This is a genomic window from Lysinibacillus sp. Y5S-8 (assembly GCF_036894365.1).
In the GTDB taxonomy this organism is placed as follows: domain Bacteria; phylum Bacillota; class Bacilli; order Bacillales_A; family Planococcaceae; genus Lysinibacillus; species Lysinibacillus fusiformis_D.
In genome coordinates this window covers 408,357-466,027 of the sequence record NZ_CP145889.1, presented here as the reverse complement: position 1 = coordinate 466,027, position 57,671 = coordinate 408,357, and the positions used below count along the sequence as shown (strand labels likewise).

Here is a 57,671-nt window from a genome sequence, read left to right as displayed (position 1 = left end):
ATCTCGATACGGTAATGGGAGCTTGGCATTACCGTGAACATCCGTTATGTTGTTTTTAGACAAGCTTAACACCCACTTCCCTTTATTCCTTCCCATATTTTAATATGCTGCTCTATGGCATGCAAGTAGCTGAAAAAATTAATCATTCAAAAAAAGCTGCCTCTTAACAGCAGAGACAGCCTTTCAATAAGTATGTTTATACTGGGTTTACCCCATGCTTACGTTGTGAGAATAATAAGTATTTGGACATATAAAGCTCTAAGCGATTTTCTAACACCTTGCGTAACTCATTCGGCTCAATGACATCATCGATGATTAGCTCTGATGCTAATCGATACACGTCAATTTCCTCTTGGTATTCTTTACGTTTCTCAGCAATGAAGCTTGCTTGCTCTTCTTTTGGAAGCTCTGCAATTTTATTGGCATAAACAGCATTCACAGCAGCCTCTGGTCCCATTACGGCAATTTGTGCATTTGACAAAGCAATACAGCAATCTGGTTCAAAGGCAGGTCCTGCCATGGCATATAGACCTGCACCATACGCTTTACGCACAATGACCGTTAGCTTAGGAACAGTCGCCTCACTCATGGCAAATATCATTTTCGCACCATGACGGATGATTCCTGCTTTTTCTACCTGAGTACCAATCATAAAACCAGGAACGTCAGCTAGGAATAACAGCGGAATATTGAATGCATCACAAAGTGAAATGAACTTCGCTGCTTTATCAGCCGAATCGTGGAATAGCACGCCTCCCTTGACACGAGGTTGGTTAGCGATGATCCCAACGGATTGCCCATTAATACGTGCAAGACCTGTAATTAATTCTGGTGCAAATAATTTTTTGATTTCACAAAATGAATCTTCATCGATAATACGTTCAATTAATTTGTACATATCAAAAGGAACATTTTGGTTTTGTGGAATTAACTCTTCAATAGATTTATCAAATGAAGCAGGTGGTTTAGGTGCCTCTATCTTACTGCGCTCAGCATAGTTATTCGGGAAGTAACCTAAATATTTACGAGCATACGTAATAGCCTCCTGTTCTGTTTTGACAAGCACATCTCCACAGCCTGATACAGAACAGTGCATTTTTGCGCCACCCATTGTCTCTAAATCTACTTTCTCCCCAATAACCATTTCCGCCATTCGAGGTGATCCTAAATACATAGAAGCATTTCCTTCTACCATGACAACGATATCGCAAAATGCAGGTATATAAGCACCGCCTGCTGCGGAAGGACCAAATAATAAGCAAATTTGTGGAACTTTCCCTGACAGCTTGACTTGGTTGTAGAAAATGCGTCCTGCTCCTCTGCGTCCTGGGAACATTTCTAACTGATCTGTAATACGCGCACCTGCTGAATCGACTAAATATAGTAATGGGCAATTCAGCTTTTCAGCTGTTTCCTGAATACGAATCATTTTTTCAACTGTGCGTTTTCCCCAAGAGCCCGCTTTAATAGTAGAATCATTAGCTAGCACACATACCGTGCGACCATGAATTTTACCTATACCTGTGACAACACCATCAGCTGGTAAATCCCCTGCTAAACAGTTTGCATAGAGGCCATCCTCTGATTGAAGACCATCATCTAGTAATAGTTCAAGACGTTCACGTACAAATAGCTTGCCTTGTTGTGCATTTTTATCATGATATTTTGGTAAACCACCTGTTAAAATTTTGTCCTTCATTGTAGGTGGCGTATTTTCTGTCGAGATATTGCTCATGTTTATTTCCTCCCTTTGCCCAATCAATTACACCAAAATCATTTTTAGCGCTTTATTTCCCTGAATATTGTGGCGCTCGCTTCTCTTGGAAGGCTAACAAGCCCTCTAATCGGTCTTCTGTTGGGATCAGTGCACTATATGCTAGTGATTCAATTTTTAACCCGGTAGCTAAATCTACCTCAACACCCTGATTGATTGCGACTTTAGCTTGCACTAGAGAGAGTGGTGCATTTTTTGCCATTTCCAGCGCAAGTTGTTGTGCCTTTTCCATTACCTCATGTTCCTCATAAACATACTCAACAATGCCATAATCTTTGGCTTCCGCCGCACTCAACCTACGTGCTGTATAAATTAATTCCTTTGCTTTGCCAAGGCCAATTAGTCGTGGAAGTCGTTGTGTTCCTCCAGCACCTGGGATAATACCGAGTGATGTTTCTGTTAAACCAAGCTTTGCATGTGTAGCGGCAATACGTAGATCACAAGCTAATGCCAGCTCCAATCCACCGCCAAATGCCACCCCATTTAGTACAGCAATGACAGGCTGAGCAAGTGTCTCAACTTTTGCCACAGTCGCACCAATCAACTGTACGATTTGCTTCACTTGTCGATCAGCCATTCCTTTACGTTCTTTTAAATCTGCTCCTGCACAAAATGCCTTTTCCCCTGCACCTGTCAGTAGGACAACACGCACTGCTGGATCTCCATTGATTTGATCGAGCATGTCGGACAGCTCACGAAGTAACTGAACAGACATAGCATTTGCAGCTTCTGGTCTTGTTAAGGTAATCAGTCCAATGCTGCCCTCTAGTAATTCAAAATGAACAAGTTGTGTCATAGTTGGTTTGCACTCCTTTCATTACGGACAATAGCCATTTGCTTCGATGCAACCGCTTTGCCCAATTTCTCTTCAATAAAGAGTGCTGCCTCTAGCACTTTCTGTCGATTTATTCCTGTTTCAATGCCCATCTCATCGAATAAATATAATAGATCCTCTGTGGCTACATTCCCTGAAGCGCCCTTAGCATATGGACAGCCCCCTAATCCGCCAAGCGCACTATCAAACTTGATAATACCCATCTCTAAGGATTTCATAATATTAGCTAGCGCTGTTCCACGTGTGTCATGAAAATGCATGGCAAAATTTTCAGCATCGTACCTTTTTAATAATGCCTCTAAAAGATACTCAACCTGTGTTGGCACGCCAACACCAATTGTGTCACCAAGCGATATTTCAGCCACACCCATTTCCAACAATTTATCTGTTACACGTAGTACTTTGTCAGGATGTATATACCCCTCATATGGACAGCCAATAACCGTTGAGATATAACCTCGAACTTTTTTCTTTGCAGCCTTAGCCCCCATTACTACTTCCTCTAATATAGGAAATGTATCGTCAATGGTTTTATTAATATTGCTTTGATTATGACTTTCACTAGCAGACATAAAAATACTTACTTCGTCTACTTCAGCCTGTAATGCACGTTCTAAGCCACGCATATTAGGTACAAGCGCTGCATAGGTAATATCCTTCTGCCGTTTAATAGCTTGAAGAACCTCAACAGCATCGGCCAATTGAGGTATCCATTTCGGATGAACAAATGAAGTTACTTCAATGTAAGTTAGTCCTGTTTGGCTCAATAAATTCACTAATTGTACTTTATCAACTGTTGTAATATGCGTTTTTTCGTTTTGTAAACCATCACGGGGACCAACTTCTTTGATCATGACATGCTTAGGTAGCTGCATTAAAGAAGCCTCCTCTTATTCAATTTCTAAAATATCATCGTCAACGTTAATGAAGTCTCCCTCATTGGCAATGATCTTCGTTACCACGCCATCCTCTTCTGCTGCAATTGGAATTTCCATTTTCATCGACTCTAAAATAGCTACATCTTGGCCTGCCGTCACTTTCTCTCCTTCTGTTACGACGATTTTCCACACTGTACCTGCCATACTTGCTTTTACTGTTGCCATTATCCTTCACTCCTAATTTTAGTCATACATTCGCCCTTCCAAGAAGCACGAATGTATGAAAGTTGTTATTTCGTTTCTGCTAATTGCGGTAAATAATATTGCTCTACAAATTTAGTCGTTGTATTCCCTTTTAAAAATTGTTCATGTGTAACGGTTTTTAACAGCATCGGAATATTCGTTTGAATACCCTCCACTTTATACGCTTTCAGTGCTTGGATTAATCTCTCACAGGCAATCTCCCTTGTTTCTCCCCACACCACCAATTTACTAATCATTGGATCATAGAATGGTGTGACTGCTGAACCAGTCTCTACACCACATTCATGTCGAACCCCTTCGCCTGTTGGTAATTCAAGAACCGTAATGGTACCTGGAGAAGGGAAAAATGTGGAGGGATTCTCTGCGTATATACGCACTTCAATCGCATGCCCATCTTTAGTAATACTTTCCCTAGTAAATGTAAGAGGTAGTTTTGCCGCAATTTTTAATTGCTCTTCTACTAAATCAAGCTTTGTAATTTCCTCTGTGACTGGATGCTCTACCTGTAATCTTGTATTCATTTCTAAGAAATAAAAGTTTTGATCTTTATCCACCAAATACTCGATCGTTCCAGCATTGACGTATCCAATGTGTCTCACAGCCTTCACTGAAGCCTCTAGCATCTTATCTCTTGTCTCTTGTGAAATGAACGGTGATGGGGCTTCTTCCACCACTTTTTGATTTCTTCGTTGAATAGAGCATTCCCGTTCAAATAACGGAACTATATTGCCTTGGTGATCGGCAATTATTTGCACTTCTACATGGTGAGGATTAGCGATAAAACGCTCCATATACATCGTGCCATCACCGAAAAATGATTGCGCACGCTTTTGATTTCCCTCGAATGCTTTAGCCAGCTCCTCGGCATTGTCAACTAGCTGCATCCCAATACCACCACCGCCAGCAGATGCTTTTAACATAATTGGATAACCTAAACGTTCAGCGATTTCAGTAGCTTCTGCAACATCCTTTACAGGAGCCTCTACTCCTTCTACAATAGGCACGCCAGCAGCTTGCATTGTTTTACGTGCCTCTAATTTACTGCCCATTGACGCAATGACTTCCGCACTTGGTCCGATAAACACTAAACCTGCCTCTGTACAACGTCTCGCAAAATTCACATTCTCCGATAGTAAACCATAGCCTGGATGAACAGCCTCTGCGCCACTCTCTTTTGCAATTTCAAGAATGCGGTCAATGTTTAAATAGCTTTGTGCAACGGGTGGCTTCCCTACACAATAAGCTTCATCCGCATCTTTTACATGTAAGCTATCAGCATCTGCCTCTGAGTAAATAGCAATCGTATGAATATTTAGACGCTTGCATGTTCTGATTACCCGTCTAGCAATCTCCCCACGATTTGCAATTAATACCTTGTTGAACATAGTCACTGCCCCTCCTTACTTTACGGTCATAACAAAATCTTCTCGTAATTTATATTTTTGAACTTTTCCAGATGCAGTCATAGGATAGTTATCGATAAAGAAAATATGTCGCGGAATTTTATGTCTAGAAATTTTGTCCCTACAATAATCTCGAATTTCTTCCTCTGTTGCCTGTTCGCCATCTTTTAAAATGATCCAAGCTGCCGCCTCTTCTCCATATACAGGGTCAGGGACACCAGCAACCTGTACGTCTGAAATTTTGGGATGCGTGTAAAGAAACTCCTCAATCTCCCTCGGATATAAATTTTCGCCTCCACGAATAACCATATCTTTCAACCGTCCAGTTACACGGATATAGCCCGCTTCATCCATCGTTGCTAAATCTCCAGTATGCAGCCAGCCAGCCTCATCAATAGCAAGCTCTGTTTCCTCTTGGTTTTTATAGTAGCCCTTCATGACATGGTAGCCTCTTGTACATAGCTCTCCTTGTTCATTTGTTGGGGCCTCCTCAGTCGTACCAGGAACAACAATTTTCACTTCTAAATTTGGTAACGCACGACCAACCGTTTCCACTTTTAATGTTAACGGGTCATCCGTTCTAGTTTGTGTAATAACTGGTGATGATTCCGTTTGGCCATAGCAGATTGTAATATCTTTCATGCCCATTTTCTCTATGACTGCTTTCATGACCTCAATCGGGCAGTTTGAACCCGCCATTACTCCTGTCCGTAAAGTTGACAGATCGAAAGACGCAAAATTCGGTAAATTAAGTTCGCTAATGAACATCGTTGGCACGCCATGTAATGCTGTACATCGTTCTTGCTGAACGGTCCTTAGTACTTCTTCAGGTGAAAATTCTTGTACTGGTACCATCGTGCCGCCACTCGTTGTAATGGCTAATGTCCCTATGACACAACCAAAGCAGTGGAAAAATGGCACTGGAATACATAAACGATCTTCTGCGGTTAACTGCATACATTCTGCAATGTTGACTGCATTATTGACTAAATTCAAATGCGTTAACATCACACCTTTAGGAAAGCCTGTTGTACCAGATGTATATTGAATATTAATGACATCATCATAATGAAGAGATTGCTCTCTTTGATCTAGCTGTTCCTCGGTTACTTGCTCAGCAGCAGTCAAAACATCTGACCAATTGAGTACACCTGGATATTTGGTTTCGCCGATTAAAATAACATTTTTTAATAAAGGTAGTCGCTTTGATTGCAAATTACCTGGTTCACAATGTTCAAGCTCTGGACATAACTCTTGCAGTGTATGAATAAAAGAATGGTCTCGATAATTTTCAACTAAAAAAATCGTTTTGGCATCAGATTGTTTTAATAGATACTCCAACTCGCTTGCACGATAATTGGTATTTACCGTAACGATAGGAGCACCCATCTTCCCCGTACCAAATTGAAGCTGCACCCACTCAGGTACATTTGTTGTCCATACTGCGATATGGTCACCTTTTTCAATTCCTAAAGCCATTAAACCCCTCGCCACGAGTCGTGCTTGACGATTTAGCTGCTCATAAGTCATGCGTAAACCCCTATCAGCATAGACCAACGCTTCGTTTTGCGGATACTTTTTAGATTGTTCATCTAGCAACTGACCAATGGTTTGATACACAAGCTCTGCCATGAAGATCCCCCTTATTCATGCTATTTAACTTCTTTCAGCAGAAGTCTCCCAACTTTATAGATGGTGAGATGAGTGCTGATTTAAGCTACTGTTCAGCGGGTGTCACGGAATCGGAAAGGACTGCTTTGTGCAAGCACAAAGCCAATTCCGGACACAATTATGCTAAGGCATAATTGATTTTGATTAACAGCCAATTAGACGAGAAATGACGAGACGTTGAATTTCAGATGTTCCTTCACCGATTTCCATTAACTTAATGTCACGTAAATGGCGTTCTACATCATATTCCTTCATATACCCAGAGCCACCATGAATTTGGATAGCTTGATTACATGTACGGAAGCCCATTTCAGAAGCAAATAGTTTAGCCATCGCCGCTTCTTTGCCAAATGGTTTCTTGTGATCTTTTAGCCATGCCGCTTTATGTACTAATGTACGAGCAAGCTCTATTTCCATCGCCATATCGGCTAATTTAAATTGGATCGCCTGTAGCTTCGAAATAGGTGCACCAAATTGTTCACGCTCCTGTGCAAACTTCAATGCTTTTTCATAGGCAGCCTGTGCAATCCCCACAGATAGTGCGGCAATAGAAATACGCCCACCATCTAGTGTGTTTAAAAACTGGCTAAAGCCTCGTTTTTCATCCCCTAATAGATTTGCTCTAGGGACACGAACATTTTGCAACACAATTTCACATGTATTGGAGCCACGTACACCCATTTTGTCATAATTACAGTTAATCGTTACACCTGGTGTGTTTGTTGGCACAATAATAGAGGAAATAATTTTTTTACCATCTTCACGTTTACCCGTTACTGCAGTTACAATAATTTGTCGAGCGTACCCTGCATTGGTAATCCAGCATTTTTCTCCGTTAATAACATAGTCATCGCCATCAATAACGGCTGTAGTACGTGTGCCACCAGCATCTGAACCTGCATTAGGCTCTGTTAAACCGAATGATCCTAATGTCTCACCTTTTGCTAATGGAACTAGCCATTCCTGCTTTTGTTCCTCCGTGCCGAAATTGTAAATTGGTGAAGCTCCTAAGCTAACAGCAGCTGCATAGCTTAGTCCTGTACCCCCACATGCTCGACCAATTTCCTCAACAGCTAAAGCATAGGACACCGTATCTCCACCTGAGCCGCCATATTCTTCAGGAAATGGGATACCCAATAAGCCTAGTTCTGCCATCTTCTTAAAGCTCTCTATTCTCATTGTTGATGTCTCATCAACCTCACGAGCATACGGTTTAATCTCTTTTTCAGCAAAATCACGCACCATGTCTCGAATCATCTCTTGCTCTTTTGTTAATTCAAAATTCATCCCTAATCCCCCTAATGTCAAATTTGCCATAAATAGATGGAATTCAATGATCATCACTTACAGATAAATACCGACTAGTCGGTTTGTAAAAACAAATAATAAAACCAGTGTTTCCTACTGGCTACCCCTTTATCATAAATTGTTTAGCTTCATCCATTGCTTGTTCCGTCACAATAGCACGCAATACCATATCAGTAAAAACATCTGTGATTTGCTCCATTGTTAATGGCCCCGATTGCTTAAACCATTTGTATGTCCAGTTAATCATCCCGACAATTGCCATCGTGACAATCGTACAAGGTAATTCTGTACGAAAAACCTTTGCTTCCTGGCCCTCTGCTATTACTTTTTGCAAGATGTCTCGATAGTGATCTCGTTTTTTATGAATAATATCACTATATTCATCTGAGAGTGAACGACTCTCTTCATAAAAAATCGTAATATGTGCTTGATACATATCGAACACTTGTGTCAGCGTTTGCAGCATGGCACATAGACGTTTAATAGGTGTATCGTATTGGTCATATGCATCCTGTGATTGTTGAATAACATATGAAATAAAGACATCATGAATTTCATATAACAGTTCATCTTTTGATTTAAAATTATGATAAAATCCACCCTTTGATGCCCCAATATAATCCACAATGCGATCCACCGTTACATTGTGATAACCATCTTGCTGAAACAATTCAACTGAAGCTTCTACAATTCTTTGTTTTAACGTTTTCTTTACCATAAGCACCTATCATCCTTCATCTAGCTCTATACTCCATCACTCCTTATAATCAGGAAAAACTACTCAAATCCATAGATTATTCTATTTTTTCCTAATTATAAAAATACTATGACAACATAAATATAGCATTCTCAAAATTTGGTGTCTAGCAACAAATAGCTTTTTTCTATAATTTCGAGCATAACGTTTACTTAAAACAGCATTCAACGATTTCACGAACACAAATTAACTGTATGATGTACATTTTGTTTTCATTACAAAATACAAAAAATTTCCCTCGTTTTAACACAAGGGAAAAATTCCTCTTTATAAAACTTTCGGTAGTTTACGTAGCCATGAAATGATAACAGCAATAATTAAGGCAAAACCTAAGTAGCCCATTGTTGAATAGACTTTACCAACCAATGTAGTAAATCCTACTAAACTTGCAGCAAAACCTATTAATCCAATAACTACAATACCCACTTTAAAATATTTATGGTCTGGTGCAATAAAACGAACTGTAAATGAATAGAACATTCCCACCGCAGTATTGTACATCATGCCTAATAAAGCGATGGACATTAAGACTCCTACTACAGGGTGAATTTGTTTTGCTAATTCTAATGTTGGCATTGCTACTCCATCGACAACATTTATTTTAGAAAACATTGCTATATTGATGAGTACGATTAAAATACCTAGCATTATACCGCCAAGTAGTCCACCTCTACCAGCAACTTTGCGATCTGTTACTGTTCCACCCATCACAATTAACATTGCTGCACCCGCAGCGATATTATAGGAGACATAAAGTAGTGCTCCCATTAGCCAATTGGACGCTGCAGATGGTTGTGCTTTTGCTAAAGCATTTTGCTCTGCAATGGATAAGTCCATTGTAAAAATAGAATAAATCAAAATAATAAAAATTATACCCATTAAATAAGGGGTCACCAATGCTATCAAATTAATAATATTATTAACATTTAATAGTAATGTTAGTATTGTTATAACGACCATAAAAATACTGCCGACCATTGGATTGATGCCAAACATTTGATGAAATGTCGAGCCTGATCCAGCAAACATGACAACAGCGACACCAAATAAGAAAAACGTGATGATGATATCTAAAATAATACCAACATATCGTCCTCCAATACGATAGATAACCTCTTTATGTGATGTTGTTTGTAGATCTGTCCCTAATTGCGCTAAACTCATCCCTAAAAATGCAAAAGCAATTGTGGCGACAATGGCACCTATAATACTGTACAAACCAAAGCTTGTAAAATACTGCATAATTTCCTGACCCGATGCAAACCCTGCTCCAACAATTAAGCCTACAAATGCTCCACCTATCTGCCAACTTTTTTTCATAGAACACCTACTATTCTAATATTTGAAACTGAAGTCTATTTATTGATATGTTTTCTGCGCGACTGTTAAGGAATTAACCGTTTCCCTATTTATTTCATAACCTATCCCTACTTGCTGTGGTACTTCAATATAACCACCTTTTACAACTATTTCTGGTTCAATAATATCCTTTTCCCAATAACGATTTGATCCAGCAGTATCTCCCGGCAATATAAAATTCGACAACGTTGTTAAGGCCACATTGTGCGCACGACCAATACCAGATTCCAACATGCCCCCGCACCATACAGGAATGTTATGGGCCTCACAATAATCATGTATTTTTTTTGCTTCTGTTAAGCCACCTACACGACCAATTTTTATATTAATAATTTTTGTGCTCCCTAACTCGACAGCCTTTCGTGCATCTTCTAACGAATGGATACTTTCGTCCAAACAAATTGGCGTTTCAATTAATTTTTGCAATGAAGCATGATCGATAATGTCATCTGAAGCAAGTGGTTGCTCAATCATTGTTAACTGAAATGCATCAAGTTGTTTCAATGTTTCTGCATCTTCTAGTCGGTAGGCTGAATTTGCATCAGCCATAAAGGCTACATCAGGAAATATTTCCCTTAATGTACGCATAACCTCTACATCCCAGCCTGGTTTTATTTTGATTTTCATGCGTTTATAGCCTTCCTTTACATAGCCGTCAACTAACGCAACTAACTCCTCGATTGAATTTTGTATTCCAATACTAATACCTACTTCAATTTCATCCTTTTTACCACCAAGTGCTGCTGCTAGGGATTGGCCAGTTTGCTGCGCATATATATCCCAAATAGCTCCTTCAATCGTTGATTTTGCCATATTGTTTTTGCGAATTGGCTCAAATAATTGGCTCACTTCATCTGGGTGATGAATCTCTTTATTTAAAATAAGAGGAATTAGGAAATCTTCGAGCATATGCCAGTTTGTTTGAAGTGTTTCTTCATTGTACCAAGGTGAATGAAAAGCAACCGATTCTCCCCAACCAATCAACCCGGATTCATCTTTAGCCTCAAGGACTAAAAAGTCTCTCTCTTCAAACGTGCCAAAGCTTGTTGTAAACGGTGCTTTTAACTTCATCTTCAATTGTCGTATTGTGATTTCTGACATTTTCATATTAATTTACCCCTTCCAAATTTAAAGCTGCTTTTTTCACTAAAACATATTCGTTAAAGTATTCTTGTTGTTGCAATAGAATAGCGGTATAGCCTGCTGAAAATAGCTGCTTTAGTATATTTCTTGTTTTGAAACGCCAATCCAATGCTAAGCTAGGATTTTGTACTTTTAAAGCTTGAAAGTCCTTAGGTACAGGTAGCGTATAAAAATCTTCAGTAAATTTTAAATTTTCAGTTATTTTTAAGCATAATAAACCTTGCTTTGTAAGTTCACAGCTTGCCACAGGCATTGCATTTGCTACTTCTATTACAGTATCGTTCACCACATAATCTGAAGTTAAATGCCAGCTTACCTCAAATCGATCAGAAGGAAGCCCTTTATTTAAGCCATCCTGCATTTCACCGTAGCAATTTTCAATATAGGTATAACAAATACCTTTTAATTTAGATAGATTAAGATAAGCATTCCGGGTTTCAAGGGGGTCAAATGTCCATACCATTAAATCATAGCCTCGATCAATAGCAATTGCTCGCTGTTTGTACTTTAACTTTTCACCTATGCCAAGGGATCGATATTTTTCATCAATCCCTAACATATGAGAGCATAGATAGCTTTTGCCTTGTCGAAAACCCGAAAAACCATAACTAAAACCAACTAATTTATCTTCTTGATAGGCTCCTACAACGATGCCCCCATTTTTCACTGCTGTAAGCGTTTGGTGGAGAGGAATAGCAGGCATTCCCCACACATCAAACTCTAATTGCTGAACTTGCTCAAGTTGTTCTATTGTTTTGATTTCCCTAATATCTATCATACCTATCTCTTCTTTCTATTCTTTATAATGCTCTCAAAATAGCTTTTGTCATAATATTTACACCTATTAAAAGCCGATCTTGATTAAAGGTCATTTGAGGATGATGTAAGCCTGGAGTAACCCCGCAACCTAATCCAAGCATTGTTGCTTTAAGCTTTGGACGTTCATAGGCATAAAAATGAAAATCCTCCCCTCCTGGTGTCACAATTGGTGAAGCACAAGCCTTTTCTCCAACTACATCAATAATAGCTGCCTTCATATGCTGTAAGGCTTCATCATTCACTACCGCTGCTACTATATGGGCATCTACCTGTAAAAATATCTTGGCTCCATACATCGCTTCAACAGATGCTTTTACACGCTCCACACCCTCTGTGATTACTTGCATCACTTCATTTGTTTGAGCTCGTGCATCAATACTAAAAGTTGCTTTACCAGGAATGATATTTGTAGAGGTGCCTCCTGCATTAAATTGTGTCATTTTGACAGAGGCAGAGATATTTGGATCCGTCCAAATTTTTTGAAGACCTTCGACAATAGCTGCTCCGACTTCAATTGCATTAATGGCAAGTTCTGGTCGTGCGCCATGTGCCTCCTCCCCAATAATGGTCCCTGTAAAAAGCTTTGCTGCTCCATGATACAATGCAGGCGCATACGTCCCATCCTGTAATTCCTTTAATGGTCGAACATGAACACCGAATAAATATTCTAAATCATCCATAATACCTTTTTCGACAAATGCCCGCGCTCCTTGGGCCTTTTCCTCAGCAGGTTGAAATAGAATGCGCACAGCACCTGAAAGTAGATGCTCCATATTCTTTAACAGCAATGCAGTCCCAATAGCTATCGTCATATGACCATCATGTCCACAAGAATGGTTAGCTTGAAAGACACCATTAACCTCCTGCCAAAGCGCATCTATATCCGTGCGAAGCCCTACTTTAGGTATTCCATTACCAATATCAACATAAAGCCCTGTCATATCTTCAAAAAGATGCGGCTCCATTTGGGCTTCTCTCAATAAATTTGCTATATATTGTGTTGTATTATGTTCTTGCCAGCTAACTTCTGGATGTTCATGTAAATGTTTAAAAATATCTGCCAGACGTGGCTGTAACTCTTGTAAAACTTGGTTCATAGTAGTCAACTCCATCGGTTTGCTAAAAAGCTATTTTCGAAATCATCATATTTTACGCGCTGATTTTCATAGTAGTCATGATTTTGTGCAGTCATTCCTGCTATTAGAGTATTTAAAAATGCTATAAGTGCTGGCATAGCATCTATTGTGGACACTTCTTGTTGTTGTTCGTTCACAAAGGTAATGGTTGCATATTGGGTAATAGGTGCAATTTGTGAATCCGTAATGCCAATAATTTCGCATTTTTTTTCTTGTATTTCAGCTGCAAATTGGATCGGTTCTTTAAAGTAACGGTGGAACGATAAAATAATAACTACGCTATCCTCATCAATCTCTTGGATTGCACGTATGACCTCACTTGTCTCAAAATTTAACAGTACAACATTTGGTCGCAAAAGATTTAGTGTAAAGTGGAACCATTGTGCAGCTAAATGAGAGGAGCCAATCCCTACAATATATATTTTTTTCTTCTCATGGAGCAATACTGAAGCTCGATTAAAATCTTCCTCATCAATGTTTTTAGCCATATATAAAATGCGAGATGCATCCTTTTCCATAGTCTTTACATAAAAACGTGGATTTTCAAAAAAAGCCTGCTTAGATTGCAAATAATTTTGTAAACTACTTTCATTTCCTTCATTAAATAAATGCATTGTCACCTGACGTTGCAATTGTGCATAACCAGATAAGCCTAATGCGTAACAAAAGCGAATAACTGTCGTTTCACTTACGCCAGCCTTTTCCCCTACATATGAAGCGGAGTGAACTCCTACTATCTGTAAATTTTTTAATATGAATGTAGCTACCTTTTGCTGACTTTTGGACAACTCTTGATATTTCTCCTGAATCATTTGCTGAATTGTTTGATTCCCCATAAAAGAAGTGCATCCTTTTTTTATTAATATTTGAAGTCTTCGCTTCATTTTATGTACACTAGCCTAGCACATTTATTTTCTGAATTCAATGTTTTTTCTGAAATTTCTATTTTCAGTACTGTAACAACTCCAAGTCTGACATGTTTACTCTTTTCATCGATATTTAGCAAATTTCGCTACAGTTCAACTGCCAACCCACTCAACCTATGCTATATTTAAAACCATGGAACTATGAAAGGGTGTTAACAATGGCAAAGAGCGTAGTAATCGCTGAAAAACCTTCTGTAGCACGTGACATTGCACGTGTACTGAAGTGTAATAAAAAGGGAAATGGTTTCCTTGAAGGAGATAAGTATATCGTTACTTGGGCGCTTGGACATCTTGTCACACTAGCTGACCCTGAAAGTTATGATGTGAAATATAAAACGTGGAATCTTGAAGATTTACCAATGCTACCTGAACGCTTAAAATTAACAGTTATCAAACAAACTGGGAAACAATTTAATGCGGTCAAAAGTCAGCTTACACGGAATGATGTAAACGAAATTATCATTGCAACAGATGCTGGACGTGAGGGTGAATTAGTAGCTCGCTGGATACTCGATAAGGTGAAGATCAAAAAGCCACTAAAACGCTTATGGATTTCCTCTGTAACAGATAAGGCAATAAAAGATGGCTTTGCTAATCTAAAGCCAGGCAAAGCCTATGATAATCTTTATGCCTCTGCTGTAGCTCGTTCTGAGGCAGATTGGTATATCGGGCTCAATGCTACTCGCGCTTTAACTACCCGCTTTAACGCACAGCTGAACTGTGGACGTGTACAAACACCAACTGTAGCAATAATTGCGACGCGCGAAGATGAAATTAAAAACTTTAAAGCACAAACTTATTATGGGATTGAAGCACAAACAACGGACAACTTGAAGCTCACTTGGCAAGACCAAAATGGTAATAGTCGTAGCTTTGATAAAGAAAAAATAGATACATTGGTAAGAAAACTAGGAAATAGCCATGCCATCGTCGCTGACATTGAAAAAAAACCTAAAAAAACATTTGCCCCAGGTCTCTATGATTTAACTGAATTACAGCGTGATGCCAATAAAATCTTTGGCTACTCAGCGAAAGAAACATTGAATATTATGCAAAAGCTATATGAGCAACATAAAGTGTTAACTTATCCACGTACGGATTCTCGCTTTATTTCTCAAGACATTGTAGCCACAATACCTGAACGCTTAAAGGCTTGTGGTATAGGTGAATATCGCTCCATCGCCAACAAACTGCTTACTAAACCAATCAAGCCAACAAAAGCCTTTGTCGATGATAGCAAGGTATCTGATCACCACGCGATTATTCCAACAGAGGGCTATGTGAATTATTCTGCTTTCTCGGATAAAGAACGTAAAATTTATGATCTAGTTGTAAAGCGTTTCCTAGCTGTGCTGCTGCCAGCTTTTGAATATGAACAGCTAACACTTCGTGCAAAAATTGGCGAAGAAAGTTTTATTGCTCGTGGAAAAACGATTTTATTAGCTGGCTGGAAGGAAGTGTATGAACATCGTTTCGAGGATGAGGACACAGCAGATGATGTAAAGGAACAAATACTTCCCCGTATTGATAAAGGAGATATTTTAAAAATAAAACTTCTTGCTCAAACATCTGGTCAAACAAAGCCACCTGCTCATTTTAATGAAGCCACTTTGTTATCAGCCATGGAAAACCCAGCAAAATATATGGCAACAAGTGATAAAAAATTAGCCGACACATTAAAATCTACGGGTGGTCTTGGTACAGTGGCAACACGTGCTGACATTATTGATAAGCTTTTTAATTCTTTCTTAATTGAAAAGCGTGGTGGCAAGGATATTTATATTACCTCTAAAGGTCGTCAACTACTCGACTTAGTGCCAGAGGAATTAAAATCACCTGCGCTCACAGCGGATTGGGAGCAAAAACTTGAGCTTATTGCAAAGGGCAAGCTAAAAAAGGATGTATTTATTAGCGAGATGAAAAATTATACGAAGGAAATTGTTACGGACATTAAAGGTAGTGACAAAAAGTATAAGCATGATAATATCTCTACTAAATCCTGCCCAGATTGTGGTAAACCGATGCTAGAGGTAAACGGCAAAAAAGGAAAAATGCTTGTTTGCCAAGATCGTGAGTGTGGTCATCGTAAAAATGTCTCACGTACTACAAATGCACGCTGTCCTCAATGCCATAAAAAATTAGAGCTTCGTGGAGAAGGCGATGGTCAAATTTTTGTGTGTAAATGTGGTTATCGTGAAAAATTATCAGCCTTTGAGGCAAGACGAAAAAAAGAAGGCGGAGGTAAGGTTGATAAACGCTCCGTACAAAAGTATTTAAAACAACAAAAAGATGAAGAGCCTGTAAACAACGCCCTTGCTGAAGCATTGAAAGGGTTAAAGCTTGATTAATGAACAAGAGCAAATTCACACTAAGTGTGAATTTGCTCTTTTCTTATGCATACTCATTCCATCTAAACATATCTTTAATTGACTGAATATTCTATCTTAAAGGAGGTTTTTAATGGAGGCAAAAAATTTTAGACCACGTAATGTGATTTTTATGACGATTGTTGTTGGTGTATCTGTATTAATTGGCCAAGCTATTTATGTCCTGTTTATTGATGTACCTTTCCAATAAAAGGATTTATATCCCTAATTGATTGCGTAAGTATTTTTCGTTATCCTTTATTTCGGGATGGTTTGGTTTCCATTTTTGTGCCTCTAGATTATGCTGATAGGCATTTTCAAATAACCGTAGCTCCCTATATAACAGACTTAATTGTAAATGAGGAAGCCATGTGGAGTAACAACGTTTTTGGATCGTCATTGAATAGACAGGAGCTTGTTGCAAGGCTTGAGAATACCAGTAAATAGCCTCTTTATGTTTTGATTGCTCCATAAAAAATTGGCCCATACGGCAACATGCTTCTGGCTTTGGTCGATCATATAAGAAGGATTGCAAAATAGCTTGCTGTGCTTGTTGATCATCGTGTAGTCGTCGATAGCACTCCCCTACATGTAAACAAGCCTCAATACGATCATCTGTAGTACCTATATCGCTATCCAAAAATAGATGATATTGATTAATCGCCTCCACATAACGTTGATGCTGTTTCAATTCATTCGCGTAATAAAATATGTCTCTTGCTGAAAGCGAATGCCCCTCCCTTATTAACCCCTCATAAATACGAATAGGACGATGAATATCTTTTTTTACTGGTAAGTGCGTGACAGCGATATCACTATGATAGAGCTGACCAGATACCTTTAAATTTTCATGGACAGCTCCCTCCCATTGAAAATGATTAGCTCTTTTTACAAGACGATACTTTCGTTCACTACACTCCACTACGCCATCTTGATCAAGAGTTAGGTAATAATCCATCGTTACAGCATCAACAGATGGATATAAAGAGTGCTTTAGTTGACTCAACTTGTGCTGGTCTTCCTGTGTCATGACGTCATCTGCATCAAGCCATAAAATATAATCCTTTGTTGCCTGTTGAAAGGAGAAATTTCGTGCCTTGGCAAAATGATCACACCAGGGAAAATCGTAAATTCGAGAGGTATAACTTTGGACAATATCCTTCGTACGATCAGTCGATCCTGTATCAATGATATTAATCTCATCCACTATATGCTGAACCGAATCTAAGCATCTTTCAATCGTACATTGTGCGTTTCTAACAATCATACATAAGCTAATCGTTAACATCTGTCCCCTCCTTTTCATAAAGTAATATATGCTAGTGCCACATTTTATCGAAATGATTTTATAAATTTCTTACCCATCTTTATGATTTATCATATAAAAACAAAAACGAACGTGACACACGTTCGTTTTTGTTCTGGCTTTTGAACACCAGTTGAATTAAGTTAAATATTGCTCACGCCATGTTAACTGTTCTTTGTTTGTAAGCTGTTGCTCTAAATGATGATCCCATTGATTAAGTAATGTATTCCACACTCGTACAAAGAGTAGATCCTGCTCCCTATCATAAAGAACAAACTCTAAACATGGACTATCATTAATTTGTTGGGCTTCTGTTTGAACAATTTTTGAGATGATTTTTTGGGAGTTCTCTTCCTCCTCTGCGTTCACTTCTTGTAATGCAGCTATCACTAGCGACTCCTCAAACTGCTCCTGTTGTTCAGCCTCTTTATCGATATAACGATATAGCTCTGGTAACTCATCATATTCATCATGATTTATATCAATTGTGAGAAATGATTGATGGCAGGGGCTAAAGTAAAGTGTAGATGTTTCTACTTCTAACTCCTCTTCAAAAATCCCCCGTTCTAGCTGCTGTTGCCCTTTTTCAGTTAGCCTATAAAACTGTTCCTCGCTCTTTACAAGATTTACGCGAATCATTAAAGAAACTAAGTCATCAATAAATAACGGGTCGACCAGTAATAGCTCACTCAATTCCTGGGCACTTCCAAAATCAGCCTCCTGAATACTTAACAGTAACATAGTCATTAAAACATCCATTGTTGAACGCCGAACTGGCTCATAGGTCACACTGACAGTTCGAATAGGAATACACCATTCAGCGGTTTTGACAATCTTTATATTGCGATTTTCTTGAAGTTCACGCATTAGTCGTTGTTGTAATTTTGACACTCTACATCACCAATCCTTCATGATTACGCAAGCCATCGTAGGATTTTACTGTGTTTAATAAATTGGTATACATTTCTCTTGTCTCTTGATGCTTTGCACGCTTCGCAAACATTTCGGCACTTCCTACAAGGAGAAGTAACTCTCGGGCACGAGATAGCGCAACATTTAAACGACGATAATCTCTGGCAAAACCAATATCCCCGCCTTTAGGTGTATTACGAACCATACTCACTAAAATGACATCCATTTCCATCCCCTGAAACTTATCGACAGTACCTGTTCTAAACTGCAAGTGTGGTAGCTGTAATTCCTGTTGCAGCAGACGATTGATTTTCTTTACCTGCTCACCGTAGAAACTAATGACACCTACGCTTTTCAGAGCATCGTGCGGCATACGCCCTGCTTCTTTTGCCGCCTTCACTGCCTCATTGAGATCTACTAAGATACGGCGAATCGTTTGTAATTCCCCTTCGTTATAACGACTTGTCCCACCTTTTACCTGCTCCTCTAAATAAGGCTTCTCCGTTGGCATATCAATCCATAGTAAATGATCATCACGTTTTACAAATTGACCCTCTAAGCCATGATCTCTTGCAGCATCTGAATCTGGCAACCCACATTGTAATCCATTTTCTTCTTTCGCATAAAATGGTGCGATACTTTGCATGATTTTCTCATGCATACGGTATTGTAATGCTAGCATTTGTTTATGTGTTGGAGGCAAATTATTAAATAAACGTTCAAATAATGATTCACGCAATAGATTTTTTAATTCCTGTGCACCTTCAAAGTTTGGATTTTCTTCTAGCATTGCCTTCAATGTTTCCTCCAGCGTATCATCCCCAAGTAATGGTGGAAGCTGATGATGGTCACCTACTAAAATAACTTTTTTCCCCTTAAGCATTGGTAACAGTAATTCTGGTGGCGTTGCCTTTGAAACTTCATCAATAATGACCACATCAAAAGTTGGGTAATTCTCCATAAACTCTTTACTAGCGGAAGCTACACATGTTGTTCCGATAACGTTCGCATGACGTACATATAATTTTCGAATTTCATCTAAATCATACTCTGTTGCGTTTTGTAGTTTTTCACGCCATTGTTCTTGTAGTTTTTGGCGAAGAGGTAGCTGCTTTTCCTGCCGCTGTAATGCTGCAATGGCCTGTTTAGAAGTTTGAATAGCTTCCAGCACCTCTTCTGCAGTACGTTCTGGCATAGATTGTAAAAGCTGTGTATAAATTGCTAGTTGCTTTTCTTTCTTTAATCCAGCAATATTAATGTCCTTTATACGCTCTTCCATTTGTGTTAGCTGCTGCTCCACTTCCTGTAAGCTTGTTGTGACAGTCTGTAGAGAGGCTTGCTTCGGAACTAGTTGTACTTTCGCCTGTTCCACTGCCTCAAGCTGTTGCTTTGCTTGTTGAAGAGACTCCCTAGCTTGTGAGGTAAGAATCTTTAAATATTCTACAGATTCTTCTGGCTCCTCAGTAATCTGGAAGGCGTTTGCCAATTGTTGTAAACGCTCTGTATGCTGTAAAAATGGTTGGAGTTGACGCTGGTAACTTTGCACATCAAAGCTAGTGATTGCACATTCCTGATGAATCAAAGTCACTAGATTTTTACGGAAAGATTCAAATTCCTGATCTTTATGCTCTTGTTGTTGCTTTAGTGCTACTCCCTTTTGCCAAACGAAATCACGACGCATATATAGCCCAAGCAGATAACTCTCTAGAACATCAGTTGCTGGTAATTGACCATCCCGAAAAGCCGTGTTCAGCTCTGCAAATACTCCTGTGAGGTTTTGCAGAGAAAATGATTGTACGGGTTGTAATCTACTTTTAGCAAGGGCTCGTTCCTTCACTTCATGAATAACTAAAGCCTCTAGCTTGGCAATCGCCTTTTGGAGGCGAGCATTGATCGTTGACCATGCCTCTAAATCTTTCGCATCTTCCAAATGCTGCAAGCGACTCATTTGCTGAGAAAGTACATGGGAAGGGCGAATTTGATAGTGCTGTAAAAATCGCTCGATAAGCTCAAACGAAGTTAAGGTGTAGATATACTTTTGAGCTTCCTTCATAATGACTAGATGCTTACTTTCGATTTCATATTTCTGTTGTATTTCTTGAAATTGCTGAGTTAACTGCTGCTTTTGTTCTTGTAGTTCTTTATACTGAGCAGCCGCTTCTAATTGTTCCACTTTTTCTGTAGTTTCCTGAATCGTACACTGTAGTTGCTCGACCGAGGGATAATCAGCAAGTGTCTGTTCAAGTTGCTGTACAATTGGCTCGATTTGTGCGAGCTGTTTCTCATAATGCTCTTTTTGTGCTTCACATGTTTGTTGCTCTGTTTTAGCAGCCTTCAATTCTTTTTTTAATGCTTGAATCTCCTGCTGTAGAATGGGTTCTTCAATTGCTGCTTGCTCTTTTGCGGCAATTTCCTGAGTTAATTGTTCTAGCCATTGCTCCAATTTTTCTAGTTCATCTTCTGCTTTTGCAAGATTGGCTTTTAGCTCTAGCTCGCGTTCTGGAAATATTGCTATTGTCTCTTCGATTGCAGCCAGTGTTTGTTCACGCCATTGGAGAGCGACATTTTCCTCTATGAATTTTTTGCCTTCTTCCTCAATACTTTCTGTTCTTCCATAGCGTAAAATTCGAATTTCTTGATTGGCTAGCAAACGTCCTAATGCATTATCGACGGCTAAATTTGATTGTGATGCTACAAGTGTTTTTAAGCCCGCCTTGACATTTTGCTGACAAATCTCTGAGATGACAGTCGTTTTTCCTGTTCCTGGAGGACCTTGTATGACATACAAATCCTCAACAGATAATGCACCTAATACTGCTCGTCTTTGATATTCATTTAAATTATTTTGAAACGTAATATCTTCTCGTAGCTTGGACGCTCGGACTGTTGGGCGCCGTTCAAACAGGATAGTTTCTAAATTAGGGTTAACTGCCTCACCCTTCTCTAGCTTTGTGAAGCCATTTCGTAATCGTCGAATTTGACTTAAGGTCGCAAAATTACTAAAGCTTGCTTGCTTCGAACGAAGATTCAGCTGATCCTTACGAGCCATTTCCTGTATAAAAGGCTTTAAATCAATTTCAATCGTTTGTTTTCCTGCATTCGCCTTTAAAACTTGCCCAATTTCACCACGAACCCCTTGAATATTTACACTTAAACCCTCTAACTTTTTCCACTCTTTACTCTTTATGTAGGGACAAACAATCGTTAAGCGTGTAAAGTCTTCGTTGAAGTAGCTTTGCTTAAATTCTGTATGAATATCGTCAATCGTTGCATCACGTTCTTGAATTTTTAAATAGCCTTCCCAGCTAGCTATACGTTTTTTTACATATTCTGTGCGTTCTTCCGCTATCGGTAACTGCCTTATTTTTGTATGAAGCTCTAGTGGAATGCCTGCTCCATTGTTAGGCTTTGTGACAAATTGTAATGCGGCTGCTAGGCGACGATTTGTATTGATAGGACCACGCATATGCACAAAACGAATATTAGTCGCCAACAAACCTTCTAGCTTCAGCACACAATCCATAATGACTGTTTTTTCCGCAAGTAAATCGCTTAATTTTTCATTGTCCTCCGCATTAAAATAGATGGATAAAAAGGTTTCACCAACTTTTTTTGCTTTGCGTTTTTCAATGTAAACAGTAAAAGATCTTTGTAACGTAAAAAAGGCATGCTCGTTTGCTGAGCATTCCTCTACCGCTTCCTTCGCCTTATTGGTCAAAATAAGACTACAGCGTTGTTTTTCTAGTAAAGCTATGTCCTGCATGAGCAGCCCTCCCTCCCGAGTCACTAAAGTTTTATTTTAGCACATCCTAAAAGAATACTTACAAAGAAAAATCCCCTGCACAGTGATTTCTTACCACCGTACAAGGGTTATCTTAATGTTGATCAATTGTTTCCTTCGGCAAGTTCTTGCTCATTTCGCAATATTGAACAAATACACGTGCTAATTCACGTAAACGACTATGAACATCTTCATCAACAATGTTATTATCTGCATCAAAATGTGATGTATGTGTGTATACATAGTTAGGCGTAACAAGGGCACGGAAGTAATCTAAAATAGGTTTTAATTGATTTTCCACTACAAGGTGATGTTGGTATGTGCCACCGTTTGCGACGATAGATACGGGCTTATAGCGCATCGTTTTAGGATGTAAGTAGTCAAAAGCATTTTTCAAAACACCTGGGATGGACGCTTGAAAAATAGGCGTTGCAATGATGTAAGCGTCTGCCTCTTCAAATTGTTGAATCATTTTCTTCATATCATCATTTAATGGTGAACCATCCACAATTTGATGCTTATATTGATTAAAATGCATCATTTCTAATTCGAAACTAGCATCTAATTCTTTAATATATTGTTCCACTTGTTCTAAAATAGCACCTGTTTTACGACCAAACATTGTGCCATCAACGAGTAAAATTTTCATCTTTATTTTGCCTCCACATTCATCTTCTACAATAATATTGTAACAAATGAAAAGTAGCTCGCAAAGGTTTGTCGTAGCGATAGGGATAAATTCAGTCTTTAGACGGAACATTTACAAATCAAACCCACATTATTTTTTGTCCTGATCACGATGTTGGAAATGTACCTCCTTATCAATAACCGTTTCCTCCATCTTAAATTTATCTCGATTAATGATAACATCACGATTTACTTTCTCACCTTCTTCAAGCTTATCCCAATGAAATAGCGTCTCTCTTGAAGCATCCTCTTCTGGTATTTCAGGGTATTGCAATGTTGCTAGTTCATTGGATGGATAAATAGTAACAGGCTGTTTTTTACCGTATAGAGCAATGATAATCATCGCTTTGGCCACTTGTGAGGCTTCAATTGCTCTAGCACGTTTGAAGGGTCCAATTAATAAAGGTTGTGCAAATTTTAATAGCTTTTCTCCTGCCTTCTCCCCCAGACGGAATTCATCTCGATCTCCAACTAAGAGTGAAGGTCGAATAATAGAGAGCCGTTGTAACCCCAACTCTACTAAATCATGCTCGAGTTTTCCCTTCACTCGATTATAGTAAAACGGAGAATTTTCATTAGCACCCATTGCACTGATGACGAGAAAATGAGGGATCCCACGCTTTTTGGCTAAAGAAGCAATCGCTAATGGATATTCAAAATCAACTTTTTCAAACACCTCACGAGAGCCTGCTTTTTTTATGGTTGTACCTAAGCAACAATACAATTCATGGGCAAATTCAATATCTTTTTCCTCTATTCTATCAAAATCGCGAATCTTCACTTCTAACTTTGGATGCGTAAAGATTGGTTTTCTCCGTGCAATTATGGTTATTGAAACATATTCATCATTTTCACATAGTTGCTCGACCAGAGAGGAGCCCGTTAAACCTGTCGCCCCTATAACAATCGCTGCACGCATGCTCATCCTTCTTCCCCCCCCTTCTACATAATTTCATATTGTATGTATCTTTTCTATTCTTGATTTCACTATATATATCGACCATTTTTTTGATCATTAAAAAGTTATTTATAATCCCCCTCAAGATAGCTAATTGCAAGATTCCCTCAAAGTCATCGATTATCAAATCCTAAATTTTACACATACTTGCTCTTTCTTCGCCATAATTTAAAGAGACAGAGGAAAGGGTGGGATACATTTGCAAAAAGAAACACAAGCAATTGAACCAAAAAAAACGATTGTTTTCATTATTGAAAGCTGTATTGATAAAGGGCTGTATCCTTTTGAACGGGTTTCAACATTGGCTAAGTTACTTACGAATGAGAAAGTTTTTATATTTGTCAAGACTCCTTCAAATGATGGCATCCAAATTTTAATGAATGAAGGTCTTTCTCCAATTTTATTTGACCACTTTAACGAATTACCTAAGCAAATCAAAGGACTTCAACCTGATTTAATCGTTAGAGATGGCCGTAATTCTGAAGGCTGGCAAGTACAGGATTTACGACCTTTCTGCAAAACAATGATTCATTTTGATGATTTTGGTGAAGGTGGTCAAGCCTGTGACTGTGTATTACTAGCACTCTATCAAGAAGTGAAAGATTATTTACCATCGCATTATATTGGTGGAAGCTTTGTTTTTGCACTACCAGAGGCCTACCAACAATTTGATGATATTCCTGATAGTAAAACACCTGAAAATCCTCCTCATATCGTCGTTGCTTTTGAGGATGGGGACGAGCATAACTTAACCTACCGAACACTTCGACACTTAACACAGCTACAAATCCCACTACAAATTACAGTAATGATTGATGATAGCTATCGCCATGCAACGGATGATTTGCAAATGATGGTACTTAGTCGTCGCAATACGGCCATTCTTCGTGATAAAAACGCACTTCTCAAACTATTACCAAAAGCTGATGTCATTATTTGTAATGCTAATTATACGCCTTATAAAATTGCCTCTTATGGTGTGCCATGCATTACACTTGCACAAACTGAAGCTGAGCTTCTTCATGCTTTTCCTCGAGAGCATAATGGTTTTATTCATCTTGGACTTGGTCGTAAAATGAAGCAGTCTCAAATCCAAAATGCTGTCATGGAATTTCTATTACACGAGGCTCGCAGTGAACGAGCTGTAAGAAAACAACGACAACTCAATCTTGCTAGTAACAATGAAACACTCCAAGCATTACTCTTAGATTTTGCTTATGATCGACACAATATCGCTTCTACTTAGTGCTACTTCGAAGATGATTATGATACAATATATAAGAATTTTTCACTTCAACTCCTCTTATGGACGTTGGAATATAAGTAAATTCAACCAGTACCCGATTGATTTTAATGACTAAGCGGTGGGGGATTAGAAAAACCTCCATCGCTTTTACACGCATTCACGATAAAATATTCTCAAAAAGGAGTAATCATCATGCCAACAAAAAGCGATATTGAATACCAAATTAAAGAGTTAAAAATGGACTATATGAATTTACAAGGTGATATAGAAAAATTGGAGTCTACTGGGCACAACGATCAGGTAACAAAAGCAGAGGAACGCCTTGCGAATATGGAAGCTAAGTTAGCAGAACTAAACAAGCAGCTCGCAGCACTTTAAAATGTAAACAAGATGGACAGTTGGAGGAACATATATGGCAATATTAACAGTTGAAAATTTAGGTCATTCTTTCGGTGATCGTACACTCTTTAAAGATGTATCATTTCGATTAGTAGAAGGTGACCACATTGGTCTTGTAGGAGCTAATGGTGTAGGTAAATCGACATTAATGGGCATTATTACAGGACAAACGATTCACGATACAGGAAAAGTTGAGTGGCTTCCTGGTACACACTATGGTTATCTCGACCAACATACAGTACTGACTGCTGGTAGAACAATGCGTGATGTTTTGCGTGATGCCTTTTTACCATTATATAAAAAAGAAGAAGAACTTAATGAAATTACAGGTAAGATGGCAGAAGCTACACCTGAGGAATTAGAAGTACTGTTAGAACAAATGGCAGAGGTTCAAGACGCACTTGATGCAGGAGATTTCTATTCATTAGATATGAAAATTGAAGAGGTTGCACGTGGACTAGGCCTTGATGCTATTGGCTTAGAACGTGATGTGGCTGCACTTTCTGGTGGACAACGCACAAAGGTCCTACTAGCTAAGCTGTTACTAGAAAAACCAAAAGTACTTTTACTTGATGAGCCGACGAACTATCTCGATGAGGAACATATTACTTGGCTGAAAAGCTATTTAAAGAACTATCCATACGCCTTCCTCTTAATTTCACATGATACAGAATTTATGAATGAAACGGTGGATGTCATCTTCCAACTTGAGTTTTCAAAATTAACTCGTTATACAGCAACATACGAAAAATTCCTAGAGCTTGCTGAAATCAATAAACGTCAACATATTGATGCTTATGAGAAGCAACAGGAATTCATTAAGAAACAAGAGGACTTTATCGCTAAAAATAAAGCACGTTACTCTACTACTGGTCGTGCAAAATCTCGCGCCAAGCAGCTTGATCGTTTAGAGCGAATTGACCGCCCAGAAACAGCCGTAAAACCTGAATTCGGATTTAAAGAAGCACGTTCTTCCAGCCGCTATGTAGTTGAGGCAGAGAACTTGGTCATTGGGTACGATAAAGACAAGCCATTACTACCTCCACTATCTTTTGCTATTGAACGAGGAGAAAAGATAGCTCTAGTTGGCATGAATGGTGTGGGTAAGTCCACATTATTAAAAACAATGCTAGGTAAAATTAACCCTCTTGATGGGAAAGTCATTCGAGGTGATTACCTGTATCCGTCTTACTTTGAACAAGAAGTAAAAGCAGAAAAAATAACACCAATTGATGATGTTTGGAATGCCTTCCCTTCGATGGAGCAGGCTCAAGTACGTGCAGCATTAGCAAGAGCGGGCCTAAAAACGGACCATATTACACGTCCATTGAATTCTTTATCTGGTGGAGAGCAAGCAAAAGTTCGTTTATGTAAATTAATGATGGAAGAAGCGAACTGGCTTCTTTTTGACGAACCGACAAACCACCTAGATGTCGATGCGAAAAATGAATTAAAACGTGCCATGAAAGAATTTAAAGGCACTATTGTACTGGTAAGCCACGAACCAGATTTCTATGATGGCCTAGCAACAAAAGTCTGGAACGTTCAAGATTGGTTCACTTCTGGACAACAAAGCTAAGACCAGCTCATTTTAAGAGCAGTTCCCACATGTTATGGGACTGCTTTTTTTATTTTTTTCAAACTTCTATGTATAATTGACCACATTTAAACATACTATAATCAGTGGACTAACTATTTTACTCCTACTTCCAACTAATGCTCTCCTACGAGATCAGCATATTCATCTAGTAGTTCCTATTAATTCGTCATCAATTACCTACAGATTTTTTAGAAGTTACATAATAGTCACTTCCTGTAATAACGGTTCACTGAGTTGCCATGCTGGCCTCTCTTCAAAATCTGTGATATCAGCTGAAACTTACATCATTGTAAGCAGAAAGAACGAAACTTTTTACTCTTCTCTTCGTATAATTAAATAGAACTGAAAAAATATTAATTTGATTGAGAAATTCTTTCAATTAACTATTGATTTATATATAGCTTACTAGTAAGATATATATATAAACTATATAACTTACTGATAAGCTATTTATAAAATATAATCTAACATAGAAAGCGAGGAATGAAGAATGACAGTTACAATTTACTCACAAGCGAGCTGTTCTTCATCCAGAAAAGCACTTAAATGGTTAAAAGATCACAATATTGAATATAAAGAAAAACGTATCACATCTCACCCTCTTACACTTGCAGAATTCAAAGAAATTCTAAGCATGACTGAAGATGGTACAGATGAAATCATTGCAACAAATTCAAATGACTTTAAAAACTTAAATATCGACATCGACCAACTTTCTATTCAAGAGCTATACGCTATTATTCAAGCACACCCAAGAATGTTGCGTAGCCCTATTTTAATAGATGAAAAACGTATTCAAGTTGGTTACAATGAGATGGACATCCGTCGTTTTATTCCACGTAAAGTACGTGCTTACGAATTAAATGCGATGACAAGATTGGCACAAGAAAGTTAAAACAGTTTTGGAGATGACCTCTATGGATCAAGAAAAACAAAAAGCCATTACCTCGTTGTTTGAAGTCGTTTCATCTATTGAGCGTAAGTGGGCAAACGAGTGGAATAATCATAATGTGCTCGGCTTTTCAAAATCCCATATTTTAATTTTAGACTACTTATCGCAGGAGGGCCCAAAACGCCCTTCTGCTATTGCTGAGCGGTTGAAAGTAACAACTGGTGGTGTTACCGTTTTAACAACAAAGCTGATTAATGCTGGCTTTATTGAAAAAACACAGCATGCCACAGATCGACGAGCCTCACAACTAGTTATTACTACAGAGGGTGAGAACATCTTAAAAGAATCGCGTCAACAAGTAAGTGAAATTATTAACAATATGTTTGGTATGCTCACAGCTGAAGAACTGCAAACATTACGAACGATTTTTTCAAAATGTCTATTGGATGTTGAATCTAATCGGTCAGAATAAAGAGCACAAACTAAAAAGATGCATCGCAACTATTTGCGATTGCATCTTTTTTTAGATTAATCGACCGAATACTTCCGCCTAAGTACTTGTGGTGTGCGACCAATCTGTTTTTATTATGCTGGTAGCACAGATTCCACAATTGCTGTATCAGACATGAGCATTTCTTTTAATCGAGCCTTTGCACGGAATAAACGAGATTTCACAGTACCAATAGAAACCTTCATAATTGTAGAGATTTCTGCAAGTGAATATTGGTCTATGTAGAAATACCATAAAGTCTTTCTATAAATAGCATCTAATTGCTCCATTTTATCCTGTACTAGTTTTGTTACAATATCCTTTTCAATTTTTTCTTCCGTCGAAATTTCATTATTGGGAACCAAATCTAAAATCGGTACGTCTAATGTTTCAGGTTGGTTCATCATATATTTGCTTCGACGTACTTTTTTACGATAGCGATCTCTAAATGTATTCATTGTAATAGTTGTCAGCCAAGCTTTAATATGCTCTACCTCGGCAACGCTGTCTTCATAGCGTACAACCTTTACCCATACTTCTTGCATTAAATCTTCAGCCTCTACATTATTGCGAGTTAGTTTCAAACATAAGTGATATATATAACGATTGTATTCCTCGTATACGCCTTCTAATTTTTCATTCATTGTGTATGCCTCCGCTTCTTGTTCTTGCTTCTATACACATTCTCGCAAAATAATGTATTACACTCTATCGCATTGGCTTTCAATTTCATTACAATCGTGTAAGCTTAATCGCTTTTGCTTGTAATATTCGTAAAAATTGTTTTACTACTATATTACTTCTCCTACTAAAAATCACTTTATAACAATACTTCCCTATTTTTAACGTTATATATTAAATAGTGTTTATTATCAGAAAATTCAAGGTGCATTTATCGGTTTATAAAGACACAAAAATGCACTCCCAGCAGAAGTGCATTTATGCTAGCTTAACAGCCCTAGACGAAAGGCGGAGGCAACAACCTGTGTACGGTTCTTTGCTTTAAGCTTTGTCATGAGACTGCTAACATAATCCCTGACCGTATGCTCACTTAAAAATAATAAACCACCAATTTTTTTATTATCATATCCTTCAGCAAGCAAGCCAAGAATCATCGACTCCCTTTCTGTTAAATGAAGCTCTGTGTTTTTTTCTACCTTCTCGCCCTTACGTGATAAAAATAAACCTAGACGCTTCCCTACTTCTTCAAGAAGTAATAATTCTTCCTTTGTACAATCAAATTCCTCGCCTAGCTGATCAAATGTTAGCCATCCAAATAATTGGTCTCGCCTCATAATAGGAATAAAGATGATGGAGGATAAATTAAATAATTGAATATGCTCCTCTTTTACGTAATTTTTAGGATTTTTCAAATAAATAGGTTTTCTTGAACTAAGTATAGCGTTTTCCCCATTCAACTGCCCTTTCATACTTTGCACTTTAGGAAGTTCCGCCCCAATAACCCCATAAAATTGGTTGGACCATGGAACATATGCATAAAAAACGCATCTTTTATAACTAAAATACTCTTCACATTTTTTTAAAATATAGGCTAAATCCTGATAGCCTGAGGAACTGATCAGCAATTTATCTAGCTTATCTAATAACTGTAAATGCCGCAACTCTTGATTTTCAGTAGATCCGTTACTCCTTTTGTCATCTCCCTCACAGTCATCGTAAAGCTGTACGAGAAACGTAAATAACGATAATACATACATTAAGATGGCATTCGTTCGGCTACTCTTTTGTTGAATCATAAAGGTAATCAATGATTTCTCAAAAATTAATTGGAATAAATTAAAGCTCTTCCGATCGATTATAGATAACTGTGCCTGAAGCCACGTATTAAAAAAGGACTTATCATCATCATTTAGTTCATCAATGTTCGTATATGTCATCAAACGCAAAAATGAATCCAGTAGCATCGCTGCCCTTTTTCGATCTTCTTCGGCTATAGAAGGTTCTAAACCGAGGTAAATATTGGTATTTTCTTTAATTTGTTTATGATGAATTTTAATAAATAACACAAACTCTTGTAATGTAACTTCTTCAATTGACTGAAATGGATGCGTCATAGGAAATTCTTCTCCTTCACACTAACAATACCCTATAAATGGAGGATATTCACTCACTATATTATACAGCATCTTATAGGATAGTATTTCAAATTGAAAAGAGTAAGATGAAAGTATCGCTAAACAATGCGAATACTTTTGAATCCCAAGGTAACCATATAACCAGAAATAATGAAAGGTGCGTGCTTGAAATGAGACTGGAAAATAAAGTAGCCATTATTACAGGTGGAGGTACAGGAATCGGGAAAGAAACGGCACTATTATTTGCTAAAGAAGGAGCAAAAGTAGTTATTACTGATATAAATGAACAATCTGGTAACGACACTATCCGCGATATCCAAGCAATTGGCGGTGAAGCATTATTTGTACATCATGATGTTAGCAATGAGGAAGACTGGAAAAAGGTCGCAGATGAAACAATCAAAACATTTAACAAAGTAGATATTCTTTTCAATAATGCAGGTATCTATATCATTAAACCACTTGCAGAAATCGAGCTTTCTGATTGGAATCGCTTAATGTCCATCAATGTGACTGGTGTCTTCCTAGGTATGAAATATATTATGCCACTTATGGCTAAACATAATAAGGGCTCAGTTATTAATGCCTCTTCCATCGCTGGCTTAACAGGCGCTGCTGGACACGTATTATACGGAGCAAGTAAAGGTGCCGTTCGCATTATGACAAAAGATGCTGCAATGGAATATGCTCCATATGGCGTACGCGTCAATTCGATCCATCCAGGCTATATTGATACAGGTATGGCAGACTATGCATCAGCAACAACTGGAAGCACTAAAGATGAATTAGGAAAAAATTTATTCCCATTAGGACGTTTAGGCTCTGTTAAAGAAGTAGCACAAACCGTATTATTTTTAGCTTCTGATGAATCTTCGTTCTCAACAGGTGCAGAATTCGTCATTGATGGCGGAGCAACAGCAAAATAACAATAAAGGTGGTCATTGAAATGAAACTAAAAGATAAAGTAGCAATCGTTACAGGTGGGGCTAGTGGTATCGGTGAAGCTACAGTTCGTCTCTTTGTACAAGAAGGCGCTAAAGTAGTTATCGCCGATTTTTCAGATCGTGGACAAATTGTTTCTGACGAATTAAATAACAATGGTTTTGATACACTCTTCGTAAAAACAGATGTAACTAGCGAAGAAGATATTAAAAACATGATTAAGGAAACCGTTACTAGCTACGGTAAACTTGATATTATGTATGCCAATGCAGGCGTAGCTGACGATGCACCAGCACATGAGCTTTCTTTCGAAAAATGGAAAAGAACGATTGATATTAATTTATCAGGTGTATTTCTTTCTGATAAATATGCCATTGAACAGTTTCTTGCACAGAGAACAGGTGGTGTTATTGTCAACGCTGGCTCTATTCATAGCTTTGTTGCCTTGCCAAACCCTACAGCCTACTCCTCTGCAAAGGGTGGCGTAAAATTATTAACGCAAAATCTATGTACAGCTTACGCTAAACAAGGCATTCGCGTAAATGCAGTATGTCCTGGCTATATCGACACACCTCTACTAGCTGAAGTCGATGCGCAAAAGAAAGAATATTTAGCGTCCCTTCATCCACAAGGTCGCCTTGGTAAACCAGAAGAAATCGCAAAAGCTGTTCTCTTCTTAGCAAGTGACGACGCAAGCTTTGTCAATGGGACAACGCTTCTTGTTGATGGCGGTTATACTGCTCATTAATTTTAGTAAGATCTGATTTCAATGTTTTCTAGAAATCAGATTTTTTTATTTACTATAAGATATCGCACTCTTATATTCCTACCCGCACAATATTTGTTATTCTAATACATACCTATACTTTACATTGAAGAGGTGTTCCTATGTATCAATCACATCAATCTTGGTTTGCGCAATGGCAAGCTACACACCGTATTACGAATGGATGGATAAAAGGTGGGACTGTCCATGTTATGACAAATAATGCACTCATTTTAATTACAGATGGGCAAGCTTCATGGAGTATAGATGGTCGGGTACAACATGTACACCTAGGCAATTTATTAGCCGTTGAGAAAAATTCTGTTGTCGAGATACTGGACAATAGCAATTATGCATTAGCCGGATGGATCATTTATTTTGACATATATGACCTCACTACTCATACCCTTAGTGAACGGCAACCTATTCTTGAAAATGAATCCCAAATGACCAAAATTCCTGAGGTAGTATTGGCTACGATTAGCCGTGATTTAATGGAGCCTATAGATCATACTTCAAACACTTCCATCATTATGAATCAATATATTTTATACACCTTACTAAAACATGTATATCAGCCGCAAAATAACGAAAAACTCACGGTCGAAAATAAATTACAACTATCAATTGAACATATACATAACCATTACAATGAATTGATTACGAGAGAACAATTAGCTAATAGTATCGGTATTAGTCCATGGCACTTTTCTCGAAAATTTAAGGAGCAATATGGCTTATCTTTATCAGAATATCTAGCAACTTATCGCATTTATCGTGCACAGGAGGCTTTACTCACTACTTCAGCACGCTCACAGGACATTGCTAAAAGTGTCGGCTTTGAAGATGCCCATTATTTTAGTAGACGATTTAAAGCAATAGTTGGCGTCTCTCCAAAAAATTATATAAAATCAATTGCTCAGCAGCGGATATGCTTTTTATCTCCCCTATATGCAGAGATTGCACTGGCACTAAACATTATCCCTCATAGTGTAGTGACTACTGCTTCCCTAGTGCCCAGTTATCAACGGGCATTATTTAACTCCCATCAAATTCATACTATGGATATGGGGCATTACATCATTGATATTGACCAAATTCAACGCCAACAGCCTACATTAATTATTGGCAATATACTAGATGATCAAATTAAAAATGAATTACGTGAAATTGCTCCTGTTATTAGTGGATTACCAAATGAAATGACGAGCTTAATCAACTATTTCGGGACACTATTTCACTGTGAGGAGCAAGCAGCTTCATTAATTAACGAATCTCTTACTAACGTTAAAAAGTATAAACAGGACTTAGCAAATGTTCTACGAAGAAAACCTACGCTAGTATATTTAAGGGTTGAGCATTTTGGTTATCGATATATCGGTGAAAGATCATGCGAGATTGCTCGGCTACTCTATAACGAACTCGCTCTTTCTATGCCTCCAAATTTACAAGGGAAAGAATATAGCTTTAATGACTTGTCACTAGAAGATTTATTACAAGCCAACCCTACTTTTTTATTGCTAGAAAAACGAATAATGGATTATTTCAGCTCTGAGGAAAATATGAAAAACTTACTAAATAGTGATCAATGGAACATGTTAGATGCTGTTAAAAACAATCGCATTCTTTTCGTTGATACGTCACTTGGACTAAACAACTGTGGTATTTTTGGAAAACCTATTATTCTACAAAATCTCTATCAATTTTTTAAAGAACAACACTAAAGTCCAATTGAATAAACACAATCCTCTATGGTTTCTCTTTCTCTAATTTGCTAACATTTGAAAATGATAATCATTATCAAAAAAGGAGATTAGAGAAATGTTAAAAAAATATTATGCTTTCTTACCATTGCTAATGATGGTTTTCGCTTTGGCTGCATGTAATAGTGAGCCAACGGAAGACAATCAAAACACACAGTCATCAGAAGAAACAGCGGCTACTACCAAAACCGTTAAAGGACTTTTCGGCGATGTTACGATCCCGACAAATCCTAAAAATATGTTGGTGTTTAACTCTAATTATGCAGAGTTTTTACTATCTATTGACATTGTGCCCCAAAAAGTTTTAGTGGTAGATGAAATAGAGCCTGACTATCGTCCAAAGCTTTTTAAAGAAAATAATGTAGAAATGATTAATACCCCTCAATATGAAGAAAATTTAGAGCAAATACTTTCATTGGCTCCTGATTTAATTGTCGTGCAAGGGAATGTGATCGATGCTAAAAAATATGAAGAGCTAAGTAAAATAGCCCCTACCCTTGCCGTGGATGCCAATGGTTCTATAGAAGAAGCACTTCCTGCATTAGGTAAAGTTTTTGAGAAAGAAAAAGAAGCTGAAGCAACCCTGACTACTTACAATAACAAAGTGACAGAAGCTAAAGAAAAACTACAACAAGCCATTGGCGATAAAACAGTCATGGTATTAAGGGTTGAACCAAAACAGTATCGCTTCATGGGCGCTAAAGCAGAGGGACCAGGTAGTGGTTTAATCTATCGTCAGCTAGGATTAAAAATTCCAGAACAATTAGCAGATTCAGAAGATTGGTTTACACCGTTATCTCTTGAAATCTTACCAGAAATTAAACCAGACTATATTTTCGTTGAAAAGAGAGTGTTAGAAAATTATAGCAGTGATGAATCGATGAAGAGTTTAGAAGATAGTCCGCTATGGCAATCCATGGAGGCTGTACAGAATGGTCGCGTGTTCCCATTAGATACAAAGGATTATGCAGTTGGACTAGGTCCTATTGGCACAGAACTACTAATCGACTATATTGTTGAAAAGTTGGTGCCCTAATGTCAATAAATGAACAAGACATTTATGACGTAACAATTATTGGTGGTGGACCAGCTGGCATGTATTCCGCATTTTATAGTGGGATGCGCGAAATGAGAACAAAAATTATTGAGATTAAGCATGAGCTCGGTGGTTTTATGAGAACGTATCCAGAAAAGCTAATTTGGGATGTAGGTGGTGTTGAGCCTGTTCGCTGTGAAGAAATAATAAATGCACTTATTACTCAAGCGAAAACATTTGATCCAACCATCGTTTATGGGCAAGAAATTGTTGGCATGGAACAGCGGGAAGATAAAATTTTTGAGTTAATTGCTAAAACAGGAGAACGTCATTTTAGCAGAACGGTCATTTTAGCAGCAGGTCGTGGTATTACCAAAATTCAAAAGTTAAATATAGAAGGAGCAGATCGTTACGAATTAACTAATTTACACTATACAGTTACGGATAAATCTAAGTTTGCCAATAAACGTGTTTTAATTTCAGGTGGTGGTGACTCTGCTGTGGAATGGGCGATTGCCATTGCACCAATTGCTAAGGAAGTCATTGTTGTTCATCGTCGAGAAGATTTCAAAGCGTTTGAATCATCTGTTTCGCAAATGAAGCAAGTTGCCACATCACTAGTCCCCTATGTTGTGACTAGTTTGCATGGCAACAACACCAAAATAGAACGGGTTACTGTCCAACATGTTACATCTGGTGAGAGCACACAATTTGAAGTCGATGAAATAATTGTTAATCACGGCTTTGAACGATCCTTCTACGGTCCTATTATGGAATGGGGCTTTGAATGTGAAGAATATGGTATATCTGTTTCGCCTAAAATGCACACAAGTATTCCAGGCATATTTGGTGCTGGTGATTTTATTACTCACCCTAGTAAGGTTCGCCTGATAGCTGGTGCGTTTAATGATGCCATTCTAGCCGTTAATAGTGCGAAGCTATATTTAGATCCTACCGGAGTCGATATGGCTGGTGTATCCTCTCACAATGACCGCTTCGCTGAAAAAAATGAGAAAATTATACAACGCTATATGTCTAATTAAATAAAAACATCTTGCATAACTGCACTTCAAATGATTAGAGGCAATCTAATCATTTGAATGCAGTTTACTTTTTTCGTATGTTTTTAAGAAGATTTTCACTTCTACAATACAAGCATCTATTTGAGAATCATTATCATTGGTTGTATTATCGTAATATAACCTATTGAAAGAAGTGAACCATCAAATTGAAAAACCTTACTTTAGCAGATTGGGACTCGGCAAAATTAACCATTTTACATATATCTAAAAATCCACAGTTAAGGCCTATCATTACTTGTAACTGTATTTTTAGTTTTATTGCTCAAGGGTCTGGCGAATGGGACTTACATCATACTCCCCTTTTACATCATAAAAACATCTTTTTGCTTGTTCATGACCCTATAAACATACATGTCATGCAGGAACCATCTTCGGAATGTCTATGGATCTATTGTAATGTTTCTTTTGATAATACAATATCTGAGCCCTTAGAGCCTCTCATTTTTTATGATGCACCGAAGCATTGGTTAACATTAATAGATAACATAAACACACAATGGGAAATGTACACTGATGCTAGTAAATATAAGACAAAATTATACTTAGCAGAATTAATCTATGAAATGTATACACTAGATTCAAATAGATTGCATGAGGAACAGTTAACCTCTCAAACATTAGATTATATAAATAAGCATTTTCATGAAAATTTATCGCGTCATACAATTGCAGAAAAAATGAATTACAGTGTATCTTATCTCTCTAAACAATTTAAATATCAAACTGGTTATGGTCTAATTGATTATTTATTACATACTCGTATCAAACATGCAAAGCGGCTTTTAGTTGAAACACATCATTCAATCCAAGAAGTTTCGAAGCAAATTGGTTACGAAGATTCTTCTTACTTTACTCGCCTATTTAAAAAACATACTGGGTTAACGCCTGGCCAATATAAAAGATTATATTTACCCACTTCTCTAGTGTTGAATAATCCTAATTTTGAGCTAAAATCCTCCGATGTATTCAATCGAGGACCTTTATATAATGATAATTGTTATCAATATGAAGGAGGCTTTTTACCAATGAAATTTAATTGGAACCATACTATAGTAGCTTCATTTGTTTTATGTGCTGCTTTATTATTAACAGCTTGTACAAACAACGACACTACCAAAGAATCAGAGGAAACAATGGTTTATCACTCCCTCAATGGTGATATTACGTATAAAAAAAATCCGCAACGTATTGTTACTGATTTTTATTTAGGTTACTTACTTGCTTTAGATGTCAAACCAGTTGGTTCGAATGAAGCACAGCTAAAAAACCCTTATATTCCTGAAAAAGATAAAAAAGGAATTGAGGTGGTCGGAGACTCTATAGAAAAAGTACTTTCATTAGAACCTGATTTAATTATTACAGGTAATAAAGAAATGTATGAGCAGCTTTCTAAAATTGCACCTACCATCTATATTGAATACGAAGAAAATATACCTAAACTCATTAAAGAATTTGGTATTATTTTAAATCGAGAAAATCTTGCCGAGGAGTGGCAAAAAAACTATCAACAACAAGTTCAAACCGCTCGCCAAAAAATTGCTCGTATTATTAAGCCTGAAGAAACAATAACTGTTATGGATATACTGGATGGTAAAGGAACCATCACTATTTATGGCGATGGTTATACAGGGTATCCTGTTTATACGGGATTAGGCTTACAAATGGCGCCAGCTGTAAAAGCAGAAACTACTATAAAAACCCCATGGGTACAAATTTCTTCAGAAAAAATTTCAGACTTTGTAGGGGACCGTGTTATCGTTGCAAGAGCGGCCGACACGCCTAAAGTCGACTTTACAACGGCTCCTGTATGGAAAAGTTTAGATGTTGTTAAAAATAATGAAGTATACGAAATAGATAATTTCAAATTTTGGTTTACAGATCCCATTTCTGTTATTGGACAAATGAACGATCTAACTGACTTATTTATCGAGCGTGCCAATGATAAGAAAACAAAATAAGGCGAACTTTTTATAGTTCTTATAGTTTATATCACCAGTCCTCAGGTGTGGCAAAGCTCTCTCTTATAGACTTTGTCACATTTTTCTTAACAATCTACTTTACTCTATATCATCATTCGAACTTAATTGAAAAGTTTTAGAAAATGACTAGTAAACTCCCCCCAAATAAAAATAGCAGTAGCTCTGATATTACGGCACTCCCCTACCACATTATGCTATACTATTTCTATTATTCTCGGGACATTGAGTCCTTGCGTTTCCAGTTGTCTTCTCCAAACAAGAACCGTTGATGGGGCAGGTATGTTAAATGTAGCTGCCGTTTCGGTTAAGGATGTACCATTTTCAATCATAAAATTTAGTACGCCCAGTTTAAACTGTTGTGTGTAATTTGTACATCGTTTAATAAAGGCATTAAGGCCATTATGTTCATATTGTTTCACCCATATAAAGATTGACTTCTTATTTACACCAATGGATTGCTCAATTTCTTTATAACTTTCATTACCATTCAAATAGCGTTGAAAAGCTTGTAATTTTTCTTCTGCAGTAAATTTAGACAAAAAAACTGCACCTCCAATTGTTAGATTGTGTGTCTAACAATCGGGGGGCAGTTCAACTGATCGTGCAGCTGAAAGTGTTTTTCTTTTGGCCATAATAAAAAGCAACCACATTTCTGCAGTTGCTTGATTATATATATATTAATTTTTTAGAGCATGTTTTAAAAGATTAAAAGATTAAGTTTCAAATTTCATCACTGCACGATTTCGAGATTTATACGATAAGACATTGCGGTGGGACATCCACCAAAAGATTCTATTATATTCACCGCACAGTGTGTAATCTATGATCAAACGGAAAATCATGTGTATTATGTGTTTTACTTTTCTTAGTTAAAGTAAATACACAGTTATATTTTTTATTGATTAAGGGGAAAATTAATCACTCTTAGCTTTTAAAATATAATGTAAGAATTTTTACTATAAAACACTGTCGCCCCACTTTTCTTGTGCTTTCTTGAATAATATTTCAATTTGTTCTTTATTATTTTTAATTAAATCAGCATTCTCATTACCAACAACACTTAAATCTCTTTTAATCATTATAGAGTATACTTGATCATTCTCGTCCTTTATTTGAATTCCATAGGTATTTTCTCCAATGAACGATGGCCATATGATTAGTGCGAATTTATTATCATCTGTTGCTACACCTAAATTTCCTACAAACGATAAATAATTTGGAAATTTCACATTATATAAATAGGATTTTTCTGATAATACGTAACTTCTATTTGGTACAAATTCGTTAAAGCCTTCTATATATGCGGTATACTTATTTTTCATCCATCCATACCAAAATAGATTAAATATAATAAAAACAGAGCATACAGTTGCCAAAATTATAAAAAATATTTTCTTATTTTTTTTCATATTTCGATTATTCGCTTTCCTCTTTTTTTTATTTCTTCATCATGAGTAACTAAAATTATTGTCTTTCCACTATCATTCATACTTTTTAGAATACTCATTACTACATCTGCATTATTTTTATCTAGAGATCCAGTAGGTTCATCAGCTAAAATAATATCACATTTTTTTATCATTAATCGTGCTAAGGCAATGCGCTGCTGCTCCCCACCAGATAAAGTATAAATCTTATCATTAATTTTATTTAACAGTCCAACAGATTTCAAAGCTTCTTCTATACTAACATTGGATCGGTTCTTTTGTTTAATCATTTTCAAATTGTATAATACTGTTTTATCTTCAATTAAAGCAAAGTTTTGAAAAAGAAACCCTACTCTATTACCAAAGTAATCTAATTGGTTCTTTTTCACACTAATATCGTTTTTATCAACTAAAATCTTTCCACTATCTATTTTTTCAATAGCGCCAATCATATTTAAAAGGGTAGTCTTACCGCAACCACTTGGTCCTGAAAATATAACAAACTCTCCATCCTGAATTGTTAAATTAAAACCATTAAACAATTCTCTTTTCTCATAAGATTTACTTAAATTTAATATTTCTATCATTTTACTATGCCACCTTTAAGAACTGATTGTATACTTCTACTTTCTGTTAATCGAATATAAAGGAAAACAAAACAAATCTCTATAACAATTACGGAAAGGGCTCCAACGATTAAATATATTTCTGAATTCAAATCTAGGTAGTGCCCAATTATTAAAGTAGATATACCAGCTAAAAAGCCAAACAGAATTGTAGTTACAAATAATCTTTTGTATCTTTCAAATAAGCTATAACCCATAACCTTTTTTATTGCTATTTCAACTGAATTAATACTATATTCATAATTTAATATAGTTTTGATAATTATTGCTTCTAAAATAAAAAGGATAATTAATAAAACTATTCCAATTAGAATACCTTTTTTATAGAAATCCCATTGATAAAGGTAATGTTCATACACATTTGTTTTGTAAACAACTTCATTATTCAAATTAGAGTTTTTAATAAATGCTTTCCAATCCGTATCTATAATTTTGTACATTGATGTACTAAAAATATAGTCATTCCAATAAGGATTAATACTATCTGAAACCATATTGTTTAATAAAATTATGGGGTTATTAACAATTTTACTATTAATATTGCTAGTCTTATCTATTGAAATTATATTTAGCTCTTCATTATACCATATAATGTCATATTCATATTGATAAGGATAGTATGAATCCCATACTTCTTTCATTTCTGAAATAATCTTTTCAGAATTGTACTTTTCAGGTGCTAGAAAATACACCTTATTTTTTAATGAACTGATATCTAATCCACTAACTTTTTCATTCAAATATTCAAGTGATCCACTATCAGCGAAAGTATAATTTAGATCTGAATTCAAGCTCCAACTTGATAAATCTACTAAAGAAATCGCATTATTCATTGAAAGATATTCTTTGTAAAAATCAAACCTTAATTTTTTGGTATCATCAAGGTTTTCTAAATTTAGCTCTACATATGAATAATCTTTAGCATCATCAAAAAATGATTTTTGTTTATAAAATTTAATTCCTTCATCTATTAAAGTTAAACACCCTGCAGCAAGTGTCACAGTAATAAAGATTGTAAATATTTTATATAAATAACTTAACTTTAAAACCCTTTTGACACTAATTTTTGATTTCATATCCTTTTTATAATCGCCTATGTAAAGGGTGAAATATATTAAATTGTTAATAATAATAAAAATTGTGATTATCAAAATTGAAAGACTTAAATAATATTTAACATTAGCAAATTGCAAAAAAAGTATAACAAGCAAAGAAAATGCACAAGTATAAAATAACGAGTCTGATATCATATTTTTAAAAATAATGTTCTGCAGTCTTTCTCCTGAAATAATTCTTATCACTACTTCTTTTCTCATTTGAGCAACTTCATATAAAGTTAATAGTAGTAGTAGGCATATTATAATAGACCATACAACACTGATATTTAAAACACCATTTAAAGCAATGTAGCCTTCTTGTGGAAATCTACCACCGTACTTATCAACAAGTTTTTGCTTAAAACGGACCTTGTTTTCTTTATCTCCAATAAGATAATACTTTTCAAACTTATTTATATCTGTAATATTTGTTAAAGGAAGCACCTCAAAATTAAAATCCCCTAAAAATATACTTTGGTAGTCACCGGATTGTACAAAAGAATTAACTTCTAGGTAGTTCGCTGTGCCTTCAGTTCCATATATCTTTATATTTTCAGAAAAAATATTTAAAATTTCTCTATTAACAACAAAAACTTCTAAATGCTCTTCCTCTGCAACTTTTTTTACATCCTTTAACATATCCTCTTGAGAAACTTCTTTATTTTTATACATTGTGACATAATCATATTTAGTCTCGAAGCTAATTAAATGCCATGCATATGTTTCTCCTATAAAAGTTAGTACAATACTGAATAATATTAAACTAAGTATGTATTTTGCTTTTTTCACTACAATCACCTTGTTATTTAAGATTATTTTAGTCAACAAAAGCGAGTTAACACTCAGTTAACTCGCCTTGTCGATTTTCTAAAAAGATTACCAATTACATTGATATTTATTAGTTGAAGCAGCGTCATGACGAACTTCTATTTTTGATAATTCTGTGGCTGATTTGCTCGGAGCTGCATGCCATGCACCATTATATAAAGCCCCATAATGATCTTTAGTAGAATGGTTTGCCCATACATAATCTTCATTGATCCAAGATGTGTTATAACCATAAGTAATAGTAGCTTTATTATCAGAACTTGCAGAATATAATTCCCAATCTTTAGAGAAACTTCCGCTATATGTAGATTCTAATGTACCTGCAGAAGCAGGAGCTACTGAAAAGGCACTTAACATTATACCTGCGGACAAAGTTAATAATCCTTTTTTGAACATAATTATCAATCTCCTTTATTCTTAATGATCTTTCATTAACAAATATACCTTATTATTCCATAAAAAGAAATAATTATTTATACTCATTAATTTTAGTATTAAGTTATATATATACTATAAAAAATATAAATTGGAAATTATGTAAAATTATATATTTAGGAAGCCACTCTGAGATATTTGATATCTAAATCCTTTATCAAAACCCTCATCTTTCAAAATTTTATCAATATTATATTTCATTATTCCAGTAATTAAAAAACACCTACCGAAGTAAGTGTTTTAACTACTCAATGCCTTATCGATTTTAGAAATTAACTCTAATCGGCTATTTTTACATCCAACTTGTACAATGGATGTTTTATAAGCCGGATTCTCTACTATACTTATTTCTACTAATTCTGCACGTTGAATCAACTTAAAACTTTGCCTTCCTCTTTTTGTCTCTTTAAATTCTGCATTTTTAAATCTTACTGAGACATGGTTTACTTGCCCATCTCTTACTAAATTGTATAGTAGGTGATTTTCATTGTTATTTTCTAATTCAATATTAAATGACAAACCTCTTTCATCTTCAAATAATGTAAGTTGTCCCATTTTTGCACTTGCAAAATCAAGCGAACTCAAGTGTAAATATCGAAGAGTTTGATGACGTTTTTTTATAGAGTCTACAAAGACACCTGGTAGGAACTGTTCGTAAAATTTACCTTGGTCACCATAGATACACGCTCGTTCATTCCAACAAAGCGCGTAGCCACTAATAACTAAAGGCTTTGTCATGACCGTTTCATAGAATTATGTCTTGAATCCAGAAGATACAAAAACATTAAATTCCATTATTAAAGGGTTTTTAGTTGATAAAAAGTTTTTAGATTATAAATGACCAACTTCCTTACTCCTACTGAACTAGTCACTTTTTTAGATGATGCCAAACAGGATGAAAATGTGACCCACTATACTTTTTTCCTTACGATCGCTTATACAGGGATCCGTCGTGGTGAAGCATTAGGATTGCAATGGAAGAATATAGACTTCCTAAACAACACCATTACAATTGAGCGTACCAGGGATGTTATCGGCATCCACACACCAAAAACAACAAATAGCTACAGAACCATTCTAGTAGATGAAATGGTTATGAAGCAACTAGAGACATATTTAAAATGGTGTAAAAAAGCATTATTTAAAAACGGCCGGAAACTGCAAGACGATTTATCAAAAGATGATACGTTTGTGTTTATATTTGAACATGCTGCAGATCCGATTGCTCCAACAAGTCCTATTTATGCTTTCAATAAAATTTTAGATCGGACTGGACTGCCAAAAACAACAATACATGGTTTAAGGCATACACATTGCACTATCTTGTTAAACCGTGGACTCAATGTGAAAGTTATTGCTGAGCGATTAGGCAATACACCAAAAATGATAATGGATGTATACGGCCATGTTCTAAAGGAATTAGAAGCTGAATCTGTATCACTCTTTAGTCAAACTTTACAGGATAGTGGGGCTAAAATTGGGGCTAAACATTAACGTATATGGCAGGAACCATTGCTATAGCAAGATTCCCCAACCACAGTATGCTATACTATTTCTATTATCGAAATATTGGAAAGAGGGATGCTAGATGACAAATTTACAGCAATTAGATGCTTATTTTGCAGAACATCGTGAGGCACATTTAAATGAACTGAATGAATTTTTACGAATTCCAAGTATCAGTTCTCTATCCGAGCATAAAGAAGATATTCAACAGGCAGCACAATGGCTAGCTAATGCGTTTGAAAAACTAAATCTTGAAAATATCTCTATTACACAAACAGCTGGGCACCCTGTTGTCTATGCGGATTGGTTACATGCTGAAGGGAAACCAACTATTTTATTTTATGGTCATTATGATGTACAACCTGTTGATCCATTAAATTTATGGGACAGCGAGCCGTTCAATCCTACGATTCGTGACAATAAATTATTTGCCCGTGGAGCGAGTGATGATAAAGGGCAAGTGTTTATGCATTTAAAAATGATTGAGGCACTCTTTGCAACAACAGGGACTTTACCAGTCAACGTTAAATTCATTTATGAAGGCGAAGAAGAAATCGGCAGTCCGCATTTACCTGCTTATGTTGAAGAACATAAGGAAAAACTTGCAGCAGATTTAATTTTAATTTCTGATACAGGTCTTTATGGTCCTGGTAAACCTGCAGTATGCTATGGATTACGTGGCTTAACAGGCATTCAAATTGATGTTCGTGGAGCTAAAGGAGATCTACACTCTGGTCTTTACGGTGGCGGCGTCCAAAATGCTATCCATGCGTTGGCTGAAATTTTAGCATCCTTCCGTGATGAGCATGGAACGATTCAAGTTGAAGGCTTCTACGATAAAGTATTGCCACTATCAGAAGAAGAACGTGAAGCTTATTTAGCACTTGGCTTTGATGAGGAATCAGTTAAACAGGAAGTTGGCGTAAAAGAATTATTCGGTGAACAAGGTTTTTCTTATTTAGAACGCACTTGGGCTCGTCCAACACTAGAGGTTAACGGTGTATTTGGTGGCTTCTCTGGTGAAGGCATCAAAACGGTTCTACCTGCGGAAGCTGGTGCTAAAATCACATGCCGTCTTGTTCCAAATCAAGAGCCTGACGAAATTGTAGCACTATTAAAAGCCCATGTTGAAAAACATAAACCTACTGGTGTGGAAATCAATGTTTCTGAATTTGATAAAGGGCGTCCATTCTTAACACCTTTCGATCATCCATTTATCCAAGCAGCTGGACGTTCCTATGAAAAAGTGTATAATGTACCAACTGCATACACACGTGGCGGAGGATCTATCCCTATTGTAGCTGCCTTTGATGAAATTTTAGATTTACCTGTGGTGTTAATGGGCTTCGGCTTATCAAGTGAAAACTTCCACGCACCGAATGAACACTTCCATTTAGAAAACTTCGATAAAGGCTTACGTGTGTTAAGTGATTACTTATACGAGGTTTCTGATTTACAAAAATAAATATCGTCCCATTAAAAAATCCCCTCACTTTTAAAGTGAAGGGATTTTTTTCGGTTATTCACCAAAAATCGTCACTATTTCAGCTGATTGTTTACGTTCCTTGCCTTTCGGTACTTCATCAAAATAACCCATTTGTAGCATGGCAATGACACGCTCACCTGGCTGAACCTTTAAAGCTTCACGGAATTTCGGATTATCTAAGAAGCCTGGCGTTTTCCAGCAAGAACCAATGCCTCTATCCCACGCAAGCAGTTGTATATTTTGAATAAACGTACTTGCAGCTGCATAATCTTCTAAACGTTCTTTTTGACGAGCATCCTCTGGTACGATTACAAAAGCATAGCCACCTGGTAATGTAAATTTCATCATTTGCTTCGCTAAATCTTCACTTGAAAGCTCCTGCCATTTTGGAATTGTCAGGTCGCGTAATAGCTGGTGCAGGTCTGCTAATTCCTTTCCACAGGCTACTACTAAACGCCAAGGCTCACGATTACCGTGATTTGGTGCCCAGACAGCATCATCGATAATAGCCATCAAATCCTCACGATCTACAGGCTGACCATTAAACTTTTTAATGGAACGACGTTGAATAATTGCATCTCTAACCGATAAAATTTGTTCGCTCATATTTCTATTCTCCTTCTACCATAAGACAACATATTAGAGTTGGTCTCTTCTATCTTTCACATTATCACAAAATGATATGCTTTAAAACTATCTCTTCTTAAGCAAAGCTGTCATCTATATGATAGAAAAAGTAAGTCATACTCGGTGTATAGGCAGTGGAATCCTCGTAAAAATAAGGTCGATTAATACTATCCGAAGTATGGGCATTGACATAGGGAATACCATTTTGAATACTTGTGACAATAACGGAGTGGTCAATTCTCCCATTTCCTTGAAAATCATAAAAAATGACATCCCCAAGCTCTAGCTCCTCTGCCGATTGAACACGCCTACCCTTCAATCCAGTTGTAGATCCCTCTAAATACCACCTTAATGAATGAGCCACAGACCAGCTAAAGCTCCAATTCCCTTGTTGAATCCACCAACCTTTATCTCTACTCGGTGCGCCACGCATTGGTGCACCACCCGCAAGTAAGCATTGAGATATATAGTTTGTGCAATCTACATCAAAATTTGGAAAAGCTGGATTGCGTCTGTTCCACCACAAATTAGCATATTGAACTGCAGCCTGCCTGTTATACATTTTTGCCATACATCCCCTCCTCATGCCATCATATGTCTATCCATGACTTTCTATTAGTTAGGTCCTTACTCATATTCTTATTGAAATCAATTATATTCAGCATGTTCCTTTCCATTTTCAAGAACATTTTTGCTACAATAAAGAGTAATGCAATGCAGATTTTATTTTATGACTGGAAGGGATGTTAATTGTGAAGCAGCATGCTGAGAAAGAAATTTTACGGCCTACTCTTTTATGCGATAAAAAAGGTAATTTAAATCCAGCAGCCATCGGATTTGCACGTAAGCCACTTATTAACAGCAATTTAAGCGGCCATCTCATGCGCAAAAAGAAATGGAACTATTGGTGTATCTATGGTGACGAAATCTTGTTTTCTGCTACGATTAGTCATTTAGATTATGCTGCTGTCTGCTTCGTTTATTTCCTTGAATATGAAACACAGCGCTATTTCGAAAAAACGATTACCATTCCCTTCGGTGGTAAATTAAAAATGCCGACACAGGTTTTAGAATCCGTCTCATTTAAAAATAGCGAAATGATGATTGATCTATTATATATACAAAATGAAACGCATCTATCGGTGTCCATACCAGACTTTGATGGTGATGTTTTACGTGCAAAGCTTATCGTCCAACATCCCCCAACTGATGAAACCTTAAATGTTGTCATCCCTTGGAATCGCAAAACATTTCAATTTACAGGCAAACATCATATACTCCCAACTTCAGGTGTTGTCACAATTGGTACTCGCCGTTATAATTTTTCGGCCGAAGAGAATTTTGCAGTGTTAGATTATGGACGAGGTGTATGGCCACGTCAAGCATTATGGAATTGGGGAATGGCCTCTCAGCGAGTTCGAGGAAGACGGATTGGACTGAACTTAGGAGGTAAATGGACAGATGGCACTGGCATGACTGAAAATGCTGTTTTTGTTGATGGTAAAATGACCAAAATACATGAGGATCTTTTGTTTCAATATGATTCTGGAGACTATATGCAACGTTGGAAAGTAAAAACGAAATTTTCTAATCAGGTTTCATTAACCTTCTCCCCTTTTTTTGAACGTGTTGCTCAAACTAATGCCAAATTAGTTAAATCGGAGGTACATCAACTATTTGGCTATTACGACGGCTCCATTTTACTCGACAATGGTGAAACACTTGTTATTCAACAAATGCTCGGATGTATTGAAGAACATCGTGCGAAATGGTAGAACGTATCTTCTAGAAGACATCGCTTTCCGTGGGTATTACAAAAATGCTACTTATTCCACGGAAGCTTTTTGTCTCCTAGCCCCTTCCATGCTCTAACTAAGGGCCTGTAATATTTTCTCCGGGTCATCAGTAAATATCGCCTGTATACCTAGTTGCTGTAAATAGCGAGCATCACGTTGATCATTAACAGTATATACACGAACAGTTGCTCCTTCAGCGAGAGCTAGTTTAACTGATTTACGAAATGACGTTGGTAAACTTACATGTAACGCTTTAGCTGGAATAAGAGCAATGTAAGAAGTAAAATCTACTAACACTTCTGCAAACAGCGCCGCACTTTCTATATAAGGTGCTATTTTTGATACTGTTTGCAATGATTCATGATTAAAAGATGAAATGATTACTCTTTCAGTCATTTGCTGTGCAGCCACTGCTTTGAGTACGAGCGCTTCAATCCCTTCATATGAGATAATATCTGTTTTCAGTTCAATATTGATACGATGGTTGGTACCTGCAAAAAGCTCTAACACTTCCCCTAACGTAGGGATTGTTTCATCTCCGAACTCTGGAGAAAACCACGAACCAAAGTCAAATGTACGCAATTGCTGTAATGTAAAATCTTTTACATAGCCTGAACCATTGGAGGTACGATTAATGGTTTCATCATGAATGACCACTACCTCTTTATCTGCGGTTAAATGAACATCTAGCTCTATCCCTGCTATAGGAAGCTTTGATGCTGCTTGAAAGGCTGCCATCGTGTTTTCTGGATAGTTTATCGAAACACCTCTATGTGCAAAAATGTCCAAAATCATTAACCTCCTCTATTATCATTTAAAGAAAAACTTTCCAACCCCAATGTAATAGTAGCATAATTAACTATTTAGCTTTCACTTGATGGTAAATATTATATATAGTAGTATGATAATCTACTTTGAAATTGTAAGTACCTAGGAGGTGCTAAAAATGACTGTACAACATCCGGATTTTCAGGCTGAGATAGAGCGGTTGACCTATACCCAAAGTTATATGCAACAAATATTAGACGAATCACAACGAGATCTACAATCCGCTCAAGAAAATATCCGCAAATCCATGGCTGACCTTGATTACTTAGATTCGAGTTTAAGTTATTTAAATATCTTAACAAACGCCAGATTCTTTGAAATGGCTCGTAATCAAAAAGAAGGTCTAGAAGCCGTTCGGAAAAAGCCCTATTTTGCCCGAATCCATTTCCAAAAGACAGATGATCCCGAAGAATTCCTTTATATTGGGAAAACCTCACTATTTCATCGTGAAACCCATGAGCCTATTATTGTTGACTGGCGCTCACCCGTAGCCAATGTTTATTATGATGGACGTCTTGGTGATATGGAGTACGATGTCCGTGGAGAAGTTCATAAAGGACATCTCTTCGCTAAAAGACAATATAAGATCGAGAACGGCGAATTACTCGATATACGGGATATTGATCTAACAACAAACGATGAACTCCTACAAGAAGCATTAGCTGGGAAAGCAGATGTTCGTTTAACTGAAATTGTCTCGACAATCCAAAAGGAACAAAATGAAATTATTCGAGCACATCTTCGTCAACCAATTATTGTACAAGGTGCAGCAGGTAGTGGAAAAACAACTATCGCTCTCCACCGAATATCTTATTTCCTCTACACAATGGGCGAGCATTTTAATCCTGAACAGCTCATGATTTTAGCACCGAATAAGCTATTTATTGATTATATAGGTGATGTTTTACCAGAGCTTGGTGTCGATAAAATATGCCAAACTACTTTTACAGACTACGTTCTTGCTGCCACTAAATTAAAATTAAAGCTTCAAAATCCAAATGAGCAATTAGAATTGCTCGTTGCTGGTGGAAATCATCAGCCTACTGCATGGATCGCTGAAGTGAAAGGTTCACTTTATTATCGTGATGTCATTGAGCGCTATATCCAGAAGTTAGAGCAAGAAATCGCGCAACTATTCGAAGATGTTTATATTGAAAAATACTGTATTATGCGAGCTGCTCATCTAAAGAAGCTGTTTTTATATGAGTTTTCTTATATGCCAATTGAAAAACGCCTTGCACATATAAAAAAGGTGTTAGCTAGCCATGTCCGCCAAAAAAAACAGGCTGTCTTAGCTACACTCCATAAAAAATATGATGAAGCATTGGGTAAAGCCTTAAATGGTATACGGGATGATGAAAAGCGGCGACGTGTTGTCACAAAATTTATCGATGAACGCGACGAACGAATTCCAGCAATAGAAAAAGAAACGAAAACAACTGCAACTGCCTATATGCGTCGCTTTCCCAAACATAACATTAAAACACTTTATCGCACCCTTCTTACCGACGCCGAACTTTTAACAGAGCTAGCTCCTGAATGGCATTATCTTGAACAACAGCAATTTTTGCAGGCACATCGTAAAGAACAATGGGCACTCGAAGATTTAGCCGCACTATACTATTTACAAGCACGTCTAAAAGGCATCCCAGATGAATGGAAAATGCGTGTTGTCTTTATCGATGAAGTACAAGATTATAGTCTGTTTCAGCTTGCTGCTTTAAAAACAGGTCTTGATACAGACATGTTTACAATGGTTGGCGATTTAGCCCAAGGAATTCATAGCTACCGCTCATTAACTGCCTGGGAGCCTGTCCAAAGTCTATTTCCTCGTGCAAGCTTCCGAACATTGCAAAAAAGCTATCGAACAACCATTGAAATTATGGAAGTCGCTAATCAAATTTTAGCGCAAATGAATGAGCAGCTACCGCTGGTTGAGCCAGTTGTTCGTCACGGTAATGTGCCAAGTTTTATTCAAGCAGACCAATTTGATGCCTTAAAAATTAAAGAGATTTTTGAAGCTATTCGTCAAAATGGTCATCGGTCTATCGCTTTAATTTGCAAAACTACTGCTGAAGCCATTTCGATGCAACATACATTGAAAGACAACAAAATTGCCTCACAGCTGCTAACAGAAAATGAATCGATTAATCAGGAAATGTTGCTTGTTGTACCAAGTCATCTTGCTAAAGGGCTTGAGTTTGATGCTGTCATTGTAGCTGCTTTTGAAACACCCTTTTACGATACAATAATTGATCGGAAACTACTGTATGTAGCTCTCACACGAGCAATGCATGAACTCTATTTAATTGGCCCATCCAAAAATACATTTTTATTAGAAAATTAAAAAGTCGCTAGAAGGCGACTTTTTCATTCATCATCAGTTTCTTGGCGGCAATCGATAAAACTTCCCTTTCGATAAATAAGCTTTAACTACTTTCCACCATGATCTAGGGGCTTCCTTTGGAGGAGACTTCTTTTTTGGCAATGCTGGCATGCGCATGATCACGACTCCTTTCTTAAAGCTTATTAATACTATATGAAGATAGTAGGTATTTATGATAAAAACGGGCGAGAAGTTGATGTTAAATACCACTCCTCGCCCTTTTTTCCTACTGTTTTACATAATAATCGATTTGCTGTGCCTTCATAAAACCTGCCTTTTCATAGACAGATAATGCTTTTTTATTGTCAATTTCTACATCGAGCATAACAAATTTCGCACCAACTTTGCTCGCGTAATCCTTTGAAAAAGAAAGCAATGCTGTTCCAACACCTTGTCCTTCACAATTTGGATGAACAGCAAGTGCTGTTACCCATTGGATTTCATTTTCCTGAGCAGTCGTCACAGTTCCAACAACAAGGCCATCTCGATAAGCAACCCAAAGCTTTCGTCCGTTTGTAGATGTATTAAAGGCAATGAGTTCCTCTGATTCTTCGGGTAAATCACCAAAAGCTTCACTATAGATGGCAATCAGTTCTCCCTGCTCACCAGCATAAGGTTGAATACTAATATCCGTTTGTAATGTTACTGGTTCTGCTTTTGTTTCTAATGTTGCTTCTGAAAAGCTATAAGCATAACCTTTATTTTCAATAAATGTATGTCCATAAGGAGAGCCATCAATTACTACAGCTAATTGCCCCTCCGCTCCTCTATCTGCTAAGCCAACTTGTATACCCTCAACTAATGCAGCTCCAATACCCTTCTGTCGATATGCAGGTGTCACTACTAATGACCATTCATATGTATGGAGTCCCATCAAATCAATGGCACTAGCAGCACCTACTAACAGATCCTGTTCATCCTCATATGCTAGTACCATAAAGCCCTTTGACTCAAAAGAGCTAGCCATTGGTACACTCATAATGGTTTCATATACTCGATAATCATGAATGGTTGCTTCTTCACATAATAGTTTTACTTCTTTCAATGTTTCTCCATCTAATGGAAAAGACACTGTCATCACTGAAATATTCATCTTTTACTCCGTTCCTGTGTCAGACTATTGCCCTATTGTAGCAAGAATAAAAATAAACTGGCAACAAAATATATAAATACCCACTATTAATCAAAATTTTACTTCAAAAAACAGAATAATAAAAGGATTTATACTATAAAAATTCATGAAAATGACTGAAATTTACTAGAAATTATAGATATAAAATATTATGCTAATTTCTCAAAATGAGAGATAATTAATCTTTTTTACACAGTTACTTTTAAACTATACAGAAACTCCTATTTGATATCTTTTTTATAATATTATACTATTTATTCAAATTAATAACATTTCAATTTAACGAAAAAAGAGTAATTTCACATGAAATTACTCTTCTCATCGTAAACCATCCATAGAATTTTTGTGAAAGGTGAAAATGGATTAACGTAGCAGGCTACTTGCTTCCCTGTGAGCCGCTTCCTCCGCTACTGCTCTTTTTAGCAAAGATTTTTAAATAAAGTGAAGGTGTCCACTACTCTTTATAGAGGGTTGTTGTCACTCACCACTTCTCCACATTGAAAATAAGAGGCTATCCTTTCTCGTATCATACAAATAATAGGCTATTTTGTTCACTACGGCTCGTTTGAAAGATAAGGGTAAGGCACTTTTGCACACGATTACTTGGAGTAAAGCGGCTCATCAGACGCCCCTGGCAAGGACGCTGGCGAAACGACAATCAATCCCTTGGCTTTCAAAATGGCTGTTTCTGCCGTTGATATCACCTTTTTCATCTATTCCTCAAGATGATGCGAGGAGGACTGAAGCATTTGCGCATAAAGGCCACCCGATTCAATTAGTTTTTGCTGAGGCCCAGCTTCAACTAACTCACCTTTTTGCATAACTAAAATCATATCGGCATTATGCACAGTGTTTAATCGATGGGCAATAACAAAACTAGTGCGACCCTGCATTAACGTATCAAGCGCCTCTTGTATCGCCATTTCCGTCACAGTATCGATACTGCTTGTCGCCTCATCCAAAAGTAAAATTTTCGGATCAGCAATAAGCGCCCTTGCTATAGAGAGTAACTGCTTCTGACCTTGTGATATCTCGCGCCCATCCGCTGCAAGAATCGTATCATAGCCATCTTTGAGCTTCATGATAAAGTCATGAGCATTCGCTTGCTTGGCAGCTTTCTCAATCTCTGCATCACTTGCATCCAGTCGACCATATCGGATATTTTCACGAACAGAAGCCTCAAATAAAAAGGGGTCCTGCAATACAAAAGCCATCTGTGAGCGAAGGGATTGACGATCTATTTGCTGTACATTTATGCCATCAAATAATACCTCACCCTTTGTTACCTCATAAAACCTTGCAATCAGTTGGAGGATTGTTGTTTTCCCAGCTCCAGTCGCACCAACAAGGGCTACCGTTTGTCCAGGTTCTACTTTAAAATTAACATTCTTTAGTGTGTAAGCTTCTTCTTCCAGCTCATATTTAAAATACACATGCTTAAACGCCACATGCCCCAATAACTGATGCTTTTGTGCTGAAACGGTTTCTGCCTCTGGTTGTTCATCAAGCAAGGCAAATACGCGCTCTGCACCAGCAATGGCTGATAGTACCGTATTGAACTGGTTTGCTAAATCATTTAAAGGACGTGTAAATTGTCGTGCATATTCAGTGAATATAACAATAACCCCTATCGACACATGCCCATATAGCGCGAGTACTCCTCCTATACCTGCAACAATTGTAAAGCTCATATTATTTAAAAAGTTCATGACTTTAGGAATATAACCCGAGTAAGTCTGTGCCCAAAAACCGGTTCTTCTTAATCGCGAGCTTTTTTCTCGAAACTCTGCTTTCATACGCTCTTCTTGTGAGAAAGCTTTCACAATCCGCTGCCCTGAAATTGTTTCCTCTATCATCCCATTCAAAGCGCCAATAGCTACTTGCTGCTCTTTAAATAAGGGTGCTGTACGCCGTGTAATCCAGCGCATCGCCCAAAACATCAGCGGAATAATTGTCATCGTCAGCACTGTCAGCAAGGGGCTTAAACTAAGCATAATAATGACGGTTCCTCCAAGCGTAAGTACACTTGAAAACACTTGGATAAAGGAGCTATTTAATGTAGAGCTGACAGCTTCAATATCATTCGTCATACGACTCATCAGTTCACCATGTTGGCGACGATCAAAGAACGCAACTGGCAGTCGTTGAAAATGAGCAAATACACTTGTTCGTAATCTATAAATAGTCTGCTGAGCAATACCAATCATCCAATAGTTTTGTAGAAAAAGTGAAACAGCTAACAGAATATAAATACCAATTAATACACCAATCCACTTACCTAAACCTGAGAGCTTGCCATGCATAACATAATTATCAATCATTTGACCGATTAAATAAGGACCAACTAAAGCTAAAATTGAACTGAGCATCACTAGTAAAAGAACCACAATGAGGAGTGTGCGTTGTTCGTCGACAATTTTCCATAGTCGAAACAATGTACTTTTCCAATCTGCTGCACGAGGCCCTTTCTTTTTCTTCACAGTTTGCTTCAGATCATCTTTAGTCAAAATGGGCTCATAGCCAAAAGGTTTTTGGAAAAACCCCATTAATCCTCCACCTCCTGTTGAGAGATTGCAATTTTTTTATAGAGCGTTGAAGTTTGTAAAAGCTCTTCATGTGTACCATATGCAACCACTTTTCCAGCATCGATCAGTAAAATACGGTCTGCACCTTTAGCTGTGCGAATTTTTTGCGTGACAACAAGCATTGTTGCCTTCTCTTCACTTAATGCCTCCCACAAAGACTGTTCAGTTTTAACATCTAAAGCACTTGTACTATCATCAAGCATTAAAATATGCCCCTTTCTCAAAAGAGCTCTAGCAATAGATAGTCTTTGTTTTTGGCCTCCTGATAAATTAACACCTTTTTGTCCAACCTTAGTGTCGTAACCATTTGGGAAATCCTCCACAGATGCATGTATTTGTGCCTGCATTGTAGCCTGTAGTACAGCATCCATTTCAGCCTGAGTATCTCCCCAACGTACATTATCTGCAATACTTCCAGTAAACAATAATGATTGCTGAGGGACATAACCAATGATTTCACGTAGCTCCTGCAATTCCCAGTCCTGAACATCCTGCCCTTCTACAAGAATTCTTCCTTGCGTTACTTCATAAAAGCGCGGAATTAGCTGTAACAATGTTGACTTTCCAGCACCTGTTGCCCCCATAATCGCTAATTTTTCTCCTGACCTCACTTGAAAACTCACATCTGATAGGACGGGAGCATCTCCTCCTGGATAGGTAAAACAAACATGTTCAAAGGTTAACTCTCCATATTGCATTGTGCTATCTACTTCTTCTGAGTGGGAAATATCCTCCACCTCATTTTCCATAGATAGTACTTCTGCCATACGTTCTGCGGAGGCCTTTGCACGCGCATAAAAAATAATAATAAACGCAAACATTGAAAACGAGCCGGTCATACGCATGGCATAATTGACAATAGCTACAATATCGCCAAGTGGCGTTGTCCCTGTGGCAATTTGCTTTGTACCAAACCATAAAACGGCAAGCAAGCTCATGTTCATGATGAATAATAGAACAGGCATAATATATTCCATAATGCGTAAAGCCTTTACTGTATCAATTTTTAAGCGTGAAGCAACTTCATCGAAGCGTGTAGCCTCATATGCTCCACGTAAATAGGCCTTCACTAAACGAATTGCCTGTAAATTCTCCTGTAATACCCTATTTAAACGATCTACCCTCTTCTGTACACGTCCAAAATAAGACACACCCTTCGCCACCATAAAAATAAGAAAAATAAAGATAATGGGTGCGCCTATCACTAAAAACAGCGCCAATTTGGCATTTACAACAAAGGCCATTACAATACTTCCTATAACAGCAAGCGGTGCTCGCAGCATAATACGCAAGCTCATAAACAGTACCGTTTGTACCTGTGTGACATCATTCGTTAATCTAGTAATGAGCGATGCTGTGGAAAATTTTTGATAGGTTGCTAGCGTAAAGGATTGAATTTTATCAAACATGGCATTTCGTAAATCATATGAAAAGCTTTGTGCTGTATGAGAGGAGAAGTAAGAGTTAATGACTCCCGCTATAAAGGCAACGATTGATAGTGCAAGTAAAACAGCTCCCCATTGCAAAATCATCCCTTGATTTTGGGCTCGTACACCTTCGTCAATTATTTTCGCCATAATGAGTGGCTGTACAAGCTCCACAAATAATTCTAAAAGCATTAAACATAAAGCAAAAATGGCAGTCCATTTATATGGCCTTACATAGGAAAAAACTTCTTTCACATTCTTTCCCCCTTGTCAGAGATAAAATATAAAGCTAGTTAAAAATTCCTAACCCAATAGTATATTTATGCTCTTTCACCCGCTATCGAAAGCCAGGTTACACAAACAAGCATAATGAAAACACCTATTAATTGCCAAAAACCTAAAGATGTACCGAATACAATGACTGAAATAACCATTGCTGTTAATGGTTCAATACTGGAAAGGATACTCGTCTCCACTGCTGTAATATATTTCATACTACTTAAAAACAGAATAAAGGCTACTGTTCCAAAAAATATTAATGCAACGACTAACATAAGTATCTTAAAATCTGTTAAAACAACCCATTGGTTGGACTGCCACACACGGCTCACTAAGCCTAATGTTAAGCCACCTACCAGCATGCCCCAGCCAACTACTAATAGCACACTCCACTCCTTCATTAAGCGTGCAGGATACAGTGTGTAAAATGCAAATGTTAAGCCTACTGCTATACCCCAAAGCAAGGCTTTTGGACTAATAAGTAAACTTTCAAACGAAGCGTTCGTTAGTAATAGAAATAACCCTACAAGGGTACCAATAATCCCTAATACTTGATATTTTGGTGGCCATTTCTTTAAACTAAGAGAGACATATGCCACAACAAAAATGGGTGCTAAAAATTGTAGTAAGGT

Annotated in this window: 49 protein-coding genes and 1 pseudogene (2 of these 50 cut by a window edge); 16 read left to right on the top strand and 34 right to left on the bottom strand. The window is 37.2% G+C overall.

Annotated elements, in window-relative coordinates:
* The 14 genes from V6670_RS02210 to V6670_RS02145 form a co-directional block, all read right to left on the bottom strand.
* Positions 1-72, bottom strand: partial view of a VanZ family protein gene (locus V6670_RS02210; RefSeq protein WP_338654439.1) — the 5' end (the start) only. It extends 504 nt beyond the left edge of the window; the window shows 72 of its 576 coding nt (coding positions 1-72); its start codon is at positions 70-72; its stop codon lies beyond the left edge, outside the window.
* 124 nt (positions 73-196) lie between these two features.
* A complete protein-coding gene (locus tag V6670_RS02205; protein ID WP_058843613.1) occupies positions 197-1,735 on the bottom strand; it encodes an acyl-CoA carboxylase subunit beta in 1,539 nt (512 codons plus the stop codon).
* Between the two features lie 52 nt (positions 1,736-1,787).
* On the bottom strand, positions 1,788-2,570 hold the full coding sequence (locus tag V6670_RS02200) for an enoyl-CoA hydratase (RefSeq protein WP_338652394.1): 783 nt from the start codon (positions 2,568-2,570) through the stop codon (positions 1,788-1,790).
* Complete coding sequence (locus V6670_RS02195) at positions 2,567-3,484, bottom strand: hydroxymethylglutaryl-CoA lyase (RefSeq protein ID WP_338652393.1); 918 nt, start codon at positions 3,482-3,484, stop codon at positions 2,567-2,569. The genes V6670_RS02200 and V6670_RS02195 overlap by 4 nt, the downstream gene beginning before the upstream one ends.
* A gap of 15 nt (positions 3,485-3,499) precedes the next feature.
* Positions 3,500-3,712 (bottom strand): acetyl-CoA carboxylase biotin carboxyl carrier protein subunit, encoded by a 213-nt coding sequence (locus V6670_RS02190; protein WP_004225532.1) that lies wholly within the window; start codon positions 3,710-3,712, stop codon positions 3,500-3,502.
* 65 nt (positions 3,713-3,777) lie between these two features.
* Positions 3,778-5,136, bottom strand: coding sequence for an acetyl-CoA carboxylase biotin carboxylase subunit (locus tag V6670_RS02185; RefSeq protein WP_338652391.1), 1,359 nt, complete (start codon positions 5,134-5,136; stop codon positions 3,778-3,780).
* 15 nt (positions 5,137-5,151) lie between these two features.
* Positions 5,152-6,786: an AMP-binding protein gene (locus tag V6670_RS02180; protein ID WP_338652389.1), complete on the bottom strand. Its 1,635-nt coding sequence runs from the start codon at positions 6,784-6,786 to the stop codon at positions 5,152-5,154.
* Between the two features lie 183 nt (positions 6,787-6,969).
* Entirely contained in the window at positions 6,970-8,112 is a 1,143-nt protein-coding gene (locus V6670_RS02175; protein ID WP_036117490.1) for an acyl-CoA dehydrogenase, read from the bottom strand.
* A 121-nt stretch (positions 8,113-8,233) separates the two neighbouring features.
* Entirely contained in the window at positions 8,234-8,851 is a 618-nt protein-coding gene (locus V6670_RS02170) for a TetR/AcrR family transcriptional regulator (protein ID WP_089933046.1), read from the bottom strand.
* Positions 8,852-9,157: 306 nt separating this feature from the next.
* Positions 9,158-10,210, bottom strand: coding sequence for a hypothetical protein (locus V6670_RS02165; RefSeq protein WP_338652384.1), 1,053 nt, complete (start codon positions 10,208-10,210; stop codon positions 9,158-9,160).
* A 39-nt stretch (positions 10,211-10,249) separates the two neighbouring features.
* Positions 10,250-11,356: an o-succinylbenzoate synthase gene (gene menC, locus V6670_RS02160; protein ID WP_141903942.1), complete on the bottom strand. Its 1,107-nt coding sequence runs from the start codon at positions 11,354-11,356 to the stop codon at positions 10,250-10,252.
* Position 11,357: 1 nt separating this feature from the next.
* Positions 11,358-12,170, bottom strand: a complete 813-nt coding sequence (locus V6670_RS02155; RefSeq protein WP_141903943.1) for a GNAT family N-acetyltransferase — start codon at positions 12,168-12,170, stop codon at positions 11,358-11,360.
* Positions 12,171-12,192: 22 nt separating this feature from the next.
* The gene (locus tag V6670_RS02150) at positions 12,193-13,308 is read right to left on the bottom strand and encodes a M20 peptidase aminoacylase family protein (protein ID WP_141903944.1); all 1,116 of its coding nucleotides are present in this window, start codon (positions 13,306-13,308) and stop codon (positions 12,193-12,195) included.
* A 5-nt stretch (positions 13,309-13,313) separates the two neighbouring features.
* Positions 13,314-14,183, bottom strand: coding sequence for a MurR/RpiR family transcriptional regulator (locus V6670_RS02145; RefSeq protein WP_338652382.1), 870 nt, complete (start codon positions 14,181-14,183; stop codon positions 13,314-13,316).
* A 248-nt stretch (positions 14,184-14,431) separates the two neighbouring features.
* On the opposite strand from V6670_RS02145, the gene V6670_RS02140 reads away from it, so the two are divergent.
* Positions 14,432-16,621, top strand: a complete 2,190-nt coding sequence (locus tag V6670_RS02140) for a DNA topoisomerase III (RefSeq protein WP_338652380.1) — start codon at positions 14,432-14,434, stop codon at positions 16,619-16,621.
* 235 nt (positions 16,622-16,856) lie between these two features.
* On the opposite strand, the gene V6670_RS02135 is transcribed toward V6670_RS02140, so the two are convergent.
* From V6670_RS02135 to V6670_RS02115, 5 genes are all read right to left on the bottom strand, one after another.
* Positions 16,857-17,927: a glycosyltransferase gene (locus V6670_RS02135; protein WP_141903947.1), complete on the bottom strand. Its 1,071-nt coding sequence runs from the start codon at positions 17,925-17,927 to the stop codon at positions 16,857-16,859.
* A 156-nt stretch (positions 17,928-18,083) separates the two neighbouring features.
* Positions 18,084-18,836, bottom strand: coding sequence for a hypothetical protein (locus tag V6670_RS02130; protein WP_338652377.1), 753 nt, complete (start codon positions 18,834-18,836; stop codon positions 18,084-18,086).
* Position 18,837: 1 nt separating this feature from the next.
* On the bottom strand, positions 18,838-22,620 hold the full coding sequence (locus V6670_RS02125) for an AAA domain-containing protein (RefSeq protein ID WP_338652376.1): 3,783 nt from the start codon (positions 22,618-22,620) through the stop codon (positions 18,838-18,840).
* A gap of 112 nt (positions 22,621-22,732) precedes the next feature.
* Positions 22,733-23,287, bottom strand: coding sequence for an NADPH-dependent FMN reductase (locus V6670_RS02120; RefSeq protein WP_036117514.1), 555 nt, complete (start codon positions 23,285-23,287; stop codon positions 22,733-22,735).
* A 129-nt stretch (positions 23,288-23,416) separates the two neighbouring features.
* Positions 23,417-24,250 (bottom strand): oxidoreductase, encoded by an 834-nt coding sequence (locus V6670_RS02115; RefSeq protein ID WP_338652375.1) that lies wholly within the window; start codon positions 24,248-24,250, stop codon positions 23,417-23,419.
* A 232-nt stretch (positions 24,251-24,482) separates the two neighbouring features.
* Between V6670_RS02115 and V6670_RS02110 the strand changes: the two genes are divergently transcribed.
* The 5 genes from V6670_RS02110 (at position 24,483) to V6670_RS02090 (ending at position 28,892) form a co-directional block, all read left to right on the top strand.
* A complete protein-coding gene (locus tag V6670_RS02110; protein WP_036117518.1) occupies positions 24,483-25,529 on the top strand; it encodes a hypothetical protein in 1,047 nt (348 codons plus the stop codon).
* A gap of 192 nt (positions 25,530-25,721) precedes the next feature.
* Positions 25,722-25,907 (top strand): SE1832 family protein, encoded by a 186-nt coding sequence (locus V6670_RS02105; RefSeq protein WP_036117520.1) that lies wholly within the window; start codon positions 25,722-25,724, stop codon positions 25,905-25,907.
* Between the two features lie 34 nt (positions 25,908-25,941).
* Positions 25,942-27,507: an ABC-F family ATP-binding cassette domain-containing protein gene (locus V6670_RS02100; RefSeq protein WP_036117522.1), complete on the top strand. Its 1,566-nt coding sequence runs from the start codon at positions 25,942-25,944 to the stop codon at positions 27,505-27,507.
* Positions 27,508-28,018: 511 nt separating this feature from the next.
* Positions 28,019-28,423 carry a transcriptional regulator Spx gene (spx, locus tag V6670_RS02095; protein WP_036117523.1) on the top strand — a complete coding sequence of 135 codons (405 nt, stop codon included), beginning with the start codon at positions 28,019-28,021 and terminating at the stop codon, positions 28,421-28,423.
* A 22-nt stretch (positions 28,424-28,445) separates the two neighbouring features.
* Entirely contained in the window at positions 28,446-28,892 is a 447-nt protein-coding gene (locus V6670_RS02090; RefSeq protein WP_036117526.1) for a MarR family transcriptional regulator, read from the top strand.
* A 113-nt stretch (positions 28,893-29,005) separates the two neighbouring features.
* On the opposite strand, the gene V6670_RS02085 is transcribed toward V6670_RS02090, so the two are convergent.
* Both V6670_RS02085 and V6670_RS02080 read right to left on the bottom strand, forming a co-directional pair.
* Positions 29,006-29,554, bottom strand: coding sequence for an RNA polymerase sigma factor (locus tag V6670_RS02085; protein WP_036117528.1), 549 nt, complete (start codon positions 29,552-29,554; stop codon positions 29,006-29,008).
* Positions 29,555-29,854: 300 nt separating this feature from the next.
* A complete protein-coding gene (locus V6670_RS02080) occupies positions 29,855-30,985 on the bottom strand; it encodes a LuxR C-terminal-related transcriptional regulator (RefSeq protein ID WP_338652364.1) in 1,131 nt (376 codons plus the stop codon).
* A 191-nt stretch (positions 30,986-31,176) separates the two neighbouring features.
* On the opposite strand from V6670_RS02080, the gene V6670_RS02075 reads away from it, so the two are divergent.
* The 6 genes from V6670_RS02075 to V6670_RS02050 all read left to right on the top strand — a co-directional run bounded on the left by V6670_RS02075 (position 31,177) and on the right by V6670_RS02050 (position 38,553).
* Complete coding sequence (locus V6670_RS02075; RefSeq protein WP_036117531.1) at positions 31,177-31,932, top strand: glucose 1-dehydrogenase; 756 nt, start codon at positions 31,177-31,179, stop codon at positions 31,930-31,932.
* 20 nt (positions 31,933-31,952) lie between these two features.
* A complete protein-coding gene (locus V6670_RS02070) occupies positions 31,953-32,696 on the top strand; it encodes a glucose 1-dehydrogenase (RefSeq protein WP_338652361.1) in 744 nt (247 codons plus the stop codon).
* 140 nt (positions 32,697-32,836) lie between these two features.
* Positions 32,837-34,438, top strand: coding sequence for a helix-turn-helix domain-containing protein (locus V6670_RS02065; protein WP_338652360.1), 1,602 nt, complete (start codon positions 32,837-32,839; stop codon positions 34,436-34,438).
* 97 nt (positions 34,439-34,535) lie between these two features.
* Entirely contained in the window at positions 34,536-35,513 is a 978-nt protein-coding gene (locus V6670_RS02060) for an ABC transporter substrate-binding protein (RefSeq protein WP_338652359.1), read from the top strand.
* Positions 35,513-36,556 (top strand): NAD(P)/FAD-dependent oxidoreductase, encoded by a 1,044-nt coding sequence (locus tag V6670_RS02055; RefSeq protein ID WP_170829840.1) that lies wholly within the window; start codon positions 35,513-35,515, stop codon positions 36,554-36,556. The genes V6670_RS02060 and V6670_RS02055 overlap by 1 nt, the downstream gene beginning before the upstream one ends.
* Before the next feature lie 185 nt (positions 36,557-36,741).
* A complete protein-coding gene (locus V6670_RS02050; RefSeq protein WP_338652357.1) occupies positions 36,742-38,553 on the top strand; it encodes an AraC family transcriptional regulator in 1,812 nt (603 codons plus the stop codon).
* Between the two features lie 242 nt (positions 38,554-38,795).
* On the opposite strand, the pseudogene V6670_RS02045 reads toward V6670_RS02050, so the two are convergent.
* The 6 genes and pseudogenes from V6670_RS02045 to V6670_RS02020 form a co-directional block, all read right to left on the bottom strand.
* Positions 38,796-39,113, bottom strand: a pseudogene (locus V6670_RS02045) (transposase); the annotation flags it as partial.
* Between the two features lie 417 nt (positions 39,114-39,530).
* Positions 39,531-39,983 (bottom strand): hypothetical protein, encoded by a 453-nt coding sequence (locus V6670_RS02040; RefSeq protein ID WP_141903958.1) that lies wholly within the window; start codon positions 39,981-39,983, stop codon positions 39,531-39,533.
* Complete coding sequence (locus tag V6670_RS02035) at positions 39,980-40,588, bottom strand: ATP-binding cassette domain-containing protein (RefSeq protein WP_141903959.1); 609 nt, start codon at positions 40,586-40,588, stop codon at positions 39,980-39,982. Before V6670_RS02035 ends, V6670_RS02040 begins: the two co-directional genes overlap by 4 nt.
* Positions 40,585-42,513 carry a DUF1430 domain-containing protein gene (locus V6670_RS02030; RefSeq protein WP_141903960.1) on the bottom strand — a complete coding sequence of 643 codons (1,929 nt, stop codon included), beginning with the start codon at positions 42,511-42,513 and terminating at the stop codon, positions 40,585-40,587. Before V6670_RS02030 ends, V6670_RS02035 begins: the two co-directional genes overlap by 4 nt.
* A gap of 87 nt (positions 42,514-42,600) precedes the next feature.
* Positions 42,601-42,948: a hypothetical protein gene (locus V6670_RS02025; RefSeq protein ID WP_141903961.1), complete on the bottom strand. Its 348-nt coding sequence runs from the start codon at positions 42,946-42,948 to the stop codon at positions 42,601-42,603.
* A gap of 279 nt (positions 42,949-43,227) precedes the next feature.
* Positions 43,228-43,725, bottom strand: a complete 498-nt coding sequence (locus V6670_RS02020) for an HK97 family phage prohead protease (protein WP_338652352.1) — start codon at positions 43,723-43,725, stop codon at positions 43,228-43,230.
* Between the two features lie 99 nt (positions 43,726-43,824).
* On the opposite strand from V6670_RS02020, the gene V6670_RS02015 reads away from it, so the two are divergent.
* Entirely contained in the window at positions 43,825-44,481 is a 657-nt protein-coding gene (locus tag V6670_RS02015) for a site-specific integrase (protein ID WP_141903963.1), read from the top strand.
* A gap of 94 nt (positions 44,482-44,575) precedes the next feature.
* Positions 44,576-45,958 (top strand): dipeptidase, encoded by a 1,383-nt coding sequence (locus V6670_RS02010; RefSeq protein WP_141903964.1) that lies wholly within the window; start codon positions 44,576-44,578, stop codon positions 45,956-45,958.
* Between the two features lie 54 nt (positions 45,959-46,012).
* Here the strand turns inward: V6670_RS02010 and V6670_RS02005 are convergent, their stop codons facing one another.
* On the bottom strand, positions 46,013-46,585 hold the full coding sequence (locus V6670_RS02005; protein ID WP_036117546.1) for a nitroreductase: 573 nt from the start codon (positions 46,583-46,585) through the stop codon (positions 46,013-46,015).
* Positions 46,586-46,682: 97 nt separating this feature from the next.
* Positions 46,683-47,177, bottom strand: a complete 495-nt coding sequence (locus tag V6670_RS02000; protein WP_036117549.1) for an amidase domain-containing protein — start codon at positions 47,175-47,177, stop codon at positions 46,683-46,685.
* A gap of 181 nt (positions 47,178-47,358) precedes the next feature.
* Here V6670_RS02000 and V6670_RS01995 point away from each other — a divergent pair, with 181 nt between their 5' ends.
* A complete protein-coding gene (locus V6670_RS01995; RefSeq protein ID WP_141903965.1) occupies positions 47,359-48,381 on the top strand; it encodes a DUF2804 domain-containing protein in 1,023 nt (340 codons plus the stop codon).
* 93 nt (positions 48,382-48,474) lie between these two features.
* On the opposite strand, the gene V6670_RS01990 is transcribed toward V6670_RS01995, so the two are convergent.
* On the bottom strand, positions 48,475-49,191 hold the full coding sequence (locus tag V6670_RS01990; protein ID WP_338652349.1) for a glycerophosphodiester phosphodiesterase: 717 nt from the start codon (positions 49,189-49,191) through the stop codon (positions 48,475-48,477).
* Between the two features lie 157 nt (positions 49,192-49,348).
* Here V6670_RS01990 and helD point away from each other — a divergent pair, with 157 nt between their 5' ends.
* The gene (helD, locus tag V6670_RS01985) at positions 49,349-51,577 is read left to right on the top strand and encodes an RNA polymerase recycling motor HelD (protein WP_338652348.1); all 2,229 of its coding nucleotides are present in this window, start codon (positions 49,349-49,351) and stop codon (positions 51,575-51,577) included.
* A gap of 265 nt (positions 51,578-51,842) precedes the next feature.
* On the opposite strand, the gene V6670_RS01980 is transcribed toward helD, so the two are convergent.
* From V6670_RS01980 to V6670_RS01965, 4 genes are all read right to left on the bottom strand, one after another.
* Entirely contained in the window at positions 51,843-52,694 is an 852-nt protein-coding gene (locus V6670_RS01980; protein ID WP_338652347.1) for a GNAT family N-acetyltransferase, read from the bottom strand.
* Between the two features lie 767 nt (positions 52,695-53,461).
* A complete protein-coding gene (locus tag V6670_RS01975; RefSeq protein WP_141905141.1) occupies positions 53,462-55,294 on the bottom strand; it encodes an ABC transporter ATP-binding protein in 1,833 nt (610 codons plus the stop codon).
* A complete protein-coding gene (locus tag V6670_RS01970) occupies positions 55,294-57,015 on the bottom strand; it encodes an ABC transporter ATP-binding protein (protein WP_141905142.1) in 1,722 nt (573 codons plus the stop codon). Before V6670_RS01970 ends, V6670_RS01975 begins: the two co-directional genes overlap by 1 nt.
* Before the next feature lie 65 nt (positions 57,016-57,080).
* Positions 57,081-57,671: the 3' portion of an EamA family transporter gene (locus V6670_RS01965; protein WP_338652346.1), read on the bottom strand. The gene runs 303 nt beyond the window's last position; the window shows 591 of its 894 coding nt (coding positions 304-894); the start codon falls outside the window, past its right edge; it ends in the stop codon at positions 57,081-57,083.

Excerpts from the sequence above, each read along its gene's own strand:
- V6670_RS02105 (WP_036117520.1), top strand. The coding sequence starts at position 25,722 with ATGCCAACAAAAAGCGATATTGAATACCAAATTAAAGAGTTAAAAATG.
- V6670_RS02060 (WP_338652359.1), top strand. The coding sequence starts at position 34,536 with ATGTTAAAAAAATATTATGCTTTCTTACCATTGCTAATGATGGTTTTC.
- V6670_RS02055 (WP_170829840.1), top strand. The coding sequence starts at position 35,513 with ATGTCAATAAATGAACAAGACATTTATGACGTAACAATTATTGGTGGT.
- V6670_RS02165 (WP_338652384.1), bottom strand. The coding sequence starts at position 10,210 with ATGAAAAAAAGTTGGCAGATAGGTGGAGCATTTGTAGGCTTAATTGTT.
- V6670_RS02195 (WP_338652393.1), bottom strand. The coding sequence starts at position 3,484 with ATGCAGCTACCTAAGCATGTCATGATCAAAGAAGTTGGTCCCCGTGAT.
- V6670_RS02010 (WP_141903964.1), top strand. The coding sequence starts at position 44,576 with ATGACAAATTTACAGCAATTAGATGCTTATTTTGCAGAACATCGTGAG.
- V6670_RS02005 (WP_036117546.1), bottom strand. The coding sequence starts at position 46,585 with ATGAGCGAACAAATTTTATCGGTTAGAGATGCAATTATTCAACGTCGT.
- spx (WP_036117523.1), top strand. The coding sequence starts at position 28,019 with ATGACAGTTACAATTTACTCACAAGCGAGCTGTTCTTCATCCAGAAAA.
- V6670_RS02065 (WP_338652360.1), top strand. The coding sequence starts at position 32,837 with ATGTATCAATCACATCAATCTTGGTTTGCGCAATGGCAAGCTACACAC.
- V6670_RS02140 (WP_338652380.1), top strand. The coding sequence starts at position 14,432 with ATGGCAAAGAGCGTAGTAATCGCTGAAAAACCTTCTGTAGCACGTGAC.
- V6670_RS02120 (WP_036117514.1), bottom strand. The coding sequence starts at position 23,287 with ATGAAAATTTTACTCGTTGATGGCACAATGTTTGGTCGTAAAACAGGT.
- V6670_RS02180 (WP_338652389.1), bottom strand. The coding sequence starts at position 6,786 with ATGGCAGAGCTTGTGTATCAAACCATTGGTCAGTTGCTAGATGAACAA.
- V6670_RS02015 (WP_141903963.1), top strand. The coding sequence starts at position 43,825 with ATGACCAACTTCCTTACTCCTACTGAACTAGTCACTTTTTTAGATGAT.
- V6670_RS02185 (WP_338652391.1), bottom strand. The coding sequence starts at position 5,136 with ATGTTCAACAAGGTATTAATTGCAAATCGTGGGGAGATTGCTAGACGG.
- V6670_RS02175 (WP_036117490.1), bottom strand. The coding sequence starts at position 8,112 with ATGAATTTTGAATTAACAAAAGAGCAAGAGATGATTCGAGACATGGTG.
- V6670_RS02100 (WP_036117522.1), top strand. The coding sequence starts at position 25,942 with ATGGCAATATTAACAGTTGAAAATTTAGGTCATTCTTTCGGTGATCGT.
- V6670_RS02155 (WP_141903943.1), bottom strand. The coding sequence starts at position 12,170 with ATGATAGATATTAGGGAAATCAAAACAATAGAACAACTTGAGCAAGTT.
- helD (WP_338652348.1), top strand. The coding sequence starts at position 49,349 with ATGACTGTACAACATCCGGATTTTCAGGCTGAGATAGAGCGGTTGACC.
- V6670_RS02000 (WP_036117549.1), bottom strand. The coding sequence starts at position 47,177 with ATGGCAAAAATGTATAACAGGCAGGCTGCAGTTCAATATGCTAATTTG.
- V6670_RS01980 (WP_338652347.1), bottom strand. The coding sequence starts at position 52,694 with ATGACAGTGTCTTTTCCATTAGATGGAGAAACATTGAAAGAAGTAAAA.
- V6670_RS01975 (WP_141905141.1), bottom strand. The coding sequence starts at position 55,294 with ATGGGGTTTTTCCAAAAACCTTTTGGCTATGAGCCCATTTTGACTAAA.
- V6670_RS02205 (WP_058843613.1), bottom strand. The coding sequence starts at position 1,735 with ATGAGCAATATCTCGACAGAAAATACGCCACCTACAATGAAGGACAAA.
- V6670_RS02090 (WP_036117526.1), top strand. The coding sequence starts at position 28,446 with ATGGATCAAGAAAAACAAAAAGCCATTACCTCGTTGTTTGAAGTCGTT.
- V6670_RS02035 (WP_141903959.1), bottom strand. The coding sequence starts at position 40,588 with ATGATAGAAATATTAAATTTAAGTAAATCTTATGAGAAAAGAGAATTG.
- V6670_RS02200 (WP_338652394.1), bottom strand. The coding sequence starts at position 2,570 with ATGACACAACTTGTTCATTTTGAATTACTAGAGGGCAGCATTGGACTG.
- V6670_RS02075 (WP_036117531.1), top strand. The coding sequence starts at position 31,177 with ATGAGACTGGAAAATAAAGTAGCCATTATTACAGGTGGAGGTACAGGA.
- V6670_RS02070 (WP_338652361.1), top strand. The coding sequence starts at position 31,953 with ATGAAACTAAAAGATAAAGTAGCAATCGTTACAGGTGGGGCTAGTGGT.
- V6670_RS02085 (WP_036117528.1), bottom strand. The coding sequence starts at position 29,554 with ATGAATGAAAAATTAGAAGGCGTATACGAGGAATACAATCGTTATATA.
- V6670_RS02145 (WP_338652382.1), bottom strand. The coding sequence starts at position 14,183 with ATGGGGAATCAAACAATTCAGCAAATGATTCAGGAGAAATATCAAGAG.
- V6670_RS02040 (WP_141903958.1), bottom strand. The coding sequence starts at position 39,983 with ATGAAAAAAAATAAGAAAATATTTTTTATAATTTTGGCAACTGTATGC.
- V6670_RS02170 (WP_089933046.1), bottom strand. The coding sequence starts at position 8,851 with ATGGTAAAGAAAACGTTAAAACAAAGAATTGTAGAAGCTTCAGTTGAA.
- V6670_RS02020 (WP_338652352.1), bottom strand. The coding sequence starts at position 43,725 with ATGACAAAGCCTTTAGTTATTAGTGGCTACGCGCTTTGTTGGAATGAA.
- V6670_RS02080 (WP_338652364.1), bottom strand. The coding sequence starts at position 30,985 with ATGACGCATCCATTTCAGTCAATTGAAGAAGTTACATTACAAGAGTTT.
- V6670_RS02150 (WP_141903944.1), bottom strand. The coding sequence starts at position 13,308 with ATGAACCAAGTTTTACAAGAGTTACAGCCACGTCTGGCAGATATTTTT.
- V6670_RS02115 (WP_338652375.1), bottom strand. The coding sequence starts at position 24,250 with ATGAGCATGCGTGCAGCGATTGTTATAGGGGCGACAGGTTTAACGGGC.
- menC (WP_141903942.1), bottom strand. The coding sequence starts at position 11,356 with ATGAAAATGTCAGAAATCACAATACGACAATTGAAGATGAAGTTAAAA.
- V6670_RS02190 (WP_004225532.1), bottom strand. The coding sequence starts at position 3,712 with ATGGCAACAGTAAAAGCAAGTATGGCAGGTACAGTGTGGAAAATCGTC.
- V6670_RS02135 (WP_141903947.1), bottom strand. The coding sequence starts at position 17,927 with ATGTTAACGATTAGCTTATGTATGATTGTTAGAAACGCACAATGTACG.
- V6670_RS02125 (WP_338652376.1), bottom strand. The coding sequence starts at position 22,620 with ATGCAGGACATAGCTTTACTAGAAAAACAACGCTGTAGTCTTATTTTG.
- V6670_RS02025 (WP_141903961.1), bottom strand. The coding sequence starts at position 42,948 with ATGTTCAAAAAAGGATTATTAACTTTGTCCGCAGGTATAATGTTAAGT.